General features: G+C 57.7%; 57 protein-coding genes and 1 tRNA gene (2 of these 58 cut by a window edge). 37 read left to right on the forward strand and 21 right to left on the reverse strand.

Going from position 1 to position 56,246, the window contains the following annotated elements:
- On the reverse strand, positions 1–470 hold the 5' portion of the coding sequence (locus tag AC6IY8_RS10210) for an exopolysaccharide biosynthesis polyprenyl glycosylphosphotransferase (RefSeq protein WP_497774338.1). 904 nt of this gene lie to the left of the window's left edge; only the first 470 of its 1,374 coding nucleotides appear in the window; its start codon is at positions 468–470; its stop codon lies off the left edge, out of view.
- A gap of 371 nt (positions 471–841) precedes the next feature.
- Entirely contained in the window at positions 842–1,147 is a 306-nt protein-coding gene (locus tag AC6IY8_RS10215) for a hypothetical protein (RefSeq protein WP_497774339.1), read from the reverse strand.
- A 91-nt stretch (positions 1,148–1,238) separates the two neighbouring features.
- On the opposite strand from AC6IY8_RS10215, the gene AC6IY8_RS10220 reads away from it, so the two are divergent.
- From AC6IY8_RS10220 to hisC, 16 genes are all read left to right on the forward strand, one after another.
- Positions 1,239–1,691 carry a hypothetical protein gene (locus AC6IY8_RS10220; protein ID WP_497774340.1) on the forward strand — a complete coding sequence of 151 codons (453 nt, stop codon included), beginning with the start codon at positions 1,239–1,241 and terminating at the stop codon, positions 1,689–1,691.
- Positions 1,692–1,753: 62 nt separating this feature from the next.
- Positions 1,754–2,401, forward strand: a complete 648-nt coding sequence (locus AC6IY8_RS10225) for a hypothetical protein (RefSeq protein WP_497774341.1) — start codon at positions 1,754–1,756, stop codon at positions 2,399–2,401.
- A gap of 242 nt (positions 2,402–2,643) precedes the next feature.
- Positions 2,644–3,369: an RNA polymerase sigma factor gene (locus tag AC6IY8_RS10230; RefSeq protein ID WP_497778623.1), complete on the forward strand. Its 726-nt coding sequence runs from the start codon at positions 2,644–2,646 to the stop codon at positions 3,367–3,369.
- Positions 3,366–4,025, forward strand: a complete 660-nt coding sequence (locus AC6IY8_RS10235) for a zf-HC2 domain-containing protein (RefSeq protein WP_497774342.1) — start codon at positions 3,366–3,368, stop codon at positions 4,023–4,025. Before AC6IY8_RS10230 ends, AC6IY8_RS10235 begins: the two co-directional genes overlap by 4 nt.
- Before the next feature lie 159 nt (positions 4,026–4,184).
- Complete coding sequence (locus tag AC6IY8_RS10240) at positions 4,185–5,705, forward strand: heme biosynthesis protein HemY (RefSeq protein WP_497774343.1); 1,521 nt, start codon at positions 4,185–4,187, stop codon at positions 5,703–5,705.
- A 15-nt stretch (positions 5,706–5,720) separates the two neighbouring features.
- Positions 5,721–6,587, forward strand: coding sequence for a tetratricopeptide repeat protein (locus AC6IY8_RS10245; RefSeq protein ID WP_497774344.1), 867 nt, complete (start codon positions 5,721–5,723; stop codon positions 6,585–6,587).
- Positions 6,588–6,651: 64 nt separating this feature from the next.
- Positions 6,652–7,383 carry a ribonuclease III gene (gene rnc, locus AC6IY8_RS10250; protein WP_497774345.1) on the forward strand — a complete coding sequence of 244 codons (732 nt, stop codon included), beginning with the start codon at positions 6,652–6,654 and terminating at the stop codon, positions 7,381–7,383.
- 43 nt (positions 7,384–7,426) lie between these two features.
- Positions 7,427–8,335 (forward strand): signal peptidase I, encoded by a 909-nt coding sequence (gene lepB, locus AC6IY8_RS10255; RefSeq protein WP_497774346.1) that lies wholly within the window; start codon positions 7,427–7,429, stop codon positions 8,333–8,335.
- A gap of 27 nt (positions 8,336–8,362) precedes the next feature.
- Positions 8,363–9,166: a signal peptidase I gene (lepB, locus tag AC6IY8_RS10260; protein WP_497774347.1), complete on the forward strand. Its 804-nt coding sequence runs from the start codon at positions 8,363–8,365 to the stop codon at positions 9,164–9,166.
- Between the two features lie 2 nt (positions 9,167–9,168).
- Positions 9,169–11,682 carry an AsmA family protein gene (locus AC6IY8_RS10265; protein WP_497774348.1) on the forward strand — a complete coding sequence of 838 codons (2,514 nt, stop codon included), beginning with the start codon at positions 9,169–9,171 and terminating at the stop codon, positions 11,680–11,682.
- Positions 11,679–12,272 carry a hypothetical protein gene (locus tag AC6IY8_RS10270; protein WP_497774349.1) on the forward strand — a complete coding sequence of 198 codons (594 nt, stop codon included), beginning with the start codon at positions 11,679–11,681 and terminating at the stop codon, positions 12,270–12,272. Before AC6IY8_RS10265 ends, AC6IY8_RS10270 begins: the two co-directional genes overlap by 4 nt.
- 195 nt (positions 12,273–12,467) lie before the next feature.
- Positions 12,468–13,565, forward strand: coding sequence for a tryptophan--tRNA ligase (gene trpS, locus AC6IY8_RS10275; protein ID WP_497774350.1), 1,098 nt, complete (start codon positions 12,468–12,470; stop codon positions 13,563–13,565).
- Positions 13,566–13,568: 3 nt separating this feature from the next.
- Complete coding sequence (locus tag AC6IY8_RS10280) at positions 13,569–14,432, forward strand: segregation and condensation protein A (protein WP_497774351.1); 864 nt, start codon at positions 13,569–13,571, stop codon at positions 14,430–14,432.
- Between the two features lie 32 nt (positions 14,433–14,464).
- Complete coding sequence (gene scpB, locus AC6IY8_RS10285) at positions 14,465–15,745, forward strand: SMC-Scp complex subunit ScpB (protein ID WP_497774352.1); 1,281 nt, start codon at positions 14,465–14,467, stop codon at positions 15,743–15,745.
- Positions 15,746–15,852: 107 nt separating this feature from the next.
- Entirely contained in the window at positions 15,853–17,745 is a 1,893-nt protein-coding gene (locus AC6IY8_RS10290; protein WP_497774353.1) for a pseudouridine synthase, read from the forward strand.
- Between the two features lie 30 nt (positions 17,746–17,775).
- Complete coding sequence (hisC, locus tag AC6IY8_RS10295; protein ID WP_497774354.1) at positions 17,776–18,906, forward strand: histidinol-phosphate transaminase; 1,131 nt, start codon at positions 17,776–17,778, stop codon at positions 18,904–18,906.
- Between the two features lie 142 nt (positions 18,907–19,048).
- Here hisC and AC6IY8_RS10300 read toward each other — a convergent pair whose 3' ends face one another.
- Positions 19,049–20,062 (reverse strand): ROK family protein, encoded by a 1,014-nt coding sequence (locus tag AC6IY8_RS10300; RefSeq protein WP_497774355.1) that lies wholly within the window; start codon positions 20,060–20,062, stop codon positions 19,049–19,051.
- Positions 20,063–20,070: 8 nt separating this feature from the next.
- The gene (mutM, locus tag AC6IY8_RS10305; RefSeq protein ID WP_497774356.1) at positions 20,071–20,952 is read right to left on the reverse strand and encodes a bifunctional DNA-formamidopyrimidine glycosylase/DNA-(apurinic or apyrimidinic site) lyase; all 882 of its coding nucleotides are present in this window, start codon (positions 20,950–20,952) and stop codon (positions 20,071–20,073) included.
- 27 nt (positions 20,953–20,979) lie between these two features.
- Between mutM and AC6IY8_RS10310 the strand changes: the two genes are divergently transcribed.
- The 4 genes from AC6IY8_RS10310 to AC6IY8_RS10325 all read left to right on the forward strand — a co-directional run bounded on the left by AC6IY8_RS10310 (position 20,980) and on the right by AC6IY8_RS10325 (position 24,177).
- Complete coding sequence (locus AC6IY8_RS10310) at positions 20,980–21,759, forward strand: MBL fold metallo-hydrolase (RefSeq protein ID WP_497774357.1); 780 nt, start codon at positions 20,980–20,982, stop codon at positions 21,757–21,759.
- A gap of 182 nt (positions 21,760–21,941) precedes the next feature.
- Positions 21,942–23,276, forward strand: a complete 1,335-nt coding sequence (locus AC6IY8_RS10315) for an adenylosuccinate synthase (RefSeq protein ID WP_497774358.1) — start codon at positions 21,942–21,944, stop codon at positions 23,274–23,276.
- Positions 23,277–23,282: 6 nt separating this feature from the next.
- Positions 23,283–23,570 carry a putative quinol monooxygenase gene (locus AC6IY8_RS10320; protein ID WP_497774359.1) on the forward strand — a complete coding sequence of 96 codons (288 nt, stop codon included), beginning with the start codon at positions 23,283–23,285 and terminating at the stop codon, positions 23,568–23,570.
- 157 nt (positions 23,571–23,727) lie between these two features.
- Positions 23,728–24,177 carry a VOC family protein gene (locus tag AC6IY8_RS10325; RefSeq protein WP_497774360.1) on the forward strand — a complete coding sequence of 150 codons (450 nt, stop codon included), beginning with the start codon at positions 23,728–23,730 and terminating at the stop codon, positions 24,175–24,177.
- 74 nt (positions 24,178–24,251) lie between these two features.
- On the opposite strand, the gene AC6IY8_RS10330 is transcribed toward AC6IY8_RS10325, so the two are convergent.
- Together AC6IY8_RS10330 and AC6IY8_RS10335 are read right to left on the reverse strand one after the other, a co-directional pair.
- Positions 24,252–24,578, reverse strand: a complete 327-nt coding sequence (locus AC6IY8_RS10330) for a hypothetical protein (protein ID WP_497774361.1) — start codon at positions 24,576–24,578, stop codon at positions 24,252–24,254.
- 24 nt (positions 24,579–24,602) lie between these two features.
- On the reverse strand, positions 24,603–25,040 hold the full coding sequence (locus tag AC6IY8_RS10335; protein WP_497774362.1) for a hypothetical protein: 438 nt from the start codon (positions 25,038–25,040) through the stop codon (positions 24,603–24,605).
- Positions 25,041–25,182: 142 nt separating this feature from the next.
- Here AC6IY8_RS10335 and AC6IY8_RS10340 point away from each other — a divergent pair, with 142 nt between their 5' ends.
- Together AC6IY8_RS10340 and AC6IY8_RS10345 are read left to right on the forward strand one after the other, a co-directional pair.
- Complete coding sequence (locus tag AC6IY8_RS10340) at positions 25,183–25,860, forward strand: RNA polymerase sigma factor (RefSeq protein WP_497774363.1); 678 nt, start codon at positions 25,183–25,185, stop codon at positions 25,858–25,860.
- A 45-nt stretch (positions 25,861–25,905) separates the two neighbouring features.
- A complete protein-coding gene (locus tag AC6IY8_RS10345; protein ID WP_497774364.1) occupies positions 25,906–27,306 on the forward strand; it encodes a pyridoxal phosphate-dependent decarboxylase family protein in 1,401 nt (466 codons plus the stop codon).
- 62 nt (positions 27,307–27,368) lie between these two features.
- Here AC6IY8_RS10345 and ndk read toward each other — a convergent pair whose 3' ends face one another.
- The 3 genes from ndk to sucC form a co-directional block, all read right to left on the reverse strand.
- Positions 27,369–27,794 (reverse strand): nucleoside-diphosphate kinase, encoded by a 426-nt coding sequence (gene ndk, locus AC6IY8_RS10350; RefSeq protein ID WP_497774365.1) that lies wholly within the window; start codon positions 27,792–27,794, stop codon positions 27,369–27,371.
- A 101-nt stretch (positions 27,795–27,895) separates the two neighbouring features.
- Positions 27,896–28,774 carry a succinate--CoA ligase subunit alpha gene (sucD, locus tag AC6IY8_RS10355; protein WP_497774366.1) on the reverse strand — a complete coding sequence of 293 codons (879 nt, stop codon included), beginning with the start codon at positions 28,772–28,774 and terminating at the stop codon, positions 27,896–27,898.
- A 3-nt stretch (positions 28,775–28,777) separates the two neighbouring features.
- Positions 28,778–29,953, reverse strand: a complete 1,176-nt coding sequence (gene sucC, locus AC6IY8_RS10360) for an ADP-forming succinate--CoA ligase subunit beta (RefSeq protein ID WP_497774367.1) — start codon at positions 29,951–29,953, stop codon at positions 28,778–28,780.
- Positions 29,954–30,276: 323 nt separating this feature from the next.
- Here sucC and AC6IY8_RS10365 point away from each other — a divergent pair, with 323 nt between their 5' ends.
- Positions 30,277–33,843, forward strand: a complete 3,567-nt coding sequence (locus tag AC6IY8_RS10365) for a TonB-dependent receptor (RefSeq protein WP_497774368.1) — start codon at positions 30,277–30,279, stop codon at positions 33,841–33,843.
- A 104-nt stretch (positions 33,844–33,947) separates the two neighbouring features.
- Here AC6IY8_RS10365 and AC6IY8_RS10370 read toward each other — a convergent pair whose 3' ends face one another.
- Positions 33,948–34,694, reverse strand: coding sequence for a glucose 1-dehydrogenase (locus AC6IY8_RS10370; protein ID WP_497774369.1), 747 nt, complete (start codon positions 34,692–34,694; stop codon positions 33,948–33,950).
- 164 nt (positions 34,695–34,858) lie between these two features.
- Here AC6IY8_RS10370 and AC6IY8_RS10375 point away from each other — a divergent pair, with 164 nt between their 5' ends.
- Positions 34,859–35,239 carry a helix-turn-helix domain-containing protein gene (locus AC6IY8_RS10375; RefSeq protein ID WP_497774371.1) on the forward strand — a complete coding sequence of 127 codons (381 nt, stop codon included), beginning with the start codon at positions 34,859–34,861 and terminating at the stop codon, positions 35,237–35,239.
- Positions 35,240–35,301: 62 nt separating this feature from the next.
- Here AC6IY8_RS10375 and AC6IY8_RS10380 read toward each other — a convergent pair whose 3' ends face one another.
- Positions 35,302–35,763 carry a DUF4760 domain-containing protein gene (locus AC6IY8_RS10380; RefSeq protein WP_497774372.1) on the reverse strand — a complete coding sequence of 154 codons (462 nt, stop codon included), beginning with the start codon at positions 35,761–35,763 and terminating at the stop codon, positions 35,302–35,304.
- A gap of 196 nt (positions 35,764–35,959) precedes the next feature.
- The gene (locus AC6IY8_RS10385) at positions 35,960–36,340 is read right to left on the reverse strand and encodes a hypothetical protein (RefSeq protein ID WP_497774373.1); all 381 of its coding nucleotides are present in this window, start codon (positions 36,338–36,340) and stop codon (positions 35,960–35,962) included.
- Positions 36,341–36,477: 137 nt separating this feature from the next.
- Here AC6IY8_RS10385 and AC6IY8_RS10390 point away from each other — a divergent pair, with 137 nt between their 5' ends.
- The 6 genes from AC6IY8_RS10390 to AC6IY8_RS10415 all read left to right on the forward strand — a co-directional run bounded on the left by AC6IY8_RS10390 (position 36,478) and on the right by AC6IY8_RS10415 (position 42,078).
- Positions 36,478–37,638, forward strand: coding sequence for a M24 family metallopeptidase (locus AC6IY8_RS10390; RefSeq protein WP_497774374.1), 1,161 nt, complete (start codon positions 36,478–36,480; stop codon positions 37,636–37,638).
- A gap of 65 nt (positions 37,639–37,703) precedes the next feature.
- Complete coding sequence (locus AC6IY8_RS10395) at positions 37,704–38,111, forward strand: DUF6677 family protein (RefSeq protein WP_497774375.1); 408 nt, start codon at positions 37,704–37,706, stop codon at positions 38,109–38,111.
- Positions 38,108–38,290 (forward strand): hypothetical protein, encoded by a 183-nt coding sequence (locus AC6IY8_RS10400; protein ID WP_497774376.1) that lies wholly within the window; start codon positions 38,108–38,110, stop codon positions 38,288–38,290. The genes AC6IY8_RS10395 and AC6IY8_RS10400 overlap by 4 nt, the downstream gene beginning before the upstream one ends.
- Before the next feature lie 301 nt (positions 38,291–38,591).
- Complete coding sequence (locus tag AC6IY8_RS10405) at positions 38,592–39,206, forward strand: superoxide dismutase (protein ID WP_497778624.1); 615 nt, start codon at positions 38,592–38,594, stop codon at positions 39,204–39,206.
- 265 nt (positions 39,207–39,471) lie between these two features.
- Positions 39,472–40,104 (forward strand): PAQR family membrane homeostasis protein TrhA, encoded by a 633-nt coding sequence (gene trhA / locus AC6IY8_RS10410; protein WP_497774377.1) that lies wholly within the window; start codon positions 39,472–39,474, stop codon positions 40,102–40,104.
- Between the two features lie 222 nt (positions 40,105–40,326).
- Positions 40,327–42,078 (forward strand): alkaline phosphatase family protein, encoded by a 1,752-nt coding sequence (locus tag AC6IY8_RS10415; RefSeq protein ID WP_497774378.1) that lies wholly within the window; start codon positions 40,327–40,329, stop codon positions 42,076–42,078.
- A 158-nt stretch (positions 42,079–42,236) separates the two neighbouring features.
- On the opposite strand, the gene AC6IY8_RS10420 is transcribed toward AC6IY8_RS10415, so the two are convergent.
- A complete protein-coding gene (locus AC6IY8_RS10420) occupies positions 42,237–43,025 on the reverse strand; it encodes an ABC transporter permease (RefSeq protein ID WP_497774379.1) in 789 nt (262 codons plus the stop codon).
- Between the two features lie 186 nt (positions 43,026–43,211).
- A complete protein-coding gene (locus AC6IY8_RS10425) occupies positions 43,212–43,883 on the reverse strand; it encodes an ABC transporter ATP-binding protein (RefSeq protein WP_497774380.1) in 672 nt (223 codons plus the stop codon).
- A gap of 76 nt (positions 43,884–43,959) precedes the next feature.
- Here AC6IY8_RS10425 and AC6IY8_RS10430 point away from each other — a divergent pair, with 76 nt between their 5' ends.
- The 3 genes from AC6IY8_RS10430 (at position 43,960) to AC6IY8_RS10440 (ending at position 46,178) form a co-directional block, all read left to right on the forward strand.
- Positions 43,960–45,087, forward strand: coding sequence for a c-type cytochrome (locus AC6IY8_RS10430; RefSeq protein ID WP_497774381.1), 1,128 nt, complete (start codon positions 43,960–43,962; stop codon positions 45,085–45,087).
- 143 nt (positions 45,088–45,230) lie between these two features.
- Positions 45,231–45,647 carry a peptide-methionine (R)-S-oxide reductase MsrB gene (gene msrB / locus AC6IY8_RS10435; protein WP_497774382.1) on the forward strand — a complete coding sequence of 139 codons (417 nt, stop codon included), beginning with the start codon at positions 45,231–45,233 and terminating at the stop codon, positions 45,645–45,647.
- Between the two features lie 189 nt (positions 45,648–45,836).
- A complete protein-coding gene (locus AC6IY8_RS10440; protein ID WP_497774383.1) occupies positions 45,837–46,178 on the forward strand; it encodes a histidine triad nucleotide-binding protein in 342 nt (113 codons plus the stop codon).
- A 159-nt stretch (positions 46,179–46,337) separates the two neighbouring features.
- On the opposite strand, the gene AC6IY8_RS10445 is transcribed toward AC6IY8_RS10440, so the two are convergent.
- The 3 genes from AC6IY8_RS10445 to AC6IY8_RS10455 form a co-directional block, all read right to left on the reverse strand.
- Positions 46,338–47,207: a halocarboxylic acid dehydrogenase DehI family protein gene (locus AC6IY8_RS10445; RefSeq protein ID WP_497774385.1), complete on the reverse strand. Its 870-nt coding sequence runs from the start codon at positions 47,205–47,207 to the stop codon at positions 46,338–46,340.
- A gap of 68 nt (positions 47,208–47,275) precedes the next feature.
- Positions 47,276–48,097, reverse strand: coding sequence for a hypothetical protein (locus AC6IY8_RS10450; RefSeq protein WP_497774386.1), 822 nt, complete (start codon positions 48,095–48,097; stop codon positions 47,276–47,278).
- Between the two features lie 354 nt (positions 48,098–48,451).
- Positions 48,452–48,526: transfer RNA gene (locus tag AC6IY8_RS10455), tRNA-Val, on the reverse strand.
- 230 nt (positions 48,527–48,756) lie between these two features.
- On the opposite strand from AC6IY8_RS10455, the gene AC6IY8_RS10460 reads away from it, so the two are divergent.
- From AC6IY8_RS10460 to AC6IY8_RS10470, 3 genes are read left to right on the forward strand one after another with little or no spacing between them, the layout of a single operon-like run.
- Positions 48,757–49,410, forward strand: a complete 654-nt coding sequence (locus AC6IY8_RS10460; protein WP_497774388.1) for an RNA polymerase sigma factor — start codon at positions 48,757–48,759, stop codon at positions 49,408–49,410.
- Between the two features lie 8 nt (positions 49,411–49,418).
- Positions 49,419–49,913, forward strand: coding sequence for a zf-HC2 domain-containing protein (locus AC6IY8_RS10465; protein WP_497774389.1), 495 nt, complete (start codon positions 49,419–49,421; stop codon positions 49,911–49,913).
- A 19-nt stretch (positions 49,914–49,932) separates the two neighbouring features.
- Positions 49,933–50,922, forward strand: a complete 990-nt coding sequence (locus AC6IY8_RS10470; protein WP_497774390.1) for a DUF3106 domain-containing protein — start codon at positions 49,933–49,935, stop codon at positions 50,920–50,922.
- A 54-nt stretch (positions 50,923–50,976) separates the two neighbouring features.
- Here the strand turns inward: AC6IY8_RS10470 and AC6IY8_RS10475 are convergent, their stop codons facing one another.
- From AC6IY8_RS10475 to AC6IY8_RS10490, 4 genes are all read right to left on the reverse strand, one after another.
- Positions 50,977–51,897 (reverse strand): proline dehydrogenase family protein, encoded by a 921-nt coding sequence (locus AC6IY8_RS10475; protein ID WP_497774391.1) that lies wholly within the window; start codon positions 51,895–51,897, stop codon positions 50,977–50,979.
- 154 nt (positions 51,898–52,051) lie between these two features.
- The gene (locus tag AC6IY8_RS10480) at positions 52,052–52,573 is read right to left on the reverse strand and encodes a hypothetical protein (RefSeq protein ID WP_497774392.1); all 522 of its coding nucleotides are present in this window, start codon (positions 52,571–52,573) and stop codon (positions 52,052–52,054) included.
- A 547-nt stretch (positions 52,574–53,120) separates the two neighbouring features.
- A complete protein-coding gene (locus tag AC6IY8_RS10485; RefSeq protein ID WP_497774393.1) occupies positions 53,121–53,498 on the reverse strand; it encodes a PilZ domain-containing protein in 378 nt (125 codons plus the stop codon).
- A 223-nt stretch (positions 53,499–53,721) separates the two neighbouring features.
- The gene (locus tag AC6IY8_RS10490; protein ID WP_497774394.1) at positions 53,722–55,731 is read right to left on the reverse strand and encodes a PP2C family protein-serine/threonine phosphatase; all 2,010 of its coding nucleotides are present in this window, start codon (positions 55,729–55,731) and stop codon (positions 53,722–53,724) included.
- 147 nt (positions 55,732–55,878) lie between these two features.
- Between AC6IY8_RS10490 and AC6IY8_RS10495 the strand changes: the two genes are divergently transcribed.
- Positions 55,879–56,246: the 5' portion of a hypothetical protein gene (locus AC6IY8_RS10495; RefSeq protein ID WP_497774396.1), read on the forward strand. It continues 292 nt past the right edge of the window; 368 of the gene's 660 nt are visible here — the first part of the coding sequence; its start codon is at positions 55,879–55,881; its stop codon lies off the right edge, out of view.

The raw sequence follows: 56,246 nt of genomic DNA on the forward strand, positions 1-56,246 counted from the left end.
CTGTCGGAAGTCTTCTGCGCGAAGCGATCCGAGCCGATGATGATGATGCGGATGCGCCCCTTGTCCCTGCCTGCCTTGTCGATAATCCGCCGAAAAACAATTCGCAGCAGCAGCACTCCGCCAAGCAGAATTACCGCACTTGCTCCAAAGAGAAGGCGAGAGTAAGAAGCACCGCGATAGAAGAACAGCGCACTAAACCCGAGCATGTAGGTCCATGCGAGCGCCTTCATGCAGTTGCGCACGCCATTGCTATCAAGGAACAGCGACTCAATATTGGTGACTCTGTAGTGGACCGAGCACACGATCCATACCAGCGTGAGCGTCACGAATAAATACACATAATCATGGCTCAAAGGAGCTATTAATCGCAGAGCTCGCAATCCGGCTCCGCTTATGAGGAAGGCCAAAAAAGGAAGGAGAAAACAACACATACGAAAAAAGAATTCGTACAAACTCAATCGCCGAATCATTTTTCACCCCACCTTGCGCGCAGAACTCACCCGACGGATATCGCTTAGGTCGCGAGACCGCCGAGTTGTTCTACAAACCTTTTGATGTCAACTACGACCAGCGCAGAGCGGCCAGACTGAAATTTTCAGCAGATTTGATTGCCGAAATTTCGAATAGGGAACGCCAAATGTACGTAGCCACTCTATGCACGATTGGAATGCGCTTTCCTGCGGCCGAGTTGTCAGCAGAACTGTCTATCGTCAGTGACTTGCGAGGTACGGGTGGTAAAAAAGAAATGTTCGGTCCTTCGACCCAAGCCATGTCGCGCACGCCCTTCTCTGAATTCAGCAAAAGAGATGCGGTAGGCACTCAGCGGGTTCGCTACCCTGAACTACGACCAGTCGGGGTCGGGCGGCAGCTCACTTTCAAGTTTGGGCCTTGGATCTTCATGTGTGTGGACTGGGCGCTCTGGATGATCGGCAGCCTCTTCTACTCCATCTATAACCCCGGCTTCGAAACTCTGATCGTCCGCTGCCAACTCCTCTACGCTCTCCGGAGCCGAATCCGTGATCTCGGATAAATCCTGTGCGTCTCCTGAGCGGCCGCCGCTATCGGGTCCAACCTCTGCGGGATCGGATCCAAGTTCATCGAGTCTTGCCTCGAAATCATCGTCGCGCCTATCTGCCCTGTCAGTCATTGCACACCTGCTTCTTTCTCATGGGAGTCTCTTCCTCCGATGAGATGCGTAAACCAGTTCCCATCGACTCCTGCCATGCATCTCAATGCAAATGGCGAACAATGGGCGGGAGCATAAACGCGAGTGGACGTCCGGGCAGCAGCCGGACAATTCGAATGAATACGTAGAAGGTGGCGATAGGCAGTATGGGGATCACCAGCTTTTAGGTGATGATGCCAAACCCCTGACGAACGAGTTCCTACGCTCACCCGAGCGCCCGAAAGCCGACCCTATGGCAACACCTCCCAAGACGCCTTCCCGCCACGAAAAGGTAACTCCGATCCGCGGCCCGGCGACTCACGATCCGGCGGTGGACTATCAACCTCCGAACCCCGCAACCGTAGTGCAGCCAGCAAACGCATCATTGAAATTGGCTGGAGCCGTGGTCGCTCTGCTGATGTTCGCTTTTGTGGTCTGGCTAATGTTCCACAACTGGATGACGCCGGGCGCTCGCCAGCCAGGGGAGCAAAAACAACAACCAGGTTTGCAGCAGAAAATCCCATAGTTGCAGCTTTCGTTACGTGTGCCGCATCCTAGAATTCAGGAATTCCGTTTCCTGGAACAGCTATGAAAATTTTTGCTTGCCTACTGCTCGCTTCCTCCACTCTCTGGGCCCAGGCGCCCGCCACATCCTCAGTCGCACCCGCTATGGCGTCTCAGACCGCTCCCGCAGACGTGCAGGCTTTGAACGACCTTCTCGGCAGGATTCAAGCCGCTGCACGAAAATCGGATGACGACATTGCTCGCCTGCGGATCGATAAGTGGAAGACAGAGGCGAATTCAAAACAACAGGCTCAGGCGAGTGCCACCTCGATTCGCCGCAACCTACAGTACGCCATTCCCGATCTGGTTCAGCGCATCCAGGCGGCACCCTCGTCTTTGAACGCTAACTTCCGCCTTTACCGCAACATGAATGCGCTCTATGACACCTTCTCGACTTTGGCGGAGTCAACCGGCGCCTTTGGCCCAAAGGATCATTACGATCTTCTTGCCACCGACGTATCCCAGATCGATCAACTACGTCGCCGGGTAGCGGAACGCGTAGATAACCTCGCCGGGGCAAACGACGCTGAACTGGCGCGCCTACGCGCGCAGGTCGCCTCCAAGGGAGCGGCGAAGGCTCCCTCCAAGGTTGTCGTGGATGACGAACAGCCCAAGCCCAAGAAGAAGGCCACCAAGAGCACGCAAAGCACCTCTCAAATGCCCTCAAAGTAGTGCAATTCACGTCGCACCGCTCCCTGCTTAGCGGAAATCGGGAACATTTGTGCTTCTTTCGGGGTCTATTTAGGTGCGAGGCAAAACCGTCCGGGGCCGATGAAGCCAGTCCCGGTTGTGATTGCTTCCTTGAAGTGGGTGCCAGTGCGGCAACGTTTCGAAATTTCAGAAACTTGCAGCTCTGGTCTGGGTTGTTTAGCGGGAGCTGACGGGATTAGTATGGAGGTCGTACGTTGAGTGCCGTGGGAGTTACGACCGTGGGCGAGCTGGCCAGCGCATGGGAAATGCGCCCCGATGAGGCTTCAATCGTCGCCGAGCTAAAGGCGGGGAATGAAGACGCCTACACGCGGCTTATCACTCAATACCACCAGACCATCTACAATCTCGTTTACCGAATTCTCGACGATCCCTCCGACGCACCTGATACCACTCAGGAAGTTTTCATCAAAGTCTTTCGCGGCATGGCAAAGTTCAACGGCGAGAGCAGCTTGAAAACGTGGATGTATCGCATTGCGATCCACGAGGCAAGCAACCGTCGCCGCTGGTTTTTCCGCCATAAAGTGCAGGAGCTTTCGATAGAGCCCACCAGGGATGATTCCCAGGGCCAGTCGGAAAGCCTGCGCGACAGCCTAATGGACTCCGGCGAATCGCCTTTTGATACCGTCGCACGCGGTCAGGTGCGCGCCCGGGTGGAACAGGTGTTGCAGGAACTGCCGGAGCACTATCGCACTGCTGTAGTTCTGCGGGACATTGAAGACTTGTCGTATGAAGAAATCGCAGAGATGACTGAGACTTCGCTGGGTACGGTTAAGTCGAGACTGGTTCGCGGACGCGAAGCGCTGCGGAAACGGCTCGAACGCTATGCCCACGAATTGGGCCCGGAAGCAGGAACCTCCTCGCAAGCTGAAGGAAAAGGCCGCAACCGAAAGCTCGCACAGGGGAATCGGGAGATTGAGGTCACACCATGAAGTGCACCGAAGCAAAGCGTTTGTTTTCTCCGATGCTGGACTCGATGCTGGAGAACAACCAGGCTCATGCACTGGATGAGCACATAAGTACTTGCGAGAATTGCACCGAAGAATTCGCAGCTCTGCGCCGGACGAAGTGGTTGATGAAAACCATGGAGCCTCGCGTAGCACCGCCCGAGCTGGCGCTGCAGCTCAAGGTAGCTATTTCGCAGCAGTTGGCAGCCAAGCGCATCAGCCGCTTGGAAAGCCTAAGGATTCGCTGGGAAAACGCACTCAATGCATTCATGTTTCCGGCCGCCGCAGGATTGGTGTCCGCCGTCCTTATATTTGGTTTGCTGATCGGCGTACTTGTTCCGGCACATCTCTCCAGCGCCAATGACGTGCCTACCATGCTTTACACGCCTCCGGAGATGACTCTGGCCCCCTTTGGCCTTGAAAGCGGGATGAGCAATGGCGACGCGGTACTCGTGGAGGTTGTGATCGACCCGCATGGACGCGTGCAGGACTACCGCGTGCTGAACGCTCCCGGAACCGAACTGAGTCCCGAGATGAAGAATGCGCTGATCTTTACGCAGTTCCGCCCAGCCACCAGCTTCGGTCTTCCAACGAGTGGGCATCTGGTGATCTCATTCTCAAACATCAATGTTGGCGGGTAACGATCCATCGGCTGCGGACTTCAAAGGCGAACCCCAAAAGGGTTCGCCTTATTGCAGAGCGAAGAACTATCGAGAACTTCACAGCTCAGTGCCACACAACCATTTGATTCCCCGGCCCGCAGCTTCTAAACTGACTGCACTGAAGAGACTTATTAGAAGATGAAGCAGGAGGCTCCTCTGAAGACCCGCCTTTTTATCGTGCTCGCGTTTTGCGCGATGCTCGCTCTTCCGGCCCCGGCCCAGCAAACGCCCCGCATGAGCGTGGACACCAGCCAGGCGCTGTTTTCGGTGTTAGCAGCCGTCAATGTCTGCGGTTACGACTCCGATCTCTCGCAGTCGCTTCCCATCCGCAAACAAGTTCGCGCCGAAGTTCTAAAAGCCGCGCAGTCGCAGGAAGCGCAAACGGCGCTCCGCAACATGTGCGCCTTCTACGAAGATCACCAGCAGGAAACCGCCGCACGCACGATCTCCAACTATGTTTCGCTCGGCCTCAATCTGCAGGACGATCCCAAGCTCGAACTGCGTACACCCGAAAGCAGCCTGCCTCCTGACGCGATCTTTGTTCTCGGATTCCTACCGCTATTGCAGCGTTTCAGCCAGGCCATTGAGCTGAATGCGATCTGGCAGCATCATCGTCCCGAATACGACGCGCTTACGCAACGCCTGCGCAAGCCGGTAAGCGACACTCTGGTCTCCACCGATCTTTACCTCAAGCGCAATCTTAGCGGCTATATCAAGCATGAGTTCGTTGTTTATATAGAGCCACTCGCCGCGCCCGGCGACGTCAACTCACGCAATTACTCCGACGACTACTACGTGGTGATCTCGCCTACGGACACGGGCTCAATCCGCATCGACGAGATTCGCCATACCTATCTGCACTACATCCTCGACGCAAAGGTTCTGACCCGTGGCACCACTCTCGAGCGCATCTCGCCACTGCTTAATTATGTAAAGGGTGCTCCGCTCGATGAAAGCTATCGTTTTGACATGGGATTGCTGCTCACGGAATCGCTGATCAAGGCCATCGAAGCACGCCTCCTCGGCGGCCCGAAAGGTGACATAAAAGCGAAAGAGCAGTTGGCCTGGAACTCCACGCGACAGGGATTTGTGCTAACGCAGTACTTCTTCGAAAAGCTGGGCACCTTTGAGACCGACGAAGTGGGTTTCGATCAGTCCTATGCCGACTGGTTGCACGATATCAAGCTTGAAGAACAGGAAAAGTTTGCCGCCAGTGTTCCCTATCTGAAGACCAGCACGCCGGAACTGGTTCGCAAGAGCCAGCGCCGCGCATTGCTCGTCGATCTGGCCGAGCGCGCACTGGCCAGCGGCAATCTTGACGGCGCCCAGAATTATGCGCAGCAGGCTCTTCGCAATCAAGAAAATCAGGGCCGCGCACTGTTTGTACTAGCTCGTGTGTCCGTGTCGCAAGGCAAGCTGGCGGCGGCTCAGGGATATTTCGAGCGCGCAGCATCTGCGTCAAACGATACAAAGATCAAGGGCTGGTCGCACATCTACCTCGGACGCATCCTAGACATGCAGGAACATCGACAGGAAGCGGTCGAACACTATCGCGCAGCATTGAACGCAGCCGAAGCAGGAACACCCGAATTGAAGGCGGCTGCCGAAAAAGGATTGCAGCAGGCCTATCAGGCGCCTGTAAAGCGTCCCACGGATTAGAAACGGAGAAAGACCTTGAAAAAAGCAAACATTTTTGTGAGCACGGCTGCGCTCCTGTTGTGTGCCACCGCCGCCCTGGCGCTTCCGCAACAAGGCAATTTGCCTAACGCGCCGACTCCTTCAACCGCGCCCAACGCTGCCGCGCCCACGAAACAGGCCGCGCCCACCACGGCACAGAAGGCACCGGCTCCCAAGAGCCAGGCCGAATACGATGCGTACAAAGCTGCCGCTGCGCAGACCGATCCAGCCAAGATTGAACTGGCTGCGATCGACTTCGCTCAGAAATTTCCCGAGAGCGAGTTGCGCCCATTTCTGTTCCAGCAGGCAATGGGAATGTATCAGCAGGCCAACAACTACGATAAGACGCTGGAAATGGCGCGAGCCACGCTGAAGTACGACCCCAACAATCCGGTTGCCTTGCTTACCGCCGCCCAGATGCTTGCCGAGCGCACTCATGAAACTGATCTCGACCGCGATGACCGACTCGCCGAAGCGCAGACCGATGCTTTGACGGCCCTGGAGCATGCTGATCAGGTTCCACAGCCAGCCAACATGACTCCTGAGCAGTTTGCCGGAGCGCTATCTCAGCTGCGTGGCACGGCACACGAAGTGCTCGCCACCGTCGCATTCAAAAAGGGTGATTATCCAACCGCGATCAAGGAATACAACGCCGCCATTGGCGAAGAAAAGGAACGTACAGACAGCGTTGTGTGGCTGCGCCTCTCGGTGGCTCACGACAAGAGCGGCGACTATAATGCCGCAACGGTAGCGGTGGACAAAGCGATCGCATCGTCCGGTCCCGGAACGCAGATTCGCCAACTGGCCGAGCAGGAAAAGGCGCGTCTGGATAAGCTAAGCACCGTCAAACCAGCCAAGAAGTAACTCAACTCGATCCCGCACCCTGAATAAGGGTGCGGGATTTCCATCTCATTCACTGCCGTTCCCTATGAAGCATCTTGCGGTCGATACGCTCGAGCAGACTCTGGGCCACCAGTTCGCCAACCGTGAACTGCTGGAACAGGCCGTGACTCACAGCTCTTTTGCGCGCGAGAGCACCTCCTCGGCACGAGACAACGAGCAACTCGAGTTTCTGGGCGATGCCGTGCTGCAATTCATCGCCAGTCAGGAACTTTTCCAGCGCTTCCCCTCGTATCACGAAGGGGAGCTGTCAAAGTTGCGAGCTCATCTGGTGAACTCGAATCATCTCGTGCATTGCGCCGTCGCTCTGGAGCTTGGTAAATATCTGAGATTGGGAAGAGGAGAGGAGAAGAATGGCGGACGCCGCAAGACAGCCATTCTGGCCGACGCCGTGGAAGCCGTGCTGGCCGCGCTCTATCTCGATGGCGGAATTTATGTTGCCCGATCCTTTGTACTCTCACGCATCCTTGAACCCGAGTTGGAGCGTCTTTCAAAAGCGAAGGATGAAATCCTTGTTGCCGATCATAAATCCCGCTTGCAGGAGCTCCTGCGGGCCAGCGGGCGCCCAGAGCCGCGCTACGAAATGATCGCGGAAAATGGGCCAGATCATCGCAAAAGTTTTACCATGAAAGTTATCGTGCTCAATTCGGGCAACGAAACCGAATTCGTCACCGAAGGTACAGCCAACAGCAAGAAAGCTGCCAGCCAGATGGCGGCACAAAAGGCACTGGAACGCCTTCACCAGCTCGGGGAAGCATAAGGTGGGGCAGCAGTCGAATGAGGGTCAACAACCGGTCGTCAGAATGAGCGAGTCAGAGCTGAGCAATACCAATCCAGTTACTTCCGGCGCTGAGCCTCCGCTTGCCCCTGGCGATGCCTCCATCATAGGATTCGACCCCGACGCGCCTGTGACAGCTCAAGATGCCGAGGGACAATCACCGCTGATCTCCACCACTCCGGGCCCACGGCATGCTCGGGTAGAGTGGGACCTGCTGCATCATTTGCAGTTTGCACTTCTGGCCCTCACCATCTCTCTGTTCATCATCACGTTCATTGTGCAGGCCTTCCGTATCCCCTCGGGATCAATGGAGAACACGCTGTTAGTGGGCGACTATCTTCTGGTGGATAAGACCCGCTTCGGCCCCGGGGGCATTTGGAAGTCGGTAATTCCCTACAAGCCCATTCACCGCGGAGACATTGTTGTGTTCCGCTATCCGGTGGATCCTGCCCAGCACTTTGTGAAACGCGTGATCGGAATGCCGGGCGACCGCATACGTCTATGGCATAGCCGCGTTTACGTCAATGGACGTCCGCTGGAAGAGCCCTACGTCGTGTTCAAGGAACATTTTCCCGATGAGTTCCGCGACAATTTCCCACGCGGAAACTGGGTGAATGAAAACGTTACGGTAGGCTGGGCCACGCGCTTGCGCTCACTCGTGGAAGACGGAGAGCTGATCGTTCCGCGTGGGCAGTACTTCGTACTCGGCGACAATCGCGACCAGAGTCTCGATAGCCGCTACTGGGGATTTGTGCCGCGTGAAAACATCATCGGACGCCCGATGGTGATCTACTTCAGCATGGTCGAACCCGGGGACGATGAGGATTCCACTGCATCGATCCCGGCGGATGATAAAATTTTTACTCTGCGTGCGCGCATCTTCCATGTGTTCGATGATTTGCGCTGGCATCGCATTCTGCGCCTCGCGCCCTGACGCCGGCCAGATCAGGATTGGACTAAGTTGGCGAAAGAACTAGCGAAAGAAAAAGAGTTGGCGAAAACAGCAGACGAGAAGCAGACGCCTGCGCCTCCGAAGGAAACGACGCCCGAGTTCGTGGCTTCCATCGCTTCGGTGCTCGTCATTGGCCTGTTCATCATCACCTTCTGCATGCAGGCTTTCGAAATCCCAACCTCGTCCATGGTGAAAACGCTGCTGATTGGCGATCACGTATTCGTCGATCGCGTGCGCCTGGCGCCTAAGTCCAGCTTCTTTGACAAGCTCATCCCCTACCGCGATCCGCATCGCGGCGACATCGTCGTTTTTGTCTCTCCCTCTGAGCCGGGATTGTTCGTCGTGAAGCGCGTCATTGGCGTTCCGGGAGATCACATCCACCTGCGCGGCAGCCAAGTGTTCCTCAACGGTCAACCGCAGAACGAGCCATACGTGGTTCACACCGATCCTTCTCTGCGCACGCCGTATCGCGAAAACTTCCCTGCGGTGGGTCCCACTCGCGATGACCAACTTGCGCCGGAGTGGCAGCTCACTTTACCTGACCACATTCAGGGCGAAGATATCGTGGTCCCGCCGAACTCCTATTTCGGCATGGGCGATAACCGCGATGTCAGCTATGACAGTCGTTACTGGGGCTTCATCCCACGGGAGAACGTCGTTGGCCGTCCGATGTTCATCTATTGGTCTTTCCAGACGCCCGACGACCAGTACACGAAAACGGATGTGGGAAGCCGGGTCGGCTTCTTCTTCCATATCCTCACTCACTTCTTCAATGAAACCCGCTGGTCGCGTATGCTGCACTTGGTACGCTAATCGTGACTCGCAAAAATTTACGTCTTGGAATCCTGATCGCAGTGGTCGCGGCTGTGGCCGCGATCATTCTGCCGCCATTTATAAACGTCAATCGTTATAAGGGCCGCGTTACCGCGTCCATGAGCAATGCCCTTGGGCGCCCGGTTACAGCGGATGCGATCGAGTTGCGGCTCTTCCCTCAGCCCGGCTTTTACATGGAGAACGTCGTGGTAGGTGATGATCCGGCCTACAGTGCCGAACCCATCCTGCACGCGGAGGAAGTCACGGCGCATCTGCGCCTAAGCTCGCTCTGGCGCGGGCGGCTCGAAATCGCTCGTCTCAACCTGAAGTATCCGAGCCTCAACCTTGTCGAGCGTCAGGATGCGAGCTGGAACCTCGAGTCGCTTCTCTGGAAGGCGACCCGCACGCAAGCCGCTCCGACAGCAGCCCCCTCGCAAGGCCGTACCCGTTTCCCCTACATCGAAGCCACCAATGGCCGGATCAACTTTAAATCCGGCATCGAGAAGAGTGTCTTCTCCTTCACCGACGCCGATTTCACTCTCTTCAGCCCTGCTGAAAATCAGTGGCGCATGCGCCTCGAGGCTCATCCTGTGCGCACGGACATGCCTGTCACCGACACTGGCATCGTGAAGGCCGAAGCCACAGTGCAGCGTGCAAGTTTTCTGCGTGACGCTCCCATGAAGGGCAACATGACATGGGAGCGCGTCCAACTCGGCAATCTTACCCGGCTCATCTATGGCGAAGATCGTGGCTGGCGCGGCGCGCTGGAGTCGAGCGTTGAATTCCACGGCACCCCGGCAGCGCTGCAATTCGCGACGGCGGCAAAGCTGCGCGACTTCCGGCGCTATGACATTTCCAGCGGCAGCCCCGCGAACCTGAATGCCACTTGTACCGGCGAGTTCAACATCAGTTCCAACCAGCTACAGAACACCGATTGCCGTCTCCCGTTCGACGCCGGGCTGCTTTCGGTAAAAGGCAGCATGCAAGGCCTTCGCTCACCTCACTACGATGTAGCGATTTCCGCGGAGAACGTTCCTGCTGATGCGTTGGTCAACCTGGCGCGCCGCGCCAAGAGCGATCTGCCCGAGGATCTCACGGCTAAAGGCTCCGTCTCGGCGTCGTTCCATGCAAAACGCGTGTCGGAAGAGCCCTCGACGTGGATTGGCAATGTTGTTGTCAATGATCTTGTCGTTCACTCCTCGGTACTCGGCAAGGATCTCGCCGTAAATAAGGCCGTCGGGATGGTGAATACCGCCGAATCCATCCAGCAGCCCAAGCGCCGTGGCCGCCACGCCGCGCCTGCGCAGCCACCGCTGCGCGCCCTTGTCGTTGAGAGCTTTGAGCTTCCCTTGGGTGCCGCCACAGCAGCGAGCGCCAGTGGCACCATTGATGGAGAGCGGTACGCGTTCCACATCAAGGGCGACGCCACGCTGGAGCGCCTGCAACAGTTTGCCCGAGCTACGGGAATCGGCACTCCGAAGATCGGGTTCAATGGCGCGGCCAACGTAGATATCACCATCGGCGGGCCGTGGCTCGCGTCGGTAGCACCCGAAGTAACGGGCACCGCACAAATTAAGAATGCACGCGCCGAAGTTCCAGGACTCTCCGTTCCCGTTGAGATTGCTTCAGCCAATCTCGAGCTTGATCGCAATCGCCTCAACCTGCACAACACGTCGGCGAACATCGGAAAAATCGCTCTCGGCGGCAGCGCCAGCTTCCCCCGTGTGTGCGATGAAAACTCTGCCTGTGAATCAAGGTTTGACTTGACCACCGACGACCTGAATCCCGAGCGCTGGAACGAAGTGCTCAACCCGCGCCTGAAGAAGCGCCCCTGGTATCGACTGTTCGGCTCCGGCGAGGAAAACAACGTAGTGGCTAACCTGCGTTCGACCGGACATCTCGTGGCGCACCGCATCACGCTCGGCAACACCACAGGCACGGCATTCGAAACTAACTTCAAGGTCGCCAATGCCGTGCTTGAACTCACCAACGCTCACGCCGATCTGCTCGGAGGCAATGTCCAGTCCAGCTGGAAGATCGATTTCAGCGGCAGCGAACCCAGGTACGAAAGCGTTGGTACTGCCAACCGCATTCAGGTCGAGAAGCTCGGCCCCGTGGTGAAGGCCTCGCTCGGCAGCGGCGCTCTCGGAGTTCGCTACAAAATGTCGATGTCGGGATGGAATTCGGCGGAGCTGGCGAAGTCGGCTGCGGCTGAAACCGAGTTTAACTGGACGGGCGGCGCGCTGCGCATCTCGCCCGACGGTCACACGCCCTTCCGCGTGCGCGCGGGGAACGGCAAGGCTGCCCTCGGACGTGACGGATGGACCATCGCAAGCAGCGAGTGGAGCACTCCCAATGGGATTTATCGCCTTACCGGAACCGCTTCGCGCGACTTAGCGCTGGCGATGGAGTTTACACAAGAGAATGGTGGTGTGTGGAAGGTCTCAGGAACGTTGTTGAAGCCGCAGCTGAGCACCTCTCCAGCACCGCAGCCCACACAAGCAAGGCGTAGATGAAGCATTTTCAGTTCCGGATGCTGCTGCTCGTAGCAGTAGCATCCTGCCTTACTCTCTCTGTAGCCTATGCCCAGCGCCGCCACTCCGGCCCATACCTGAGCGCCGAGCGCAAGCTCCACTGGATTGGCTCCAACGGCAGCAGACCGCGTCCCGACCCACGGCCCGTTATTCTCACGGCCTTTGAATGGAATGCCTACCTGAACGAAGGTGGCGTCGAACTGCCCGATGGCGTGTACAACGTCCATCTCAACAGCCAGCCAGCCGTGATTCATGGCGAGGCAGACGTGGATTTCGATCGGCTCACAGCGCGGCGTACCCGCAGCAATCCCCTGCTTGCATTGTTTACCGGACGCCATCATGTGCAGGTGGTCGCCCAGGCCTCCGCTATGAGGGGAGTGGGCCGTCTCCACATAGAATCCGTGGAGTTCGACGGTGTTGAGGTTCCGCACTTCGCGCTTGAGTACTTCGTCAACCACTACCTTCGCCCGCGCTATGGCAATGTGGTCGGCATTGACTCCACGTTTCCGCTGCATAATCGAATCGACACCGCAATTCTCAGTCCGGATCAGGTGACGGTGACTCAGCGCTAACTCGCTGCAAGCAAAGGCCTTGTATTCCGGCGAGAACTCCCGCTCTCGCCGTGTTAGTATCAAGCTTTCGGGCATGTAGCAGAGCTCTTCCGTCCTTGCGGCGGATTGTGCCTGCCGCCCGCCGGTTTGGCCGCGCTGGCCAGCCCCATTTCCCAAGGATTCTCCCCAATCCGAAGGGTTCCCCGAGAGAGAAGGATGTCGGCAGAAACAAAGCACCCGATGAACCGCCGCGTACTCAGCGGCATGAGACCGACCGGAAAGCTGCATATCGGCCACTACGTAGGAGCCCTGCAGAACTGGACCCGGCTCCAGAACGACTACGATTGCTTCTTCTTTGTCGCCGACTGGCACGCCCTCACCACCGACTACGCCGACACCTCGCGCGTCAAGGACAACATCCTTGAGATGGCATTCGACTGGTTTGCCGCCGGGCTCGATCCCGAGAAGGCGACCATCTTCATCCAGTCACACGTGCCGCAGCACGCCGAACTACACCTGCTGCTCTCGATGATGACTCCAGTAGGCTGGCTCGAGCGAGTACCCACTTACAAGGAGCAGAAGGAGAACCTGAAGGATAAGGACCTCAGCACCTACGGATTCCTTGGATACCCCGTGCTGATGACTTCCGACATCCTCATGTACCAGGCATCGCACGTTCCCGTTGGCGCCGATCAGGTGGCCCACGTCGAGATCACGCGTGAGATCGCGCGTCGCTTCAACCAGTTCTACTGGCTCGATCAGAATCTCAAGTTCTCGGGCGACCGTTCTGTGCCTGAAGAGAAGCGCATCGCCGTATTCCCGGAGCCCCAACCGCTGCTCACTCCGGCGGCCAAGCTTCCTGGCACCGACGGACGTAAAATGTCGAAGTCTTACGGCAACTCCATCCTGCTCAGCGACCCCGAGCCCGAAGTGCGCAAGAAACTCAAGACCATGGTCACCGATCCGGCGCGAATTCGCCGCACCGACCCCGGTTCGCCGGATAAGTGTCCGGTTGGCGATCTGCACAAGATCTTCAGCAGCCAGGAAACACTGGCGAAGGTGTACGAGGGCTGCACAACGGCTGGCATCGGCTGCATCGAGTGCAAAGGCTGGGCTGCGGACAATATCGTTCAGATCCTCAATCCGATTCAGGATCGCCGCCGCCAATATGAACAGAATCCGAAGCTCGCATGGGACATTCTTGAGGCAGGCTCGGCGCGCGCTCGTGTTGCGGCTAATGCCACGCTCGAGCAGGTGCGCGAATCCATGAGTATGTCGCTGACCTACGAAGCACCGGAGAAGATTGGGGTATAGCCGATGAGCGACCAGCCCATAACACAACCAACTCCCGCCAAGGGAACCGATTCGGCGAAAAGCAAGGAAGTGGCCAAAAACGCGGCTCCCGCCGAAATCTTCCCCTTTTCGGTGAGTGTGGGCAGCGTTTACGACGGGCCGCTCGACCTGCTTCTCGACCTTATTCGCAAGCAGGATATAGACATCTACGACATTCCCATTGCGAAGATCACCGCGCAATACCTGGGCTATGTCGAGCACATCCGCAATCTGGACATTGATTTGGCAGCCGAGTTCATCTACATGGCCTCGCTGCTCATTCAGATCAAGTCCAAGATGCTGCTTCCGCGCGATCCTGACGCTTCTCCTGAGGAGCAGGATCCCCGACTCGAGCTGGTCAATCGACTTCTCGAACACGAGCGCTACAAGCAGGCTGCGCAGATGCTCCTGCAGAAGCAACAGCTCGAAGAAGCCGTGCTCACCAACCCGGCGCTCAAGGACTTCCGCGATGCCGAGGGCACCGAACCCGAGCTTGCAGCCGACGTTATCGACCTGGTCAAGACGTTCCAGAAGATACTGGAGCGCGCCAAGAACAGGCCCAGTCTCAATGTGAACGAAGAGGCCGTTACCGTCGGCCAGATGATCGAGTACGTGCGCCGCCGGCTGATGGTCGAGGATCGGCCTATTCGCCTCAAGCAGTTGCTGCGTCACCTGCGTTCGCGGCCGGCACTAATCTGTTCGTTTCTGGCAATACTCGAAATGATCCGCTTGCAGGCTGTGGTCTGCCGGCAGGATGATGTCTTCGGCGAAGTCGTACTCAAAAAGTCCACCGGATTCGACCGCCTGGTGGATGAAGGCAATAACGCCGTGAAAGACGACTGGCAGTAGATAAAAGTTCTTTTCCTAACAGGCGAGTCAAGATGAGTTTGAAAGCAAAAGTCGAGGCCCTGATCTATGCGGCCGAAGAACCAATCACGATCGAGCAGATCTCGGCGATCTTGAAACCCGTGGTGCTGGCCGATATCGCCGCAGCCGAGGAGCAGGCTGCCCTAGCCGAAGCCGAAGCAAACGCCGAGAAGGCGGCTGCCGTCTCTGGAGCTGAAAGCACGGAAATGCCCGAGCTCGCAAATGGCAACGGAGAAACCGTGTGTCCCGAGCCCGGGCCACTCATGCCTGAGGGTCCTCGCGATCAGGATCCGAATGGGGAGGAAGAGAATCCTTCCGCTTCGGTAGAAGAGCCATCAGAAGCTCAAGAAGAGGTTCCGCCAACTCAGACGCAAGCTCAGCAAGATCAGCCAGCATCGGAGCATCCTAGATCCGACAGCTCGATCCCGCAAGACGATCAGACGCCCGCGACTGAGCCCTCATCCACAGCATCCGACTCTTTTGAACAATCGGGAGAAACAGCAGAGCCAGTTACCGATTCCGTACCTGCGGAATCTGCTAACGTTTCCGCACCCGACACTACATCCCGCAAGCGTCAGCCCAAGAAGACCGAGCAGGAAATCGCGGAGGACAAAGCGGTTCGCACTCGCCTTCGCGAGATTCTCGTCGAGCTCGTCACGGAATATGCGAGCGAAGATCGCGGCATGGAAATTCGCCAGGTCGCCGGTGGATTCCGCATGGCCACCAAGCCCGAACATCACGACGTTGTCCGTGCCTTTGCCAAGAGCCTGAAGCCGCCGATCCGCCTCTCGCTCGCCGCGCTGGAAACCCTCGCGGTCATCGCCTACAAGCAGCCTGTCACGGGTCCTGAGATCTCCGACATTCGCGGTGTCGAGTCTGCTGGCGTTCTCGGCACGCTACTCGAACGCAAGCTCATCACCACCGCCGGACGCAAGCAAGTCATTGGACGTCCCATGCAGTACAAGACCAGCAAGGACTTTCTCCTGCGCTTTGGTCTAAACGATGTCAGCGAACTGCCCAGCATGGAAGAGTTCTCGCAACTGGCTGCCGATGGCATCGAGATCACGCCTTCGGAACCCAAAGAGAGCATGTCGTTGTTCGAACCCGATGCCAAACCTGCCGAGCCGAAGAGCGTAGCCGAAGTCGCTCAAACAGAGCAGAACGCCCGCGAAGCAGCACCGGCCGAGTCACCCTCCAACGAGGCACCGCAAGAAGCTCCAGCCCAGTCCGATAGCCAGCCATCGGAAGCTGAGGCCGACAATGTACCCGAAACCGAGCACCCCATCGGCAGATAGCTATTTCGGGATTCCTCTCAGGGGCCGCCGAGCCCCTGATTCCTTGTACGCGTTACTATTGACGATCGCCTGATGGCGAACGGGATTGATTGAAAGGCTGTGGGTTCATGGAACCGAAACCGGAAAGATTACAGAAAATATTAGCCGCCGCAGGGCTCGCCTCGCGCCGCAAAGCCGAGGAACTGATTGCCGCCGGAGTCGTCTCCGTGAATGGACATGTCATCACCGAACCGGGCACCAAGGCTGACCCGCGCCTCGATGAGATTCGCGTTGATGGCAAGCTGCTGCGCGGCCCCGAGCGCCACGTTTATCTCGCTCTGTATAAGCCCAAGGGCGTGATGACCACCGTGAGCGATCCCGAAGGCCGCCCCACCGTTATGGACCAGATCAAGGGTGTTGAGGAGCGCGTATTTCCCGTAGGCCGCCTCGACTACATGAGCGAAGGGCTCCTGCTGCTCACCAATGACGGCGATCTCATGGCGGAGCTGACCAAAGCAGGCTCGCACATCGCCAAGACGTACATGGTGAAGGTCAGCGGCAAGCCCACCGAAGAAGAAATTGACAAGCTGCGCGACGGCATCATGCTTCCGCCCGAGCCCGGACTCACAGGCGCTCGCGGCAAGAAGCAGCCGGGCGTCGAACGCCGCTCATTCGCCGTCCGAACTCAGCCCGCCGTCATCCAGCTCGCCGTTGATCAGGAAAACCCGTGGTACGAGGTCACGCTCACGGAAGGCCGCAACCGCCAGATCCGCCGCATGTTCGAGCAGATCGGCTATCACATTGAGAAAATCAAGCGCGTGCGTTACGGCTCTCTCACACTCGACCTGGAGCCCGGCGAGTTCCGCCATCTCAGTCCCAAAGAGGTCAACCAGCTTCGCAAGTCGCTTGAAACGCCGTTCAAGCCCAAGCCGCTCAAAGTAAAACGCAAGGACGACCGCCCCGAGCGCAAGCCCCGCGTTGACGCCGCGCGCTTCGTCAAGGGTCGTCGAGGCAAGCCCAGTGCCGATGCCGCCGCGCCGTCCTCGGCTGCCGCGTTCCGCGCAGACCGGCCTCGTACGGATCGTCCGCCCCGCCGCGAGTTTTCGGATTCAGGCGAGCGCAGCAATTTCAATCGTCCGCGCGGCCCCGAGTTCGATCGCGGAGAACGTCGCGAAGGCGGTTTCGGAGCCAAGCAGCCCTATCCTCGAAAAACCGGAGATTTCGGCCCCAAACGAACAGGCGATTTCGAAGATCGCCCCAAGCGTCCATTCGGTCGTAAGCCGGAAGGAGATTTTGACCGTAAGTCCGGTGGCTTTGGCCGCAAACCCGGCAGCAGCTTCGGTGCAGCCCGCGAGGGCGGTTACCAGAAGCGCGAAGGCGGTTTTGCAAAGCGCGAGGGTGGTTACCAGAAGCGCGAAGGCGGTTTTGCAAAGCGCGAGGGTGGTTACCAGAAGCGCGAAGGCGGTTTTGCAAAACGGGAAGGCGGTTTTGAGCGCAAGGGTTCGGATGAATCGCGCCAAAGGCGCAGCGGTCCAGGCAGCGCCAGCAAATTCGGCTTCACCCGGTTCACCAAGCCTAAGTTTGCCAAGCCCAGCAAGCATCGCGACCTCGGCAGCGACAACACTCACGAGTTCGAAGATCGCAAACCTTATGGTGACCGTCCTTACTCGAAAGAGCGCGGCGGTGGTTTCGAGAAGAAACCCGGGGGTTTCGCCGGGGACCGCAAATACTCTCGCGGCCCAGGCAAGCCTGGCCCCGCACGCGGCGAAGGCGAATTCGAACGCGGAAGCGAGTTTAAACCTCGTGGCGGCAATGATTTCAAGCGTCCCGCTGGCGGATTCAAGCGTGGTGGTAGCGATTTCAAACGCACTGGCGGCAGCGAATCCAACCGCGCGGGTGGAGACTTCAAGCGTTCAAACCGCGGTCCCAGCGCAGGAGGCTCGCGCCGTCCGTCGGGCCCGTCTCGTGGAGGGAGTAATCGGCGTGGTCCCTCGGGTCCGCCGCGGCGCCGTCCGGAATAGAATTAGCACTGCAATTTAACGAGGCACGTCATGGGTAAATTTGCGGATCTAGTGCCGGAGCGCGTTCGCGCTCTGGCCGCCTATGTACCCGGTAAGCCGATTCATCAGGCAGAAGTAGAATCCGGCTTGAAGATGATCAAACTCGGATCGAACGAGAACCCGTTCGGTCCTTCGCCCCTCGCCATCCACGCCATGGAGGCAGCGTCCCGCGTTGTACACCTCTATCCTGACAACGACATGGTTGCGCTGCGTGAGCGTCTTGCCGAGCGCCATGGCATCTCTTCCAACCAGCTCATCGTGACAGCTGGATCGACGAATCTGCTCGACATCATTGCGCGCACACTGCTCGGTCCCGGCCTTAACGCCATCACCAGCGAGCGGTCGTTTATCGTCTATCCCATCGTCACCCGTTCCGCAGGCGCGGAACTTCGTCAGGTACCGACGCGCAACGACGGTTACGATCTCGACGCGATCACCGATGCTATCGACTCAAACACCCGGCTGATCTTCATTGCCAATCCCAACAATCCGACCGGCACCATGATTCCCGCTGCCGAGATGGACCGCTTCCTCGACCGCCTTCCCGATAATATTGTGGTCGCATTGGACGAGGCCTATTTTGAGTACGCCGATTGGCTGGCGCGCGAGCGCGGCGTGGACTACACGCATGCACTCGATTACGTCCGGCAGGAGCGCAATGTAGTCGTCCTGCGCACGTTCTCCAAAGCCTACGGTCTTGCGGCCGCACGCGTCGGCTACGGCATGGGGCCGGCCGAGCTCATGAGCTACTTCGCGCGTCTGAAGACTGCCTTCATCGTCAACGGAGTTGCCGAAGCCGGAGCCCTCGCCGCCCTCGATGACCGTGAGCACTACGAGAAGTCGATGCGCAACAACTCCGAACAGCTTGCCTGGCTCACCCGACAGCTGCGCGAGATTGGCTACGATCCCATCGAGAGCTGGGGCAACTTCATCTACATTGAGACCGGAGAAGACGCCTCAGCCCTGGGCCGCCGCCTCCAAATGGAGGGCATCATCATCCGTCCGCTGACCGGAAGCTGGGGCGCACGCACTGCCATCCGCGTGAGCATCGGCTCGCCAGAAGAAAACCGCCACTTCATCCAAGCCCTAAAGAACGTCACTAAGGGTGCTCACGCTCGCTAAGAACGAGAATCACGAGGGTGCCCCATCCTAAATCTCGCTCTGCGAGTTTAGGGTGGGGTAGTTGCTTTTGCTCTTGCTGTTGCCTTTCGATTCTTTCCAGCACCCGCGTCAGTCTGACGCAGCGAGGCCGTCAATCACCAATCTATTTCTCGATCAACGCCAGCCTTGCCGCGCCATACAATCCACCATCACCGCCCAACGTGGCCCGAGTAATCACCGTCGTTCGCTGCTTCCCGTTTCGCCCCTTCCCATCTTCTGCCGTCGTGAGATCGAAAATGTAAGAACGCCGCCGAACCTCATGGAACATCGCCGGAGAGAATGCGTCCCACGCGCTCGACACGCCACCGCCAATCACGAACAGTTGAATGTTCATCGCGTTAATCATGCTGGCAATTGCCAGCCCCAAGGCTCTCCCCACGCGCTCGAAGACGCTCTTCGCCACGGTGTCGCCCGCCATTGCAAAATCATAAACAGCCCGCGAGTTGAAATCCTTCTCCGAGAGCGACTGCAACCGCGTCGCCGCGCCGCCCCTCATCGCCTCGCGCGCCATCCGCATCACGGCCGTCGCCGAAGCGTATTGCTCCACGCATCCATGGCTTCCGCACGGACAGGGATGCCCTTCCGGCTCCACATTGCAGTGGCCAAGCTCCGCGGCCATGCCATTCCAACCGCGCCACAGCTTGCCGTCGAGAATCAATCCTCCACCCACGCCGGTGCCTAGCGTGTACATGCAGAGGCTCTCCGCGTTTCGTCCCGCGCCGAGCCATTGCTCGCCCAGCGCAGCGACGTTGGCATCGTTTTCGAGAATCACCGAAGCCCCCAGTCGCCGCTCAATATCGCCCTTCACGTCGAAGTTCTCCCACCCGGGCAGGTTCGGAGACTTCACCACCTGACTCGTCTCCACGTCGATCAAACCTGGCACGCCTACACCGATGCCGCGCAACTCCAAGTTGCCGTTGTACTTCGTCCTCATCTCTTCGACGGCCCGCGTCAACTCCGTCACAACGTGCTCGCGCCCGCGAGACACTTCGGTCCCCAGAGTCGTTTTCGAGAGAAGGTTTCCGCTCTCATTTACTGCGGCGATCCTCAGGTTCGTTCCACCCAGGTCAACTCCAATCGCATAGGAGGGCATATCCGGCAGGCTTTCCTTTCCCATCTCGGCGGTTACTTCTGGCAATGCGGACAGTAATGACTGCTGCGTCCCGCAACCACCACCCGTTTGATGCTTGTGCCGCACACAAGGCAAGGCTCTCCCGTGCGCTGGTAAACCCTGTGCTGCAACTGAAACCAGCCATTGTCGCCGCTGGCATCCACGTAATCCGAAACCGAGGATCCACCGGCCGTGATCGCTTCGGCGAGTACCTCCTGGACGGCGTCGTAGAGACGCAACAACTCCGCCCGGGTAAGCGAAGCTGCACGCCGCCTGGGCCTGATCCCCGCACGGAACAGACTCTCATCCGCATAGATGTTCCCAATACCCGACAGCAACGCCTGATTGAGCAAAGCGCTCTTGATTGGCGTCTTGCGCCCCTTGAACATTTCCACGAAGCGCACGCGGTCTGCCGCAATCGGCTCAGCACCTGCCGCAGCAAACTCCGTACCCTCGAGCACCTGCAATTTGCCAAACCGCCGGGGATCGACAAACCGCAGTTCGCGTCCCGATGCGAGATTTGCAATCAGATGAGTGTGTTTCGCGACTTCCGCATCCGGATCGCATACCAGGCAGCGTCCGGTCATTCCCAGATGAATCACCCATTGCGCCGGCCCCGTTCTCGACTCCAGATCGCCAACCAGATGTTTCCCCACACGCCGGAATCCCACGATTTTCGCGCCCGTGAGCACCCTTGAAATCTCCGTCGCTGGAGACTTCAGCAGGTTCGATTTATCCCCAATCCAGACCTCTTCGATGCGATCTCCGGCCACTGCTTTTTGCAGGCCGCGAGCGATGGTTTCCACCTCGGGCAGTTCAGGCATGACGAAAAGTGTAACGCACCGCCACTCATCCGCCTCAGCGCTGAAACCTCCGACCGCCCGGAGTAGAATCATGAATCGTCACAGAAAGGGAATGCATTCATGGCCGATCATCTCCTGCTCACACACATTGGCGGCCCCACTGCCCTGATTGAATTCAACGGGGTTCGTTTCCTCACCGATCCGACGTTCGATCCTGCTGGAAGCGAATATCCCTCCGGCCCGGCCACCCTCCGAAAGCTCACTGGTCCTGCCATCAGCGCCTCGAGTGTCGGCCCCGTGGATTACGTGCTCCTCAGCCACGACCACCATGCCGACAATCTAGACCAGGCCGGACGAGCTTTTCTCTCCTCCGCAAAAGCAGTTCTCACAACCGAGATCGGCGCCACGCGGGTCGGCGGAAGCAGCATCGGACTGAAGCCTTGGCAGACTTACGACCTACCCGCCAAGAACGGCATCTACATCCGCGTCCTAGCCACTCCCGCCCGACACGGCCCTCCAGATATGGATCGTGGTCCGGTCATCGGCTTTGCCGTCTCGGCGGCAGACTCACCGGATCACGGGTTCTACTTCTCTGGCGACACCGTCTGGTACGAAGGTGTCGCCGAAGTCGCAACACGCTTCCCTGCTCGTGTTGCGATTCTTAATCTTGGAGCCGCGCGAGTGCCACAGGTCGGCCCGTTCCACCTGACCATGACTGCCGCTGAGGCGGTCGAAGCCGCACGCGCTTTTTCGGAGGCAGTCCTGGTGCCGTTGCATTTCGAAGGCTGGCAACACTTTTCCGAAGGCCGTGAGCAGATCGCACGAGAATTTTCCGCCGATGGCATCGCTGATCGGCTGCGTTGGCCGGAGCTTGGCCGCTCCATTCAGATAGACCTCTAGTGGATATGTTGGGTGACTGGTCGAGTAGTGCAACTTCCCCGTTTTGCGCTCGGGTGCGAATACGGTAGAATTTCTCGTACACAGCCTGGTCAGGAATCCTTCCGGCTCTCCGCCTGAGACTCTCAAAACGAATGCCTGTGTGCGCATTTCCGCAGCCCGTCTGCGTGTGTTTGGAGACAAGAGTGAGTAAAGCTAAAACCGCGGTCGTCCTCGGAGCCCAATGGGGCGATGAGGGCAAAGGAAAGATTGTCGATGTACTTTCGGACAACTTCGATGTTGTCGCCCGTTATGCTGGCGGACACAACGCGGGACATACCGTCACCATCTCCGGCAAAAAGTTTGTACTGCAGCTGATTCCTTGCGGCATCCTCCGCCAGGAATCCCAGGCCGTCATTGGCAATGGCGTTGTGCTCGATCCCTTTGCGCTCATGAAGGAAGTCAACACCCTTCGCGCAGCAGGACTTCAGGTCCAGGGTCCCGGAGACGACGGTGGGTCGCCGAACCTGTTCATCAGCAACCGCGCTCACGTCATACTGCCCTATCACCGCATGATCGAGCTCGGTGCTGAGAACGCGCCCGGCCGAGTGAAAATCGGCACCACTTCGCGCGGCATTGGCCCGACCTACGAAGACAAGATGGCGCGCCGCGGACTCCGCGTGGCCGACCTGCTGGACAAGCAGTTGCTCAAGAAGCATATCCAGAACGCCTGCCAGGAAAAGAACACCATCGCGCACGCGCTCTTCAACGGCGAAGCCATCGATCCAGATGAGATGTACGAGGAGTACGCAAAAATCTCTGACCAGATTGCTCCCTTTGTCGCTGACACCGCGCTGCTGCTCAATAAGGCCGTTGCCGCGGGCAAGAGCTTGATGTTTGAAGGTGCGCAGGGCACCATGCTCGACATCGATCATGGCACCTACCCGTTCGTCACCTCGTCCTCGGCGACTTCCGGCGGAGCCTCAATCGGCACAGGCGTTCCTCCAACTTCCATAGCCACTGTGATCGGCGTGACCAAAGCCTATTGCACCCGTGTCGGCGAAGGCCCGTTCCCCTCGGAAATTCACGGCGAACTCGGCGAAGTTGTACGCAAGAAGGGCAACGAGTACGGCGCCGTCACTGGACGCCCGCGCCGCTGTGGATGGGTCGACCTGCCGCTGCTGCGCTACTCCAACATGATCAACGGCACCGAGTGGCTCGTCGTGACCAAGCTCGACGTTCTGGATGAACTCGCCGAAGTCCCTGTTGTCGTTGGTTACAAAATCGATGGCAAGAACGTGGAAGAGATCCCCGCTCAGGATTCGGGCTATCGCAAGATCGAGCCGATCATTCACAGCCTTCCCGGCTGGCAGGAGAACACCTTCGGCACAACCGAACATGACAAGCTACCGAAGAAGGCGCAGGATTACCTCCGCTTCATCCAGAAGGAATCCAACGCGAAGATCGGCATGGTTTCGACCGGCCCTGACCGCGAGCAAACGATCTTTATCGATGAATTTTCTGCGATGCTAAAGGGATAGACTGGGATGATCGTACTCATCGTTCACATGACCGCGAAGCCTGACAAGGTGGAGGAGTTCAAGCAACTCCTCCGCTCCCTGACCGAGGAGACTCGTAAGGAACCAGGATGCCTGCAATACATCGCGCATCAATCCACGGACAATCCTCTCAACTTCGCATTTTACGAGCAGTACGTAGATGAAGCCGCGCTCGAAGCACATCGCAATTCACCGCACTTCGCGCGCTACGTGAAGGGCGGCATTGACAACCTGCTCGTCTCTCGTACGCGCGAACTCTTTACTCCCGTCATATAACTGAACAAGTGGCCCACTCGACGCGCTGTTCGTTGAGTGGAGTTGCGTCCTTTCCTGTTGTTCTTAACCCTTTCCCGCAGCTTGCGAATTCACCTCTCCTGCACAATCCACCCCCGTCCCTCGTGCTAGACTTCCTGCCTTGAAAGGGGATCAGAGGATGGACAACAATCGCCCAACCATCATTCCTTCGCTCACTGTAAAAAACAGTGACGAAGCTATCGCGTTTTATCAGAAAATATTCGGCGCGCGGCAGGCGGGCCCCATTATGCGGGGCAAGAACGGCCAAGTCATGCATGCCGAACTGATTTTCGGCGAGATGAAAGTCTTTATCAATGACGAGTTCCCCGAGATGGGAGCTCGATCGCCCGAACACTACGGCGGAACGTCGGTGATTCTCCAACTCACAGTGCCCGACTGCGACAAGACATATGCAGATGCGGTTGCTGCGGGTGCGGAATCCAAGATGGCGCCCTCGGACGCGTTCTGGGGAGACCGTTACGCCTATGTCATCGACCCGTTTGGACACGGCTGGGGCCTCGGAACTCCGAAAGAAAAACTCACTCCCGAACAGATTGAACAACGCATGAAAGAGATGGCCTGCAAATAGCAACCTTAGACCTTCACCCCACGTTCGCCTTCTCCGGCCAGCGTGGGGTCCTCGCTCAATGACTGTTACGCCGGTCAAAACGAAATCGACTTCACGGCGATGACGTCGCCCTTCATGTCTCCGTCCACATTGACTCTCAGGTGATCGTCTTTACTCGAGGCCTTGAGGAGCTTCAGAGCCTCGTCGTTCCCTTTCTTGTCAAACTTCAGATACCGTCCATCGCTCGTTTGAATCCCATAACCTGAGCGCGCGCACTGCAACGCACACTCACGGGTATGCGCGTCGGGATTGTTCTTCACCCGCGCGGCGCAGGAGCTATCCACCAGCGGCACATTCTTCCACGTCTCTGCATTAACCGCGACGCTCGATAACATGAACGCAATCACGAGAAGTCTCTTCATTACGTTCCTCCAGTCGTCCAACGTTTACGCAACAGCGCGCACTTTCGGATGACGGCTTTCTTCCGACGAATGCGCTAATCCAGCCCGCTCCCGAACCTCTGTCAGCTTCGCCAAAGCGAATGCCCCAAGTGAGATTTCGATATCCCGTACAGCGATATCAAAGAATGTTCCCTGGCTCACAAGGTTCAACGCGATTGAGATCAGCCACAACATAACCAGGTAGGCCGCGAACTTTGTAAAACGGGTCAGCACCAGCACTCCGGCGATAATCTCCACGACGCCCACCATGCGCATGAACGTTACTGCCTGCACATGCAGAAGCCGCGGCACAAGGGGATTGAGATACATCTCCCAATTCGTCAGCAGGTTCAAGTACTTGTCGAGCCCTGCAAGGATCGGCCCCGCCCCCAAGCCGATGCGAAGCACCCACCACGCGTTGTTCAGCCCACGATCGAATTCCATAACTTGCCTCCAGCGCATAGAGTCTGACCGCCGCAATTTGGTTACAACCGCCAAGATCGAATTCAGCTTCCTGGATTCGTGAACGGAGAATCGCTATGTAACCTTTTGCAGCCCACCAGACTCTATGTCTGCGAGGCGATGAATGAGTACCGTCCCAAATGCGACCGCAACAGGACAGCATGCATGGTCTGATGGGCAGTTGATCGATGCGGTGTTGGCTGGAACAACTTCCCTTTACGAAATATTGATCCGGCGCTACAACCAGAGGGTCTATCGTCTCGTGCGCTCCATCCTGCACGATGACAGCGAGGCAGAGGATGTGATGCAGGAAGCATATCTGCGCGCCTACAAAAGCCTCCGCTCCTTCGAACACCGCTCCAGCTTTTCAACCTGGCTGTCGCGCATCGCCGTGAACGAAGCACTCGCACGCATACGCGAAGGCAAGAACCTGGAGAGCTTGGATTTCTCGAACCCGCAGGAATTCAACACTCCACCAAGCACAACTTCCAACCCCGAGGAGGAGGCGTCATTGCAAGAGACTCGCACCCTGATCGAGCAAGGAATTCTCGCACTGCCGCAAACCTATCGCACCATACTCGTCATGCGCGATGTTGAGGAGATGAGCACCTCCGAAGCAGCCGACGTGCTCGGCGTCTCAGAAACCGTGGTCAAGGTTCGACTGCACCGCGCGCGTGCTTTGCTGCGCAAAGAACTCTACGTCCGAGCTGGCGCGACCAGCAGCACGGCATTCCAATTCTTTGCGCCACGCTGTGATCGTGTCACGGGCAATGTCATGCGACTTATCGGCAACGCTGGTTGATCTTTCAGCATCAGCCACGCGCTCGCGTGTAAGATGATGGTCGCAATGCGATCTCTTCACTTATCATCTGAATCGTTCCGCAGGCTTGCGCACAAGATTAGCGATTTCGCGGCCGACTATCTTGAAAAGCTTCCCCAGCTACCGTCGTATCCCCACGGCATCAGCGGCCAGCGAACGGAAGCTCTTTTCAGTAGCGATATCCCGTGGGATGGAGTAGGTCCCGCGGCACTCGATGCGCTGCCCTCCATCTTCGAACATTCGCGACCCGCTTCGCCTCGCTTTTTCGGATACGTTTTCGGCTCGGGTGAGCCGGTCTCCGCACTCGGAGATTTTGCAGCAATCGTTTTGCACCAGAACGCCACAGCCTGGCGCTCCGCCCCATCGCTTGTCACCCTCGAACGCACGGTTGTTCGCTGGCTTGCCGGCGCCATTGGCTGCAAGGGTTTCAGTGGAAGCCTCACTCTCGGCGGTTCCTCGGCCAACCTCATGGGCTTGTGCATGGCGCGCGAAGCGAAGGCACCGGCAAATGATACCGGTGTTCGCGGCGGAGTGATCTACTGCTCAACGGAAGCCCACATGTCGATCGCCAAGGCCGCGGCTCTGCTTGGCCTCGGCCACAACTCCATCAGGCTGATTCCGGTTGATGATGCATTCCGCATGCAAACCGCAAGACTTCGCGAACTGATCGAGCAGGATCTGCGCGACGGCAAGATGCCCATCGCAGTTGTCGGTAGCGCCGGAACCACCGCCACGGGCAGCATCGATCCACTCGAAGCAATTGCCGACATCTGTAAGGAATTCAGTCTCTGGATGCACGTTGATGGAGCCTACGGGGCGTTCGCCGCGCTCGCCATTCCGGATGCTTTTCGCGGCATCAACCGCGCGGACTCCCTTTCGCTCGATCCTCACAAATGGCTCTATCAACCTACAGGATGTGGCTGCCTCCTCTACCGCGACCCTGCTGCCGCGCAACGAGCCTTCTCGCACTCGGGAGACTATGCGCGCTCGCTCACCAATGATCCTGTCGAGGGTTTCTGTTTCTTCGAGGAATCTATTGAATTGTCGAGGCCTGCTCGCTCTCTCGAACTTTGGCTTTCATTGCGATACCACGGTCTGCGCGCATTCCAAAAATCTATTGCCGAAGACCTGCACCTCGCGCAAGTGCTCGCCAATGCCATCACGCATGATTCACAGCTCGAATTGCTTGCGCCCGTTGCGCTCAGCGCCGTGTGCTTCCGCTACGTTGGGGGGCCCGGTAATCTGGATCAACTGAATCGCGCAATCCTCGACCGGGTGGTGCGCCGCGGAAAGGTTTACATCTCCAACGCCAACATCCACGGACAGTTCGCATTGCGGGCCTGCGTCGTGAATCACCGGACAAAAGAGGAAGACGTGTTGCTGGTCGTCAGCGAAGTCCTTGGCGCCGCAAAAGAAATCCTCGCCTGAAAAGAGAAAGTCCCACATCCATCGCGGTGTGGGACTTTTCTAGTTCAACAAACTGCTAACAACTACTTCGCCAGTTCGTATCCCGAGAAGAAGAAGCTCAGCTCAAAACGCGCAGTGTCTTCTGCATCCGAACCATGCACGGCATTCTTTTCGATGCTCTCGGCATGCTTCTTGCGGATCGTGCCCTGTTCGGCATTGGCCGGATTCGTGGCACCCATCAGCTTGCGCCAGTCGGCGATTGCGTTCGATTTTTCCAATGCCAGCACAACCACCGGACCCGAGGTCATGAAGGCGGCCAATGAATCAAAAAATGGCTTGCCGACGTGAACTGCGTAGAAAGCTGCGGCCTGGGCCTTCTTGAGATGCAGCATCTTCATTCCGATGATGCGGAATCCGTTTCCTTCAATGCTGGCGATGATGTCGCCGGCTGCGCCCTTGGCTACCGCATCGGGCTTCACGATGGCAAGTGTACGTTGCAAAGTTTCCATAATCTTCCTGAATTGTCCCTGACAGAGTCGTATCGTTATGGCGCGTGCGGCTGACTTCATAGCCAGCCGCACACTGCCCATATCAGCTTATCAGTTTCGGATTAGCGTTTTGCACCCAGTGCTTCCACCAGGGTCTCGCCTAGCAGAGCCGGAGTTTTCACGATGTGCACGCCTGCAGCTTTCAGCGCCTTGAACTTTTCTTCCGCCGTGCCCTTGCCGCCGCTGATGATTGCTCCCGCGTGTCCCATTCTGCGTCCCGGAGGCGCGGTCTGTCCCGCGATGAAGCTCACCACTGGCTTCCGCACATGCGCCTTGATGTACTCTGCCGCGGTCTCTTCCGCAGTTCCGCCGATCTCGCCGATCATGATGATCGATTCGGTCTCCGGATCCTCGTTGAACAACGACAGTGCATCGACGAAGTTCGTTCCAATGATCGGATCGCCACCGATACCGATTGCCGTTGACTGCCCCATTCCGAGCTGCGAAATCTGGTGAACAGCCTCATACGTCAGCGTGCCCGAACGCGAGACAATGCCCACATTTCCCGGACGGTGAATGTTCCCCGGCATGATGCCGATCTTGCATTTTCCGGGCGAGATAATGCCCGGGCAGTTCGGTCCAATCAGCCGGGACTTCTTGCCTTCCATGTAACGCCACACTTCCACCATGTCACGCGCCGGAATGCCTTCCGTGATGCAAACAATCAGCGGAATCTCGGCCTCCACCGCTTCCAGAATAGCTTCGGCTGCAAACGGTGGCGGCACAAAGATCACAGTGGCATTAGCACCAGTCTCGCGCACCGCGTCCTGAACAGTGTCAAACACGGGCCAGCCTTCATGCTTGGTCCCGCCCTTTCCCGGCGTCACGCCCCCTACAACCTTGGTTCCGTAATCGGCACATGCCTTGGCGTGGAACGTGCCTTCGCGGCCGGTGAGGCCCTGCACGATCAATCTCGTATTCTGATCTACAAGTATGCTCATTGCTTACCTCCCCGCCGCTGCGGCTACAACCTTCTCCGCCGCGTCCTTCATGGTTTTTGCCACAATGAAATTGAAGCCACTGGCCTGCAGGATCTCGCGCCCCTTATCGACGTTCGTTCCTTCGAGTCGCAGAACGATTGGAAGTTGAATGTTCGTCTTCCTCGCGGCTTCCACAACGCCGTTGGCCAGAGTATCGACCCTGAGAATGCCGCCAAAGATGTTGATCAGCACTGCCTTCACGTTCTTGTCTGCCAGCAGAATCTCGAATGCATGCGTGACCTGCTCGGCATTCGCGCCCCCCCCTACGTCGAGGAAGTTGGCAGGCTCGCCGCCAGCGAACTTGATGATATCCATGGTCGCCATGGCCAAACCTGCACCGTTCACCATGCAACCAACCGTGCCGTCCAGCTTGATGTAGTTCAGGTTGTACTTGCTGGCCTCTACTTCGAGCGGATCTTCCTCTGTAATGTCGCGCAGTTCCTTGATGTCCGCATGACGATACAGAGCGTTGTCGTCGATATTCATCTTGGCGTCGAGCGCGAACACCCGTCCGTCGGTCGTCGTGATGAATGGATTAATCTCGAACAGCGAGGCGTCCGTCTCCTCGTAGGCCTTGTAGAGCGCCATCATGAACTTCGCCGCTGGCCCAATCAGCTCCGGTTTCAGTCCCAGCTTGAACGCAACCTTGCGCGCCTGGAACGCTCTGAATCCAATCGCCGGATCGATGTACTCCTTCACGATCGCATCGGGATTCTTGGCAGCAACTTCCTCAATTTCCATGCCACCCGCTCGTGAGGCCATGAACACCGGGCGCGAAACCGCGCGGTCGAGCACAATGCCCAGATACAATTCACTCGCGATCGGCAACGTTTCCTCTATCAACAGCCGATGCACCTTCTTGCCCTCGGGCCCGGTCTGGTGCGTCACCAGCTGCATGCCCAGGATCTGACCGGCGAGTTCGCTGGCCTGCTCATACGTCTTCGCCAGTTTCACACCCCCCCCCTTACCGCGGCCTCCTGCGTGAATCTGCGCCTTGACCACGATTCCGGTCGCGCCGGCGCTCAAAAGATCCTTGGCCGCGCGCTCTGCTGCCTCACGCGACTCAACCATGATGCCTCGAGGCACCGCCACCCCATATTTCGCGAGGATTGCCTTTGCCTGGTACTCGTGAATTTTCATATTTGAATTCTCGTTCGTGAATTCTTACCGCAGGACGGCGCGAGCCTTCGCTCGCAGTTGCAGACAGACGCACCCCAACGCACATCCACCCGCGACGTTACTTGTTCTTGAAGCAACCGGCATCTAAGGACCGGTCACGATTAGAACTTGTGATTATATTCGGCAGCTTTTAAAGCACAAAGAGGATTCGGAGGCATAGAAGCTTTCAATCTCACCTTCAGACGTGACATACATCACAGGCAGCACTGGTCCCGAGTTGTACGATTGAAAATGAAAACGGTTTTCATTTTCATACAGCAGCCGTAGTCGCCGGAGTCGCCCCTATGTCCCGTTCCGCAATAACCCGCAGTTCCCTCTTTCTCGCGATCTTCATTTTACTTTCGACGCTATTCATGTTTGCCGCCAATGACCATGCGCCAAAACTCCGCGGACAAGTCTCAGATCCTTCTGGCGCGGTCGTTCCCGGAGTGAAAGTAAACGCACGCAATCTTTCCACCGGCGCCATTGTCGAAGGCACGACGGGTTCCGAAGGCAGCTATTCAATTGAGCTCCCCGCCGGGCATTACGACGTTAATTTCAGCGAGTCCGGATTCCAGCAAGCTACGCGCCGCGGAATCGACCTGACCTCCGGCACCGACGTCGCACTCAACCTACAACTTCAGCTCGAGACCCAGACCGAATCCATGAGTGTCACAGTCGAAATGCCCGGTGTCGAGACGACCAGTTCGCAGATCGGCGAAACGATCACGGCCGAAAAGATGACGGCCGTCCCGCTCAACGGCCGCAGCTTCACCGACTTGCTCGCCATTCAGCCCGGCGTCATCCCCGCCAGCTCCGCGCAGCCTAATGCAGTCGTCATGTCGGGATGCACGAACACGCCTCCTTCCGGCGACCTAAATCCCGGCAATCTCTCCGTCAGCGGACAGCGCGAGACAAGCAACGGATTCGCCCTCAACGGTTCCGACGTAGAAGAAGACTTCAATAATGGCACCGCCGTGGTTCCCAATCTCGATTCAATTCAGGATTTCAAGGTCATCACCAGCAACTTCGACGCCGAGTACGGCAACTTCAGCGGCGGACAGGTTCTAGTCACCACCAAGTCCGGAGGGAATCAATTTCACGGCAGCGCCTTCGAGTTTCTTCGCAACACCGCGCTCGACGCTCGCAACTACTTTGCCACTGACCGCGCCAGCTACGAACGTAATCAGTACGGTGGAACCTTCGGAGGCCCCATCCGCAAGGACAAGGCCTACTTCTTCCTCGATTACCAGGGCACCACGATGACCCAAGGTCAGGAAACCGGAAACATCGCCGTCCCCAGTGATGCTGCCCGCTCCGGCAACCTCGCCGACCTCTCCTCTCAACTCAACGGAACTGTCAGCACCACCTACTGGGCCAATCAGCTATCTGCAAAGCTCGGTCAAACGGTTGTGGCTGGCATGCCGTATTACACGGCGGGATGCACGGACACTTCGCAGTGCGTCTTCCCTAACGCCAAGATTCCCACTTCAGCTTGGTCAGCACCTGCCTCGAAGTTGCTCGCCTACATCCCACGCGCGAACGTCGCGTCAAACCTCTTCTCAAACTCAACGCAAAATGAAACTCTCGGCGATAACAAGGCTGCGGCTCGCTTCGATGTCAACACTCGGCTAGGCAATCTGTCCGCCTACTACTTCATTGACCAGTACACGCTCGATAATCCCTATCCCGTAGCGCAAGGTGGAGCCAATGTTCCCGGCTTCAACGCCGTCTCCAACGGACGCGCCCAGCTCATCAGTCTCGGACTCACGCACACCATTGGCGCCAACATGGTCAACGAAGCGCGCTTCAGCTATATGCGAGATTCCAACGTCATCGGCAAACCAGCAGGGGGCGTCGGCCCGTCTCTCGCATCACAGGGCTTCAAGGAATGCTCCGGAAGCGATGACAACTGCCTCGGCATCGTGCCGCTCAACAAAAGCACTGAGGGCATTGAGAATGTGGCTTTCAACGATTTCACCATTGGAGTTGACGTCACCGGGGAGCGCCAGGTCAACAACACCTTCCAGTGGAGTGACAATCTCTCGCGCATAATCGGCAATCACACCCTCAAGTTCGGAGCCAGCTTCCACCTCGACCAGGTCAACATCGACTCGAACTCCATCAACAACGGATCGTTCGTATTTAATGGCACCGAGACCGGCTCCGATTTTGCCGACTTCCTGCTAGGAGTAGCCAGCACCTACGAGCAGGGCGATGCCAGCCCCTTTTACATCCGCAACAAGTTCATCGGAGCCTTCGCGCAGGATAGCTGGAAGGTCCGCCCAAACCTCACGCTCAACTATGGCCTGCGTTGGGACGTGCTCCCACCCTGGCGCGAGAAGTACAACCAGCTACAGACCTTTGTTCTGGGACAGCAATCACTCGTTTATCCAGGCGCGCCAAAAGGCATGGTCTTCCCCGGAGACCCCGGCATTCCCTCCACCCTCGCTCCCACCAAGTGGGATAACTTCTCCCCACGCTTTGGCCTCACCTATTCACCCAACTTCAGCGACCCCGTCCTCGGCAAGATCTTCGGTTCCTCCGGCAAGAGCAGTATTCACGCCGGCTTCGGATTCTTCTACTCGGCGTTTGAAGGACTCTCTGCCGGAATCATGAGCGCCTGCGCTCCTTACGGCTATGACTACGACAGCACCAGCGGACACCCCAAATTGGATGAGCCATTTGTCTCCGCCATGACCGGCCTCAGCAATGGACAGCCTTATCCGTCGCCCATCCCAGCCTTCGGAGCCTCGGCCTCACACCCCAATAACTCGGTGGACTGGTCCAAGTACAACCCCATCACCGGCGACCCCGCGTTCTACTACCGCAACACCTCGCCCTACACCGAGAGCTACAACCTCTCCTTCGAACGTGAACTCGCCCGCGACACCGTCCTCAAGCTTGCCTACGTCGGCTCACAGGCTCACCACCTGTTGGCACTCACCTCGGCCAATCCCGGCAACGCCGCACTCTGCCTCAGCGTCAGCCAGCAGAGCCAGGTCGCCCCGGGCACTCCCACCTGCGGCCCCTTCTCCGAAGGCGGTGTCTTCACTCGTGCCGACGGATCGACCGTACAGGTGCGCGGCCCCTTCACTTCGTCCTTCGACGGCATCACCTACCAGAAGACCATCGGCTTCTCCAGCTACAATTCCTTCGAAGCCACCCTGCGCCATAACAGCAAATCGCTCGACGTCATGGCCTCCTACACCTATGGCAAATCGCTCGACTCATCTTCGAGCCTCTCCGAGCCCGTCTATCCAATGGGTGCAGCAATGAACAAGGCGGTCTCCGCCTTTGACCTGCGTCATAACTTCGTCGTCAGCTATCGCTACGCGCTTCCGCTGGACCGCCTCGTCTCGAAGCCAAACCGCTGGACTACTGGATGGTCCGTCTCGGGCATCACGCGCTTCGCCACCGGATTGCCAGTCACGCTCTACAACAACACCGACAATTCCTTGCTGGGCACCATGCCCAACGGCATCAACAACAATGGCGTTGACACTCCCTACTACACGCCGGGAAACCTCGCCATTAACCACGATCCGCGCCACACCGTGGCAGGCCAGCCGCAGACTGCCTTCAACACCTCATTGTTCTCCGTGCCCGCGCTCGGAACCCTCGGCAACGCACCGCGCCGCTTCTTCTACGGCCCCGGACTTGAGAACTTCGACGCATCCCTGCAGAAGGAAATTGCGATCACCGAGAGCAAGATCCTTCTGCTCCGCATGGAAGCCTTCAACGTCTTCAACCACGCGCAGTTCTTTGGCGCCGCTGCCGTCAACGGCAACATCAGCAGCATCGGTTTCGGACAAATCGTCAACGCAATGCCGCCGCGCCAGGTGCAGCTCGCAGCCAAGTTCACCTTCTAACCCTCACAAACGCGAGGCCTCGCCCGTCCTGGACAAACAGGACGGGCTTTTTTCTTTTACTTGTTGGGGTGCGTAAGACAGGGTGTGCGCCGTTTGCGTGTAACTTAGCGAAGCCCTCCACCAACACGCAGAAGCTCACCAGTAACCCACTTTGAATCATCCGAAGCAAGGAATGTGGCGACCGTCGCGATATCATCCACCTCGCCAACACGTCCGAGCGGAGTTTCAGAAACAGCACCTTTCTCGAATTCGGATCCGATAAAGCCCGCTGCTCGAGCCCCTTCTGTGTTGACCATGCCGGGGTTGATTGAGTTCACGCGAATTTTGCGGGAACCAAGTTCATTCGCCAAGACCCCGGTGATCGCATCTACAGCGCCCTTCGTGCCTGAGTAAACTGCGCTCGCTGGAGGCGTCAGGCTACTGACGACTGACCCGATGTTGATGATGCTGCCGCCTTCTTTCAGATGTTTCACCGCGGCCTGGGTCGTGAGCAAAAGGCCAAGCACGTTCACGTTGAAGATCCTGCTGTAGTGATCCTCTGTAATGCTTTCGATCGGGAGGAACTCATATATTCCTGAGTTGTTCACGAGAACATCGAGGCGGCCAAAGTTCTTGATCGCCGCATCGATAATGCTCTGTGCATCCGCGGCTTTAGAGACATCGCCGCCCGCGGCAACGGCCTTTCCGCCAGCCGCCTTAATCGACTCGACCACCGCATCGGCGCCAGTCTTGCTTGAAGAGTAGTTGACCACAACAGCTGCGCCTTCAACCGCGAGGGCCTTTGCAATGGCGGCTCCGATTCCTTTGGATGCGCCGGTAATAACTGCGACTTTGCCTGTAAGCTTACCCATTTCCAAACTCCTCATCTCACTACCGCAGATTTCGAAGTCTCCGGAGACCACGACTCCGGCGACTTCTACATGGGTCAGTAGATGGGAAAATCCAAACAAACGATTCATTAGTTCCGAATAAATGAACTATTGAACATCGCGACCGGAATGGTTACTCTTACAACATGCGTCCCCTGTTCCATCCAGCTCTTGAGGACATCACGGTAGAAGGAGTCCTGCACGCGCTTTCAGATCCGGTGCGAGTAGCAATCTTTGCTGACATCGTCGCGCAAGGCTGTCCCCAGAACTGCTCGAACTTTCTGAACGTCAGCAATCATGCAATCCCGAAATCTACACTGTCGCAACATTTCAGAATTCTGCGTGATGCTGGCCTTATCCGAAGCGAGCGCCACGGCGTGGCTATTCGCAACGTCTCACGTTGTGCGGAACTGGATAAGCGGTTCCCAGGTTTGATTCAGGCAGTCGTAAGAGCTCATTCCATCCAATCGGCAGAAAAGGCACCCACAAAAAAGGCTGCTACTCGGGGAAAGGCAAAGGCTCGGTAAAGTTTGTTTAGAGTAGCAAAAAGCCCCACCCATCCGTGGGGCGTTCGCGTTCTAAGCTACGATTACACTGCTTTCGCTGCTTTCGCTTTCTCCGCCATCCTCTCAATACGCTTCTGAAGGACTGCCACTCGCTTCTTCGCTTCTGGCGACGCATTCACGACCTTCTCCACTCCGGCCAGAAATGCGGGATTCTCCATCTCCTGCCGAATCCTCTTCAGGTATGGCTTGAACTTCGCATACACGTAAACCATCTCGCCATTCCATGTAAAGAATAGTCCGGGATGAACCACTCCATTTAGCACGAGCGAGGCCGCATTCTCCCAATACGAAAGCACCTGCCGCGCCCACGCATTCTCCTGCGTTCCCAGAGCGCGAACCAGCTTCAGCACATCCTCATCGCCCTGCGGATGAAATTCGTAATTTACGAAGTTGCGGGCCTTGCGCATCTCCGTTTCGCGCCTCAGTTCATAAAGCCTCATGCAGAGATCGGCATCCGCCGCTGTCGCCTTTCCTACTCTAGCCATCTTTTAGGAATCCTCCTGGAATCTGCTCTCATTATCCTCCGTGAGCAAAGCCCTGTGTACCGATTGCGCAAAACGTGGCTATTCAAAAATGAGACACCGTTGGCTCCTTCTCCAGTCCCCTGACTTTCGGCTCTGGACCAGATGACGGAGCCAACGTTGGTACGAGATAAAGCGAAGGTAGTGGTTTCCTTACCTCTTACCTCACTGCTGCATTGTGCTTCTTCCGGTTGATGTTCCTGCTCGCCCGATTTTGCTCACGATTTAGCTTCGCCTGCTCGGCCTTCGTCAGATGCCCACCATTCTTGGCCATGTCGCGCTTTTCTTCACGCACGATGTGCTGTTGCTGACGTTCTAACCTTGCGGCCTCACCCGGAGTCAGTTGACCGCTCTTCATTCCATCGGCGATACGATTCTGCTGGTTCTGTTCGCGTGCGTTCACTTCATTCACTCGCGGATGCCCCGGATCGATCTTTCCCGGGCCTGCAGCTTGCGTGTTGGGGTTCTGGGCATAGCTCGAGACGGTCAACATGCCACTCAGAGCCAGGGTTGCGATTGAGAAAAGCAGTGTACGTTTCATGCAGCTATAAACGTTCTTACCTCTCCAAAGTTGCGAAACTATATTTCTTCTTTCCGAAGAAACTCTCCCGCACACCTCGGGTTTAAACTTCACCCCGCTCGCCTGCGTACTACATCCTGCGCGGTACAATAACGACTATGGATCTGCACGCGATTCAGCAAGCACTTCAAGAGCAAAACTTCGACGCCTGGCTCTTTTACGACCACCACCATCGTGACGAAATCGCCTACTCCATCCTTGGACTCCCCGCGCTCCACGTCACGCGCCGCTGGTTCTATCTCATCCCGGCCCACGGAGAGCCCATCAAACTCAACCATCGCGTTGAACCCCGCCACCTCGAATCGCTCCCCGGTGTGCAACACCACTACGGAGCCTGGCGCGAGCTGCACGAGAAGCTTGCCGCGATCCTCAAGCCCTATAAGCGCGTTGCCATGCAGTACTCGCCTAATAACGACATCATGTACGTGTCGCTCGTGGACGGAGGCATGCTCGAGCTAATTCGCGGATTCGGCGTCGAAGTCGGCTCTTCCGCCGATCTAGTCTCCCGCTTCGAGGCGACGCTCACCGAAGAGCAGATCGCCTCGCATTTCGCCGCTCGCGACTCCATCGACAAGATCATGGCCGCTACGTTTCAGGAAATCGGACACCGTGTTCGCAACGGCGGATGGGACGAGTGGGGAGTGCGACAGTGGATTGGCGAAGCGTTTAAGCGCGAAAACCTCGTCACCGACGACCTGCCAATCGTGGGAGCCAATGAAAACGCTGGTAATCCGCACTATGAGCCGACCGCCGACCTTCATCGCCCCATACACAAAGGCGACTTTGTCCTTCTCGACATGTGGGCCAAGAAGAACGCTCCCAACGCCGTTTACTACGACATCACCTGGACCGGCGTTCTCGGCGAGCCTTCGCGTCAGCATCAGGAAGTCTTCCGTATCGTGCGCGACGCCCGAAAAGCCGGAGCGCAGCGCGTCATCGATGCCTTCGCCTCCGCCACGCGCCTTGAGGGCTGGCAGGTGGATGAAGCCACTCGCGCCGTCATTGACCGCGCCGGTTACGGCGACTGGTTTGTTCACCGCACCGGACACTCCATCGGCACCAGCGTCCACGGCAATGGCGCCAACATGGACAACCTTGAGACCAAGGACACCCGACAGATTCTGCCGAATACGTTATTCTCAGTAGAGCCGGGAATATACCTGCCCGAGTTCGGCGTACGCAGTGAAGTGGATGTTCTCGTGCACAACGGCGCTGCCCAGGTCACAGGAAAGCAGCAGGAAGAACTAGTTATCATCTAGCGAACTCGCGGAATGGGTTCCCACCGCACCGATGATTTGGGAACCGAAGTTTTGAAACGGAATTCATGGCCAACGAAAAGACAATCGCAAACGCAGCACCGCAAGCCGGCATGATGCCTGTCATCGCCCCGCTCGCCGGATGGCTCGTCCCCGGCGCTGGACACTTCATGCAGAAGCGCTGGATTCGTGGCGTGCTCATCTTCCTCAGCGTCACTATCATGTTTTTCAGTGGACTCGGCATGCAGGGCAAGGTGTACGGCTTCAACCTCGGAGACCTGCTCGACATGCTCGGCTTCGTCGGCGATTTCGGCAACGGCCTGCTCTACTTCATCGCCCGTTCCATGGATTGGGGCCAAGGAGCCATCTTCCGCGCCACCGCTGATTACGGCACCAAGTTCATCGTCTGCGCTGGCCTCCTCAATGTGATCGCCGCCATCGACGCTCACCATATCGCGATTGGGAAGAAACAATGACGCTCAACTTTTCTCACTTCACTGCCGCGCTCATCTTCTCGATCTGCGCCTCAACTGTTTTCGGCATTACTCAGCGCGACAACACGCGCCAGATGATCCGCTACGGCCTCTATTGCTTCGCCTGGTTCATCGGCGGAGTCTTCGTTGCCTCATGGGTCATGTGGTTCCTCAAGCGCTAACTACCTAAGCACATCAGAATCTTGGGTGCTCCACCCTTAAGCTCGCGCCTTTCGAGTTTAGGGTGGGGTAGTTGCCCTTGCCCTGGCCTTGCCTTCGCCCCTGAGGTGCATCCTGAGCAGAAGGCAAAGGACACCAGCTTCCTTCTGCGTCACCTCCTCCGACACAGGTCATCTACCTCCAATCCCGAATCCCATTCTGAACCCGCTCTCTCCAACGTACATACCTTTTGAAACCCCCGCCCCCGCTAACTCATCCATCACGGTGGAGGATTCAATACAGATGGCAACCGAAGTCAAAGCGCTGGCATTCGAAGTTCCCGCCCTCACATATGCCTATGAAGCGCTCGAGCCCTACATCGACGCACAGACAATGCACCTGCATCACGACAAGCACCATCAGGCCTATGTGGATAACGCCAATGCCGCCATTGAGAAGGCGCCCGAGTTGAAAGGCAAGTCTGCCGAAGAGATTCTGAAGAACCTCGGATCCGTTCCTGAGGCGGTCCGCACCGCCCTGCGCAACAACGCAGGCGGACATGTCAACCACACAATGTTCTGGAGTATCATGGGCCCGAATGCCGGCGGGCAGCCTACGGGCGCCATCGCCGACGCCATCAAGAAAACGTTCGGCGATTTCGCTCAGTTCCAGGAAAAGCTCAACGACGCGGGAGTCAAGCAGTTTGGCAGCGGCTGGACTTGGCTTGCCCTCGGACCCAGCGGCCTGCAAGTGCTCTCCACGCCCAATCAGGACAGCCCTCTCTCTCAGAGTCTTTACCCGATCATGGGTAACGACGTCTGGGAGCACGCCTACTACCTCAAATACCAGAACCGCCGCGCCGAATACCTCAAAGCCTGGTGGAACGTAGTCAACTGGGCTGAAGTCAACAAGCGCTACGAAGCCGCCCTCAAGAAGTAGATCGACACACTTCGATCCATTTGCGCCCCGTCCTCACGGACGGGGTTTCTCATTTAGCCATCGGCGCGTGTGATCGCACCTATCGTAGCTTCGCTCTCTGTGGCTTGCTCCTTGCCGTTGCCTTTGCTCTTCCGGTGTCATCCTGAGCGAAGGACCCTGCCCCTGCATCTCCCGTTTATCGCGAAAGGCCTCCGCATCTGCCGCTCCAATGTAATTTCTTTGTCATCGCCGTTCCGTCTTCTTCTTCGCGCCGTAACATAAGACTATGCAGCCCACCGACCAGAGCATCGGAGAAGAGATCGCCAACAGCATTTCCCATGGCATTGGCGCCGCGCTTTGCATCGCCGGACTCGTCCTCCTCATGCTTCGCTCCGTTTCCGCGGGCAGCCCGCGCATTGTCACCTCGTGCGCCATCTTCGGAGCGTCGGCCATCATTCTCTACCTGACTTCGACGCTCTATCACTCTCTCAGCTACACGCGCGCCTACCGCGTCATGCGCTCGCTCGATCACTCTTCCATCTACCTGCTGATCGCGGGAACGTACACGCCCGTCACGCTCATCGGCCTCGGTGGCGCGCTTGGATGGACGCTCTTTGCCATCGTCTGGACCTGCGCTCTGATCGGTGTTGTCATCAAGACCTTCGCCACCGGGCGTTTTGAAGTTCTCTCCACTGCCATGTACCTCGCCATGGGGTGGACAGCTCTTTTCGCCATCAAATCCATCTATGTTCTGCTCGCGCACCCTGTTTTCGCGCTGTTACTTGGTGGAGGTTTCTGTTATTCCGCCGGAATCCCCTTCTACGCCTCCAAACGGCGATACATGCACTTCATCTGGCATCTTTGGGTGCTCGGTGGCACTGCCTGCCACTTCGCAGCCATCTACCTTCTGATCCGCTAACAGAAATGACCGCCTTTGGATATTCGAAACCTGCAAATTGTTGCGCATCCTTTGCCTGAAGCGTTCCCAACTGTCCTGTCTTTCTGATAATTTTCTTCGACCTGCCGAAACGTTCATCTACTCACAAATTGTTCTCCGCCCGCCTGACACTTGGAACAACACAGCGTATATCGCAGTCATCCAAGCTCCTCGATGTATTAACTTCACTTGCAGGTCGTGGCAATGCGAATCTCTCCGATTAAGAACGGTTCAATACTGCTGTTCACTTCGTCCTTCTTGATTCTTGGTTTAGCTGCTTGCGGCACAGGCACTAGCAGCACCTCCCCTGGCGCGGGAGGCGGAGGTACGGGAGGCGGCACGGGTGGAACCAGCGTATCGAGCATTGCCGTCGCGCCCAGCGCGCCCAGCATTCAGGTGGGCAAGACGCAGGCATTCACTGCCAGCTGCACCATGTCTGACAGTACGAAGCAGGACTGCACCAGCACCGTAAGTTGGAGCAGCAGTAGCACCAACATCGCCACCATGAGTGGAGCGACAGCGACGGGCGTTGCCGCCGGCTCCAGTAACATCACGGCCCAGAGCGGTAACGTCACTGGCTCCACGACGCTCACCGTCACCACGCCTGCCAGCTCGCATGTCATCAATCACATCATCTTCATGGCGCAGGAGAACCGTTCCTTTGACAGCTACTTCGGCATGCTCAACGCCTATCGCGTAGCCCGCGGCCTGCCTGCCGATGTCGATGGGCTCCCCGGTGCCGAAACTGGCACGCCAGTTCCCGATTGCACAAATATGGTTGCCTGCAACAAGGGCTTCACCACCAAGACGCCCATTCCCGTCTTCCACTACATCACCGCGTGCACCGATAACCTCAGCCCGTCCTGGAACGAGAGCCACATCGATTTCAACGTTTCGAACTTCACGTCTATGACGCCAAAGAACGACGGCTTCGCTTACACTGCGGGTGGCTTCGCCCACGGCAACGGCCTGTGGGACATCGACGGACAGCGCGCCATGGGTTACTACACCGATCGCGAGCTCCCCTACTACTACTTCATGGCTACACAATTTGCTACCTCTGACCGATTCTTCGCTCCCGCTCCGACGCGCTCGCAGGCAAACCGCATGTATCTATTCGCTGCCACTTCTGCGGGGCACGCATATCAACCCACCTCTCAGCTTTCAGCGAAAACGATATTTGAAGAGCTGCAGAACGCTGGTATCAGCTGGAAGATATATTTCTCCGATTACAATCTGAGTGGAACTCCCGACACTTACTTCACCTATTTCAGTAGCTTCAGCAATCTCTCGCCTGGGCACTTAGTGCCGCTCACCGAGTATTACTCCGATCTGCAAAATGGGACGTTACCGCAGGTTGCAATGATCGAAGGCGGCTATGAACTCGGGCTGGACGAGCACCCTGAAAATAATGTGCAGGATGGAGCCCGCCACGTTTCTAAGATTATTGATGCTCTGATGACGAGCAATTCATGGAAAGACTCCGTGTTCATCCTGACCTATGACGAGGCGGGAGCACTTTACGATCACGTCGCGCCAATGCTTCCCGTCGTAAACCCCGATGGGCTGAAGCCTCTGGATCTCAACGCTACGACAAAGGACATCTGTCTCAACACACCAGACGACCCAGCCTGCGACTTTACGCGCACTGGATTCCGCATGCCCGTGCTGGTGGTATCGCCTTTCACCAAGCCTCACTACGTTTCACACACGCCAATGGACAGCACCGCAATCCTCAAGTTTATCGAGGATCGATTCAAGGTTCCCGCTCTTACAAAGCGTGATGCGGCGCAAGCTTCAATGGATGAGTTCTTCGACTACACCAACGCCCCTAATCTCGCGCCGCCCACTCCCCCGGATCAGCCCGGCCGAGATTGCGATGGCATCGTAGCCAGAAAGTGCAATTCCACCGCTACGATGTCCGTAGCCCCTTGCTACAAGGACCACTTGCCATAACAGCCGTCGCAACAAATCAGGGGTGAGCTCCAGCTCACCCTTTCTACTTTCTAGGTGTCATCCTGAACCCAGTCGAAAGATCCCAGCCACCTTCCCAATCTTCAATCCCGCCCAGATTACCCACCTCCGCCGTGCCTTTCCTTTTAAGCTTCACGACATTACCCCACCAATCTCTCCTCCACAAACGCGCTTCTTTCGAAACCCGCTGCCGCCACCAGCGCCGTTACCCCACTGGCTGCGTAGATCATGGCAATCACCATGAACTGATAAATCGCCGTGTACGCCGGATCGCTCCCCGTCAGCAGCATCCCCGCCGCAAAACCCGGAATCCACACAATCCCCAGCGATCTCAGAGAATTTAAACTCGGGATCAGCGCCGCGCCCGTCGCGTTCTTCGCAAATGGCAGCGCCGCCACGCTCGACGTCGCACCCAGCGACAGCGCAGCCTCCACCCGCCCCGCATTCAATCTCAAATCGCTCGCATACCGCTCCAGCACCTGTGAACATGTATTCATCGAGTTCGCAATAATCATCGACCCAAGCGGCACCAGGGCCATGGATTTAAACGCAATCACCCGTGTCAGCGCCATCGTCGCAATCACCACCGCCGCGCCTGTCCCGATTGCTCGCAGACATAACCAGTACGTCTTCGCACCAGCGCCCAACGCGATTTTCGCGCGCATTCTCTGTTGTGCCATCCGCGCCGCCGTCGCACACATCACCGCCAGCGCCGGAATGCTCCACCAAGCCGCGCCCTTCAGCAGCCATACGAGAACTAACCCGATTGCGAGCATCTGCAACAACCCGCGCACCAGCGCCGCCCCGGTCTCCCCAGCCAACTCCAATTTGCGCAACTGGCCCAGCAACGCCACGCCCATCGCCAGCGCACACACCACAAGGGCCTGCCCCAGCCCAATCGCCACCTGCGAATGTATCCAGTGCTCCATCTATTCCTCCCCGCAACGAACCAAAGCACCGCGGGTGTCCCATCCTAAAACTCGCGCCCTTTGCGAGTTTAGGGTGGGGTAGTTGCTCTTGGTTGCCGTTGCCCTTGCTATTTCCCTTGCTGTTGCTGTTGCTCTTGCTCCTGTAGTTGCTTCTTTCTACCGTCCCCAGGAACTCCGCGAAAGACGTCAACCCACCACCGCCGCCTCTTCCCTCAACACTCCCTCTCTCATCACCAGAGTCCTCTTCCCCAACCTGTCCGCTTGGGCCGCGTCATGAGTCACCATCAGACATGCGCCTTTCACTTTTCCAATCGCCGCCTGCAGAGCCGCTTCCACCACTCGTTTCGCATCTTCATCCAGTGCCGACGTCGGCTCATCCAGCAGCAGAACCAGAGGACGATTCGCCAGTGTCCGTGCAATCGACACCCGCTGCGCCTCGCCTCCCGAAAGTCCCGCCACATCGCGTGCGCCATATCCGCCGAGCGCCACGGTTTCCAGCAATTCCTCAACTTCGGATTCACTCATCGCTTCACCAAGCAATGACGGACCATAGCGTACGTTGTCGCTCACCTTCCCCGGAAACAGATATGCCTGCTGCATCACCATTCCCACCCGACGTCGCAGCTCGTGAACATCCATCGCGCTCGCGTCCACGCCTTCCAGCAGCAAGCGTCCAGAGCTCAGCGGATCCAGCCTGTTCAGCAGTCGCAGCACGCTCGACTTCCCTGCTCCGCTCGGCCCTGTAATCGCCACCACCTCGCCCGCCTGCACCGTGAAACTTGCTTCGCGAACGATTACCTTTCCCGTCACTTCTCTCCTCAGCTTCTCCGCCCGCAACAGGACCGACCTATCCTCCATCGCTTTCTCCGTCAATCTCTTCTCTGCAGCAGAGTCTTAATGTACGCTTTCAGGTTCCAATCTCGTGGGGAGAATCATGGAATCCACCTCTCATCGCATCCTTGCCTTCTCTGTCCTCGCCGCCGCCCTTGCGCTTGTCTTCATCGCTTCAGCCCAGCAGCCCAAGCCCGCAACCGGAACGGCCCAGCCCAAACTCGCCGAAAACGTTTACAAAAACATCAAGTCTTTCAAGGGACGTCCCGCCTCCGAGCTCATCCCAACCATGCAGTTCATCTCCAGCTCTCTCGGAGTGGACTGCAGTTTCTGCCACGACGTTAAAGCCTTCGATAAGGACACAAAAGAAGAAAAGCGCACCGCTCGCGAGATGATTGCCATGCAGCAGTCCATCAATCGCACACATTTTAAAGGCGAGCGTGAAGTCACCTGCAACACCTGCCATCATGGCGAAATGCATCCTGCCGCTGCACCAGCCCTACCCGAACTCAACGCTCCCATTCCCACGGCGGTTGCGGCACACGAGCACGGGCATCCTGAGACTCCTCCCCCCTCGCCCACCGAGTTCCTCAATGCTTATCTCCAGGCCGTCGGAGGCGAAGCCGCTCTCGCGAAAGTGACGTCTCTCACTTTCCATGCGACCGTGAATTTCGGTGCCGGCCCTGTCCTCCAGTACGAGAGCTACACTCGCTCCACCGGACAGCGCGCCACCGTCCTCAAAATTCCGCAAGGCCAGGCTCTGACTTGCTACGATGGTCGATCCGGCTCGCTCATCTATCCCGGACGTCATCCGCGCCCCATGAGCCCCGGCGAAATCGAAGCCATTCGCGTCGAAGCCGACCTGCTCTTCCCGCTTAATTTCAAGCAGCGATATTCGCAGTTCCGCGTCGGCCATCCTGAAAACATCAACGGCACACAGGCACAGGTCCTCACCGCCGTCCGCCCCGGACACCCTCCCGTGCGCCTCTACTTTGATCCCGGCACGCATCTGCTCTTGCGCGTTCTCTACTATGCTGAAACCCCTCTTGGGCGCAATCCCACTCGTGTCGACGTCGTTCACTACTCGCAATTCCAAGGCCTCCAGCTACCCTCCGAGTGGATCGTCACACTCCCCTCCTCCCGCGCCACCTACAAGCTCGAGAACACCGATGCTTCCCCAATCGACGACTCCCGCTTCCAACCGCCGTCCTCCGCGCGCGAGTCGGAATGAGTCGCATAATGTCGTCCCGGACAGGTTCGCATTTCACATCGCACAATTTCGCGAACCTTGCGCAACATGTTCCTTACAGCTTTCGCTGCGTTCCACTCATCTAAGGCTGTCGCAGCAGATTCTTGAAAGCACTCCGGTGAGCTATGGAAAAGATTCGCAAATCAGATGAGGAATGGCGTCGTTCACTCACGTCCGAGCAATATCGCATCCTGCGCGAAAAAGGCACTGAAAGGGCTTTCACCGGCCAATACACCGACACGGACACGCCTGGTGTTTATCTCTGTGCCGCTTGCGGACTCGAGCTGTTTCCATCAGAAACCAAGTTCCACTCCGGCTGCGGCTGGCCCAGTTTTTATGATCCACTCAACAAGGAAAACATCGAGGAGCACGAAGACCGCAGCCACGGCATGGTCCGCACCGAGATCACCTGTGCCCGCTGCGGAGGTCACCTCGGCCACGTCTTCCCCGACGGTCCACGTCCCACCGGGATGCGGTATTGCATCAACTCCGCCTCTCTCCGGCTCAACAAAACAAACAACGGCAACAACTCTGCCCAATAAGCCTGAACTCTGTTTGGCCCAGATATGCCTTCCCTTCGGCATATCTGGGGTACGCACCTTTCTTCCGCACTAAACTGATACTTATTCCAAAAAGAACTTAGTCGTCCTCGCTGGATGAGTCATTGCGACTTTCACCGGCAGGGGTTGTTCACACGCAAGGAATCCAGCTCTTGTGATAAATTCACTCGCATGAACGATTGCCTCTTTTGTCAGATCATCGCCGGCAAAATTCCCTCAAAAAAGGTCTATGAAGACGAAAAGGTCTTCGCGTTTGAGGACATAAAGCCAGTTGCACCGACGCACGTTCTCATTATCCCTAAACGCCACTTTGCAGGCCTCAAAGAAGCCACGCCCTCCGACGCCGAAATGATCGGCTACTGCCATCTTGTCGCTGCCAACATCGCCCGAGAACGTAACATCGAAGACGGCTATCGCACCGTACTAAACGTCGGTCCACGAAGCGGCCAGTCCGTGTTCCACCTGCACCTCCACCTCCTCGGTGGACGCGACCTCGCCTGGCCTCCCGGCTAGTCGTAATTTTCAGTTGGAATTATTCCCGCGCGTGCCCAATGACCTGCCGTTAAGCAATCAGCTTCGGGTGCACCCGCCTTGTACTCGCTTGCGAGTACAAGGCGGGGTAGTGTGACTTTGCTCTTGCCTTTGCCCTGCCTCTGCCGTGAGCGTCAGCACCTACGCCGCTCTGACCGTTCTCGCGTCATAGAACGATCTTCGCCACACCACCGTAAGCAGAGCCAGCGCCGGGACCGTCCTCACAAAGTCATCCACTGCTTCTCGCACGTCGCGTGCCTGATCCGGAGTCAGATCGCTCAGCATTGCTGTGTGATCGCCCACCGGAATGCCGTGCAGCAATGATTTTGCGCGGTTTGCCACGGCCTCACTTGCCATTTGGAATTGCTTATCTGCCAGCACGGTTTTCGAGTCCACCCACGCCGACGCAAGATAGCTTGGGAAAGGCGATAGCGCGCGGAACAGGCTCATCACTCGCTTCGTCTTCATCGTGCGTCGAATGTCGGCATAGATCAGCCACACTCTCAGGTTGGCATCGCGTTCGTTGGGTATGTGCAGTGTGATCAGTCGCGAAAGCGCAGGATACTGCTTCCCCGAACTGATCCTTCCTTTCTGTCCGCCATGGAAGCCCTGCTGCATTAGTTGTGCGAATAGCAAGAGGCGGGGTAGCGTTCGTACGAAGATTCCCACCACTCCGGCGAGCACTGGCATGTCGTCCGTGGCAATCTTTTGTTCAGCCAGCATTCGCTCCTGATCGCGCAATTTCCATCCGCCGGACATCGCTTGCGTGCGCACAAAATCATCTAGCGCGAGCGAGGCTGCATAGAATTCGCGTGAAGCGGCGATCGGCCCCAGGTCGCGCCACATTCGCTTCATATAGGGCGGCACGACCGCGAGCATTTTGAAGAGACTTGGTACAAAAGGAAGGTCGAAATTTGTCCGAATCTCCGCATACATCCTGCGTAGCTCCGGCCCGACTTCGTTTTCTTCATAAACGCGGGAGAAAGGCATCGGAAATAGCGCCGTGTGCACGCGCGCTCTCTCCCGTTTTGATACATGAATGTTGCGGCTGGTTGCCGCTCAGCAACGTCCGTCCCGGCTTAGTATTCCTGAAGCTCGGCTTCGCTCGTGGCGTGACGACGTAGCAGTTGCGGCAAGTTCTGCGAAAACGCCGAACGCGGCAACACCATATCGCATCCCGCTTCCTGGGCCTTCATCTTCAGCTCGCCCTGCAAGTGCGACAGGAATCCGATAATGTTCGTTTCCTTCTTGAATTTCGACTTCAGCTTCGGAATGACGCTCAACGGCTTCAGCGTGTGATGGTTCAGGTCGATGATGATCAGCGACGGCTTTTCTTCACTCTTCGCTGCCTGCTCCACAACTTCCTTGTCGCTCTTGACGAAATTCACCTTCACATTCAGCTTACGAGCCGTTTCCTGAATTTTCGCCATGAAGAAGAGGTCATCGACAAACGCAAAGATCGGACGCGACACAGAGTTCTCTCCTACAGGAACAGCCTCGTAGCCCAATTTTCCGTGGTTTCCGTCGTTCTGCAACGTGCGGTACGAGTGATCCATCGGGGCGCTGTAGATGCTGGCGTCAGGAGTTTTCTGATTCACCACCGAGCGGAAGACGCGCTTGCTGCCCATGCCATTTCCGTTGGCGTTTCCGTTGGGTTCAGCAAAGTGCTTGTGTGTTTGCGGCTTGGATTTGAACTGTCTTTTCACTGCTGGCTTTCCCTGGTGCACCGGCTTGCGAGAAGCATGAGGCTGTCCCTGGTTGGACTGCCCCGATTCACCCTGGGCCGGGTTTGCATTCTGCTGTGCGTTCGGTGCTCCCGCACCTTGACCACCACGGCGCCCGCGGCGCCGCTTGCGTCCTCTCCCGCCATTGGTAGCAGGATGGTTCGATCCACTATTCATATTTTCAGGTTCTCTAGTTTTTCAGCTTCGATTGATCCGCGGCTACATTGCGGATGTGGGACCTGGCGCCATTTGGATGTCTTGTATTTCTAAGTATTGCGGCTATGGCTTGGAACAGCGGCCGCGAGCCCGAGATTAAGTTACTTAACCCGGAAAGGATACCCGATACTACTCAATGCTCCTTAGACTGGGCAAGCCGAATATTGCGCTCGGCTGTGAATATTGGCTCGGATATCAGCCAACTACTTTAAAGATGCTAAATTCACCACGCGCGACGCTAAGGAACTGAAATTGTTATCGGTTTCCGAATATCTTCGCGCTAACAACATACCAACCACTCTACCGGGGTGGGAGTGGTGGGCGCTGTAGGATTCGAACCTACGACTTCCACCGTGTGAAGGTGACACTCTACCGCTGAGTTAAGCGCCCTTACTGCTCACTCGGATTGTAGCAAACCCGCCGGATTTGGCAAAACCGCCCCTGTGAGTTTCTCAGGGCACGTTTCTTTCCATTCGGGCATAATAAGCCCAGTAGCAACGAATCGCATGTTCTGGAACCGCGACAAACCCAAGAACCCGGCAGCTGAAGACCCGGTACCTGAATCCGAAGATACCCCGCAACTTTCGGAGCCGCCTAGTGTTCCAAATGACATGAGTAGCATGGCCATTGGCGGTGCTTATCCAACCTCGGGCAACATCCGTGAAGGGCAGCAGCTTCGTTACAGCGACCCAGCTTCCCTGTCTCAGATGGAAGATGCCCAGGTCATGCTCAGAGTTCGAGACGGTGATGATGCCGCCTTTAACTACCTCGTCGATCGCTATCGCAAAGCAATGATCGGCTTTATGTACCGCATGGTGCATAATGCCGCCATCGCCGAAGAGCTAGCCCAGGAGGTCTTCCTGCGGGTCTATCGCTCGCGTGCCAGCTACACGGCCGACGCCAAGTTCACGACCTGGCTATACCGGATCGCTACCAACTTGGCCGTGAATCATGCGCGCGACAACAAGAACGAGCGCCCCGAAGTGAAAGCCAGCTTGGACGAGACTGACGAGGACACGGGTCTCTCCATCGACGTGGCTGATAGTCGTCCTAACGTCGAACAGGACATCATGCGCCAGGAACGCCTGCGGGCGATCCGCAAACACGTCGAGGCATTGCCGGAGCGCCAACGGCTTGCCGTGATGATGCACAAGTACCAGGAAATGGATTACCGGCAGATTGCCGAGGTCTTGCACCTCAGCGAATCTGCCACGAAGAGTCTTCTCTTCCGCGCCTATGAAACGCTACGCGAAAGCTTGAAAGATTTCGTATAGAGGCCGCCATGAATTGCAGAAGTATTCACGATCAACTGCCAGACGTCGCACTGGGCACAACCCCGGCGCCGCCTGAAGTCGAAGCTCATCTCGCCACCTGCCGCGAGTGTGCCGACACGCTCGATGCGATGCGCTCGACGATGCATCTGCTCGATGAGTGGGAAGCGCCTGAGCCGTCCCCATTCTGGGATGTCCGTATGCAGGCACGGTTCCGCGAAGAGCAGCAGAAAGCATCGTCCCCCGGGTTGTTGCATTGGTTCCGTCGGCCTGCGCTCAGCATGGCTGCTGCTTTGAGCCTCGTGCTCGGCATCGGCCTATACCAGGCGGGACGCTTTATGCACAATAGCCAGAGTGCGCCGTCCTCGGCTACGGTTCAGAAGATCGTGCCAACCGGGACCGCCGTGGCCGACTTGCAGTTCCTTGATAATCATTCAGATCTTTTGCAGAACTTCGACGCTCTCGACGATCTCGACGGCGACGACGATGCAGATACAAACAATTAGTCGAAAGAAAGCTGACGTCATGCGCACCAGGTTTGTCTCCATAGCTCTGCTTACCCTCGCCGCCGCCGCACCCTTAGCGGCGCAGCAGTGGCGTCAGCAGACCGGTGTGCCCAGAGACCATAGTCCGGCGCAGTACAGCCAGCGACCTCAGCCCGCAGACCGAGCACCCTCTCAGCCGCAGTACCAGCAGCGCTCGCAGCCGGCGTATCGGGAGCCCGCACGTCCGCAGTACAACCAGCCAGCGTATCGGGAACCCTCGCGGGGGCAATACGCTTCGCCCGCGTACCGCGACTATGGACAGCGGCCTCAGTCCCATACGCAGTACGTCCAGCGCGACGACCGCACACGCACGGCGCAACCGCAAGACCGTGGCTATCGTCCGGGCATGCAGCCTGCGCGGCCCGCTGCACGTCCTCCGATGAGATACAACGCGGCTCCGGGAACGGCCGTCGCACCACAGCAGCACAGCCAGGGTCCCATTCGTGAGGCCTATCAGTCCCAGCCTCCGCGCAATGAGTCGCAATCCAACGTTCCACGTCCGCCCGCGTCGGCTCCGCGGCAGGTCATTCGCGGACAGGGGCCGCACAACGGCGATTGGCTGCGCAACAGCATGCGCCTGCCTCCTCAGGAGCAGCAGAAGGCTCTGGAGCAGGATCAGCACTTCCGCCAGCTTCCGCCGCAGCGGCAGCAGCAGCTCCGCAACCAGTTGCAGAACTTCAACTCCATGCCGCCGCAGCAGCGCCAGCGCGTGCTCAACCGCATGGAGATGATCGAGCACCTGCGTCCCGAGCAGCAGCGCCAAGCCCAGACGCTATACGGACAGTTCCGCTCGCTCAACCCTGAGCGTAAGGACGCCATGCGCCGCACTCTTCGCCAGATGCGCGGAATGCCTCCCGACGCCCGTGATCGAATGCTGAACTCACCCGACGTCCAGTCGCAATACACGCAGCAGGAGATCCAGATGCTGCGCGGCTTCAACGGCCTTGGCTTCGTCGGATCCGACCACTGATCTACGAGAAAGCGCGTCCCGCAGGACGCGCTTCGTGTTCTACTTCGAATTTCCCTATCCCTTGAAATAATTCTTCGCCAGGAACAGCACATTTGCGGGACGCTCTGCCAGCCGCCGCATGAAGTAGGGGTACCACTCGGTGCCGAAGGGGATGTAGCACCGCACGCCCCAGCCTTCCCGGGCGAGGCTTTCCTGCAGGTCGCGGCGGACGCCGTGCAGCATCTGGAACTCGAAGGCAGACTTGGGTATGCCTTCCTTAATCGTCCATTCCTTGATGGTGTTGATGATGAATTCGTCATGGGTGGCGAGTCCGTGGAAGACGCCACTGCGGATGATTTGCTTGGCTACCCGGATGTAGTTGGCATCCACGTCATGCTTGCTGGGGTAGGCGATCGCAGGAGGCTCCTTGTAAGCGCCCTTGCAGAGCCGGATGCGAATTCCTTCCGAGCACAGCAGCTTGGCGTCCTCGGCGGTGCGGTAGAAATAGGCCTGCAACACGGTGCCGATGTGGCCTGCGGCGTTCGGACGGCGATGCAGTTCGCGGACGAAGTCCAGCGTGCGCTGCGTGTAGGCCGAGCCTTCCATATCGACACGGATGAAGCTGTTGATGGCAATGGCGTGCTCGAGCAGCTCGATTACGGTGTCGCGCGCCATGCGCTCATCGACGTCGAGTCCCATGTGGGTAAGCTTCAGGCTGACGTTGGCGTCAAGGTTGCGCTTCTCGATCTCATCCAGGAGCTGGTGGTAGAGCGCCTTGCTGTGCAGCGCCTCTTCGCGGTTGGTGACGTTCTCGCCCAGGTTATCGACAGTCACCCTCACGCCGACGCGATTCATGGCGATGGTTGCGTCAATCAGCTCATCGACGGTCATGCCCGCGACGAAGCGCTTGGAAACTTTCTGCCCGAAAGCTGAATTTTCTGCTATTGAGCGAATGCCCTTGCTCTCCGACATCGCTATGAAAAAGGAACGCAGCATCCTGCTCCCTCCGGCCCGCATTCTTATGAATTCGATTCATCGTGACAGCCCGAACCGCGCCCAAACTCCCAGGCGCGCAGTCTTCTGGATCACGGTGACTCTGCTACGTATCATAACTCCGGCCAAAGCCGAAGGATGCGGAAATCCGCCAGTATTAGGCGATAACCGGATCAGATTTCAGGGGTTTCGGCAGTACTTCGGGTCGGCGCTCTTTACAGTCCTGCTCGTCACAAAGCCCGCAATCATCGTCGCAGAACTTATCGCGATTGTCGGTGCTTCCGATCACGTCATTGAACACCTCTTCGTCGTCAGTCCCTATGGAGCCGATCTGCTCGGCCTCATCGGACGGAAGAGGTTCGAGGTTCCGCAGGTTGGAGGTGGCGAGTTGGAGCGAATAGAGCAGGAGTCCTGCACGCTTGTTGTCGATTCGGCGGTCGAGGATGGCTTGCATGATCTCCTGCAAGGAGATCTGAACGGCGTTGGCATCTTCGAGCAGCGGCAGTTCGAGCCCGGAGTTCGCTTCCATGGTAAGCGGTCCGCCGATTCGTTCGTGACGGCGATGGCGAGCGCGAGCCTTGTGATGCCAATAACAGAATTGCGAGTCGCGCATGGGTATGGCGTTGCAGATTTCTCCGTTGGTGAGGACGTGAGCGCAGTTCTTCTTCTTATTCCGCATAACAGAACACCGCGCACGATGGCGCGGTGGGTACCCCCCTATATTTCTTGGTAAAAATTTGAAAACAGAGTAGATAGAACGATTTTTCAGCGGCAGCACCATGGATGCGGCCGCACCCGTGAGAACTGCCCTAAGTTCAGGATAGCAAGTTGGAGGGGTGAAACCCTCACCTATGAAGTGAACTTAATGTGCTTTGTATTCAGTTAGATGCGTAAAAAAATCAACGATAGAGGGCTTGACAAGGGGCAGAAAAGGGGCAATTCGGCTCGAAAACGAGCGACTTTGGTGCGATTCAGTGCCAAAAATCGGGACTTTGGGGAGCGGTTGGGATGACTAAATCGGGGCGGATGTATTGAACAAAGAGTAAGCGCGGGTCTGAAAATTGCCAACGCAATCAATGGCGAAGTGCGACTGGGCTGCATTGGCTAACTCGTAAACACCGAGGCCTTATGAAGGTTCCTTATGCCGAAGGTGGCACACAATGGGTCGGGGTCCTTCGCTTCGCTCAGGATGACACCCCAAGATCCAAATACAACAGCACCAGCCTTTAGCTCGGGGCGAACTCGGCGGCGTATTGATCCGTCGAGTGTGCGCGCACGATGCGGCACTTCTGGAACAGGTTCTGGCCGCCTTCGATGTAGTGCATGGCGATGGTTACAGGTGTTCCGGGCGTAAAGCGCTCGATGCTGGCGAAGAATACTCCGCCACGGCTCATATTGAGCACATCGACCACGATCGCTGATTGTGATGTGCGGATGCAGGCCTTCACATTGCGGCACGGAATGCGCGGATGCCGCCGCCGCTCATGCTGCTGCGCATCCGTGTGTGCATTCGAGGAACTAATCAGGTAGTGGTCCGATCCGGTAACGATGTCGTCGGAGATGCGTCCGGAGTAGTTAGAACTCGATTTTGGTTTGTCCCACATTTCGCAACGCCCCTTCAGGTGATTTCGACAGAGGCCCTGAAACTGTGGAGAGATGGTACTTCGGAATGCGCCGCGATGAAGCAGAGAAGATGAGGAAGGTATCTGAGTAGGCATCAGGGACTTCGTGTTCAAGTCCACTTCTGAGTGCAGGCAGTCTGCTATCCCACATTCGCCAAAAGAAGGCGGATGTGGGCCGCCAACGGCCGAATTTGGGTCACCGGGATTAGCGGGCGCGGGCGAGGACGACGGTCATGTCGTCGGGCTGCTCTTCCCCGCCGATCCAGTCGGTAACGGCCGCAAGAATCGCGTCGGAGATGCGCGGCAGTGGCAGGTCGCGGTTCTCGTGTACGATCTGCGCCATGCGCTCGTGTCCGAACTCGCCGAAGTCGTTCTCCGGCTCGGTAATGCCGTCACTGTAGCAGACGACGATGTCGCCCGGATTGAGCGTGACGCGTTCCTCGGGATATGCCATGTCACCAAACAGTCCTACGACGGTACCGCCCTGATCGAGCAGGCGGATGGAGCCATTGGCGCAGATGATGATGGGCGGCAGGTGTCCGGCATTGGAATACGTGAGCTGGCGCCTCTGCTGGTCGTAGAAGCCGAGGAACATGGTGGCGTACTTCTGCGCCGGGGTGTTGCGGTAGAGCTGCTGATTGAGCAGCGCGAGCACGGTGGCCGGCGACGGACAGCAATCGGCGTCGGCACTCGGGATGAGCAGGGCGCGGCTGCCCTGCGCCGCGGCGAGCGCGGGTACCTGCTCGGCCATGGTATGGGCGCGGACGAAGGCGTGGACGGTGGCCATCATGAGCGCCGCCGAGATGCCCTTACCGCTGATGTCTCCGACGGCGAGGCCGACCGCGTTAGGACCGACAGGCAGGAAGTCGTAGTAGTCTCCGCTGACGGTGCGGGCAGGACGGCAGATGCCATGAAGCTCGAGACCATCAAGGTCGGCGGCATCGCGCGGGAAAAGAAGATCCTGCACTTCCTTGGCAATCGACAGCTCGCTCTCAATGCGCTGCTTCTCCTTCTGCTCGGCAAGCAGTTTCTGGAGCGACTCGGTCATGGAGTTGAAGGAGGATTCGAGCGAAGCGAGCTGGTCGCTGGAACTGACGCGGATGCGGTGGGAGAAATTGCCTTCGTTGACGTGCTGGGTGGCGTCGTACAGCTTGGCGACCGACGAAGTCATGGTGCGCGTGAGGCGCACGCCGATTATGAGCGCCACGATCTCAATCAGGGCGAAGATGACGGCAATAGCCGCAAGCACGACGAGGATGGCGTTGGTCATGTCGCCAAGGGTGCGGAACAGCCGGTTGTAGAGCAGCGATGGCCGGGTGCGCACGGTGAGCAACATGTCGGTGGGGAGGCCCGTTTGCCAATGGACGGCGCGCATGGTGGCGAAGGGCGCGATCTCGAAATCCATTGTGGAAGCGGCGGCGGGCATGAGTCCGGCGGTGACCTTGGGGGCCTTGGGTGCGTTCGCGTCCTTGTCGCCAAACAGGGTGATGACTCCCATGTTGGAGACGAGTGATTCAAGATGCTGGGAGTCGAGAGGAAGGCTGGAGACGAGCACCAGTTCCTCTCCGTCGCCGAGCGGTGCACGGGTTACGGCGCGGAGGTAGAGCTCGCCATCGTCCACGATGAGAACGCTCTCGGGAATATCGGGCGACGGCGGTGAAGGAGGATTGTGCCGCCCATCGCCAATGAGCGTTGTGGCTTGGCCGTCATGGTAGGCCGTGACCTGACGTCCGGGAAACGGCTCATTGCTGATGGAGAGCTGGTCGGGGTCGAGAGTATGGCTGCGGCGCAGTAAGGCCGCGGCCTGGGCGGTGAGAGTGCGGTTGGCACTCTCGAGACGCCTGAGCTCGCTGCGTACGTCGGTGGTGACGACGAAGGTGGAGAACTGCCCGGCAAAGAGGTATCCGGCCACGATGGCCATGGTGGCGAGCAGGATGAGCGGAATGACTCCGATGAAGACGTAGGTGACGATGAGTCGGTTGCGCAGCCTCCACATGAAACGCTGGCGGAAGGCACGATAGCCAAGCAGCAGCAACATGCCGACGAGCAGCAGGATGGTGAGGCGGTAGGAGACGCCGTATCCGTGAACTCCGACCAGAGTCCAAGCGCCAAGGAGCACGGCTACGGCGGCACAGGCGCGGGCAAGGCGCGAAGTGGGGACGAGGCCATGATGGCGCAAGGTATGCTCTACGGATTGGAAAGAAGATTCACTCATCGTCAGACTGCCGCATTATAGCTGTAAGCGGGAAAGCAGTTTGCCTGCCCGGTCATTTACAATCCTGCCGTGCGGGATTTTTGCTCCAAATCGACTCTGTTCAAGACACTGGTAGTCCATACGCTGATGTGTGCGGCGGCGGTTCCGTTGGCAGCACAGGATTCGAAGGCAGCACAGGAAAAGCCCAAGTTCCAGGTGAACTTTGTAAATAGCTGCCGCCCGACGCAGGGCGACCTGGAGGAGATGGGACGAGCTCTGGCGAGGATCAAGGAACGCCCAGTGTTCTCATCCGACTTTGAGATCGCACGTGGAGTGACTACGCTGACCGAGGAAGAGGAACGCGCGGCGGGAGCTCCGGCGGGGACCGGAAAAACGCCTTCGAACTGGGTGCGGATTCGGAAGGAATTCCCGGACAAGGCTGCGCTGAGGACAGCGCAATACTCGCTGAGTGTGGATGGAAAGACTGCAAGCGAGGTGCTGGCGCTGCATTTGCGCGAGAGCAAAACGGCGAATGG

This window comes from Koromonas soli, from assembly GCF_059726265.1.

What these genes read in the sequence shown, in the direction of transcription:
- AC6IY8_RS10215 (WP_497774339.1), bottom strand. Translation starts at nt 1,147, where the DNA reads ATGACTGACAGGGCAGATAGGCGCGACGATGATTTCGAGGCAAGACTC.
- AC6IY8_RS10220 (WP_497774340.1), top strand. Translation starts at nt 1,239, where the DNA reads ATGGCGAACAATGGGCGGGAGCATAAACGCGAGTGGACGTCCGGGCAG.
- AC6IY8_RS10225 (WP_497774341.1), top strand. Translation starts at nt 1,754, where the DNA reads ATGAAAATTTTTGCTTGCCTACTGCTCGCTTCCTCCACTCTCTGGGCC.
- AC6IY8_RS10235 (WP_497774342.1), top strand. Translation starts at nt 3,366, where the DNA reads ATGAAGTGCACCGAAGCAAAGCGTTTGTTTTCTCCGATGCTGGACTCG.
- AC6IY8_RS10240 (WP_497774343.1), top strand. Translation starts at nt 4,185, where the DNA reads ATGAAGCAGGAGGCTCCTCTGAAGACCCGCCTTTTTATCGTGCTCGCG.
- rnc (WP_497774345.1), top strand. Translation starts at nt 6,652, where the DNA reads ATGAAGCATCTTGCGGTCGATACGCTCGAGCAGACTCTGGGCCACCAG.
- lepB (WP_497774346.1), top strand. Translation starts at nt 7,427, where the DNA reads ATGAGCGAGTCAGAGCTGAGCAATACCAATCCAGTTACTTCCGGCGCT.
- AC6IY8_RS10270 (WP_497774349.1), top strand. Translation starts at nt 11,679, where the DNA reads ATGAAGCATTTTCAGTTCCGGATGCTGCTGCTCGTAGCAGTAGCATCC.
- trpS (WP_497774350.1), top strand. Translation starts at nt 12,468, where the DNA reads ATGTCGGCAGAAACAAAGCACCCGATGAACCGCCGCGTACTCAGCGGC.
- AC6IY8_RS10280 (WP_497774351.1), top strand. Translation starts at nt 13,569, where the DNA reads ATGAGCGACCAGCCCATAACACAACCAACTCCCGCCAAGGGAACCGAT.
- scpB (WP_497774352.1), top strand. Translation starts at nt 14,465, where the DNA reads ATGAGTTTGAAAGCAAAAGTCGAGGCCCTGATCTATGCGGCCGAAGAA.
- AC6IY8_RS10290 (WP_497774353.1), top strand. Translation starts at nt 15,853, where the DNA reads ATGGAACCGAAACCGGAAAGATTACAGAAAATATTAGCCGCCGCAGGG.
- hisC (WP_497774354.1), top strand. Translation starts at nt 17,776, where the DNA reads ATGGGTAAATTTGCGGATCTAGTGCCGGAGCGCGTTCGCGCTCTGGCC.
- AC6IY8_RS10300 (WP_497774355.1), bottom strand. Translation starts at nt 20,062, where the DNA reads ATGGGAAAGGAAAGCCTGCCGGATATGCCCTCCTATGCGATTGGAGTT.
- mutM (WP_497774356.1), bottom strand. Translation starts at nt 20,952, where the DNA reads ATGATTCTACTCCGGGCGGTCGGAGGTTTCAGCGCTGAGGCGGATGAG.
- AC6IY8_RS10310 (WP_497774357.1), top strand. Translation starts at nt 20,980, where the DNA reads ATGGCCGATCATCTCCTGCTCACACACATTGGCGGCCCCACTGCCCTG.
- AC6IY8_RS10320 (WP_497774359.1), top strand. Translation starts at nt 23,283, where the DNA reads ATGATCGTACTCATCGTTCACATGACCGCGAAGCCTGACAAGGTGGAG.
- AC6IY8_RS10325 (WP_497774360.1), top strand. Translation starts at nt 23,728, where the DNA reads ATGGACAACAATCGCCCAACCATCATTCCTTCGCTCACTGTAAAAAAC.
- AC6IY8_RS10330 (WP_497774361.1), bottom strand. Translation starts at nt 24,578, where the DNA reads ATGAAGAGACTTCTCGTGATTGCGTTCATGTTATCGAGCGTCGCGGTT.
- AC6IY8_RS10335 (WP_497774362.1), bottom strand. Translation starts at nt 25,040, where the DNA reads ATGGAATTCGATCGTGGGCTGAACAACGCGTGGTGGGTGCTTCGCATC.
- AC6IY8_RS10340 (WP_497774363.1), top strand. Translation starts at nt 25,183, where the DNA reads ATGAGTACCGTCCCAAATGCGACCGCAACAGGACAGCATGCATGGTCT.
- AC6IY8_RS10345 (WP_497774364.1), top strand. Translation starts at nt 25,906, where the DNA reads ATGCGATCTCTTCACTTATCATCTGAATCGTTCCGCAGGCTTGCGCAC.
- ndk (WP_497774365.1), bottom strand. Translation starts at nt 27,794, where the DNA reads ATGGAAACTTTGCAACGTACACTTGCCATCGTGAAGCCCGATGCGGTA.
- sucD (WP_497774366.1), bottom strand. Translation starts at nt 28,774, where the DNA reads ATGAGCATACTTGTAGATCAGAATACGAGATTGATCGTGCAGGGCCTC.
- sucC (WP_497774367.1), bottom strand. Translation starts at nt 29,953, where the DNA reads ATGAAAATTCACGAGTACCAGGCAAAGGCAATCCTCGCGAAATATGGG.
- AC6IY8_RS10365 (WP_497774368.1), top strand. Translation starts at nt 30,277, where the DNA reads ATGTCCCGTTCCGCAATAACCCGCAGTTCCCTCTTTCTCGCGATCTTC.
- AC6IY8_RS10370 (WP_497774369.1), bottom strand. Translation starts at nt 34,694, where the DNA reads ATGGGTAAGCTTACAGGCAAAGTCGCAGTTATTACCGGCGCATCCAAA.
- AC6IY8_RS10375 (WP_497774371.1), top strand. Translation starts at nt 34,859, where the DNA reads ATGCGTCCCCTGTTCCATCCAGCTCTTGAGGACATCACGGTAGAAGGA.
- AC6IY8_RS10380 (WP_497774372.1), bottom strand. Translation starts at nt 35,763, where the DNA reads ATGGCTAGAGTAGGAAAGGCGACAGCGGCGGATGCCGATCTCTGCATG.
- AC6IY8_RS10385 (WP_497774373.1), bottom strand. Translation starts at nt 36,340, where the DNA reads ATGAAACGTACACTGCTTTTCTCAATCGCAACCCTGGCTCTGAGTGGC.
- AC6IY8_RS10390 (WP_497774374.1), top strand. Translation starts at nt 36,478, where the DNA reads ATGGATCTGCACGCGATTCAGCAAGCACTTCAAGAGCAAAACTTCGAC.
- AC6IY8_RS10395 (WP_497774375.1), top strand. Translation starts at nt 37,704, where the DNA reads ATGGCCAACGAAAAGACAATCGCAAACGCAGCACCGCAAGCCGGCATG.
- AC6IY8_RS10400 (WP_497774376.1), top strand. Translation starts at nt 38,108, where the DNA reads ATGACGCTCAACTTTTCTCACTTCACTGCCGCGCTCATCTTCTCGATC.
- trhA (WP_497774377.1), top strand. Translation starts at nt 39,472, where the DNA reads ATGCAGCCCACCGACCAGAGCATCGGAGAAGAGATCGCCAACAGCATT.
- AC6IY8_RS10415 (WP_497774378.1), top strand. Translation starts at nt 40,327, where the DNA reads ATGCGAATCTCTCCGATTAAGAACGGTTCAATACTGCTGTTCACTTCG.
- AC6IY8_RS10420 (WP_497774379.1), bottom strand. Translation starts at nt 43,025, where the DNA reads ATGGAGCACTGGATACATTCGCAGGTGGCGATTGGGCTGGGGCAGGCC.
- AC6IY8_RS10425 (WP_497774380.1), bottom strand. Translation starts at nt 43,883, where the DNA reads ATGGAGGATAGGTCGGTCCTGTTGCGGGCGGAGAAGCTGAGGAGAGAA.
- AC6IY8_RS10430 (WP_497774381.1), top strand. Translation starts at nt 43,960, where the DNA reads ATGGAATCCACCTCTCATCGCATCCTTGCCTTCTCTGTCCTCGCCGCC.
- msrB (WP_497774382.1), top strand. Translation starts at nt 45,231, where the DNA reads ATGGAAAAGATTCGCAAATCAGATGAGGAATGGCGTCGTTCACTCACG.
- AC6IY8_RS10440 (WP_497774383.1), top strand. Translation starts at nt 45,837, where the DNA reads ATGAACGATTGCCTCTTTTGTCAGATCATCGCCGGCAAAATTCCCTCA.
- AC6IY8_RS10450 (WP_497774386.1), bottom strand. Translation starts at nt 48,097, where the DNA reads ATGAATAGTGGATCGAACCATCCTGCTACCAATGGCGGGAGAGGACGC.
- AC6IY8_RS10460 (WP_497774388.1), top strand. Translation starts at nt 48,757, where the DNA reads ATGGCCATTGGCGGTGCTTATCCAACCTCGGGCAACATCCGTGAAGGG.
- AC6IY8_RS10465 (WP_497774389.1), top strand. Translation starts at nt 49,419, where the DNA reads ATGAATTGCAGAAGTATTCACGATCAACTGCCAGACGTCGCACTGGGC.
- AC6IY8_RS10470 (WP_497774390.1), top strand. Translation starts at nt 49,933, where the DNA reads ATGCGCACCAGGTTTGTCTCCATAGCTCTGCTTACCCTCGCCGCCGCC.
- AC6IY8_RS10475 (WP_497774391.1), bottom strand. Translation starts at nt 51,897, where the DNA reads ATGCTGCGTTCCTTTTTCATAGCGATGTCGGAGAGCAAGGGCATTCGC.
- AC6IY8_RS10480 (WP_497774392.1), bottom strand. Translation starts at nt 52,573, where the DNA reads ATGCGGAATAAGAAGAAGAACTGCGCTCACGTCCTCACCAACGGAGAA.
- AC6IY8_RS10485 (WP_497774393.1), bottom strand. Translation starts at nt 53,498, where the DNA reads ATGTGGGACAAACCAAAATCGAGTTCTAACTACTCCGGACGCATCTCC.
- AC6IY8_RS10490 (WP_497774394.1), bottom strand. Translation starts at nt 55,731, where the DNA reads ATGAGTGAATCTTCTTTCCAATCCGTAGAGCATACCTTGCGCCATCAT.